The sequence below is a fragment of the Streptomyces sp. NPDC007875 genome (assembly GCF_042868035.1).
Classification (GTDB): Bacteria; Actinomycetota; Actinomycetes; order Streptomycetales; family Streptomycetaceae; genus Streptomyces; species Streptomyces antimycoticus.
In genome coordinates this window covers 54,935-112,605 of record NZ_JBIADZ010000004.1, presented here as the reverse complement: position 1 = coordinate 112,605, position 57,671 = coordinate 54,935, and the positions used below count along the sequence as shown (strand labels likewise).

48 protein-coding genes and 1 riboswitch (1 of these 49 cut by a window edge) are annotated in these 57,671 nt (G+C 71.9%); of the genes, 25 read left to right on the top strand and 23 right to left on the bottom strand.

What is annotated here, in order from left to right:
- Positions 1-301 precede the first annotated feature (301 nt).
- A complete protein-coding gene (locus ACFYOY_RS09815) occupies positions 302-1,111 on the bottom strand; it encodes an NAD(P)-dependent oxidoreductase (RefSeq protein WP_351891443.1) in 810 nt (269 codons plus the stop codon).
- A 292-nt stretch (positions 1,112-1,403) separates the two neighbouring features.
- Between ACFYOY_RS09815 and ACFYOY_RS09810 the strand changes: the two genes are divergently transcribed.
- The 3 genes from ACFYOY_RS09810 (at position 1,404) to ACFYOY_RS09800 (ending at position 4,945) form a co-directional block, all read left to right on the top strand.
- Positions 1,404-2,357 (top strand): 5-dehydro-4-deoxyglucarate dehydratase, encoded by a 954-nt coding sequence (locus ACFYOY_RS09810; RefSeq protein ID WP_351891437.1) that lies wholly within the window; start codon positions 1,404-1,406, stop codon positions 2,355-2,357.
- Positions 2,354-3,553 carry a hypothetical protein gene (locus tag ACFYOY_RS09805; RefSeq protein WP_351891432.1) on the top strand — a complete coding sequence of 400 codons (1,200 nt, stop codon included), beginning with the start codon at positions 2,354-2,356 and terminating at the stop codon, positions 3,551-3,553. Before ACFYOY_RS09810 ends, ACFYOY_RS09805 begins: the two co-directional genes overlap by 4 nt.
- Before the next feature lie 216 nt (positions 3,554-3,769).
- Positions 3,770-4,945 (top strand): MFS transporter, encoded by a 1,176-nt coding sequence (locus tag ACFYOY_RS09800; protein ID WP_388586273.1) that lies wholly within the window; start codon positions 3,770-3,772, stop codon positions 4,943-4,945.
- On the opposite strand, the gene ACFYOY_RS09795 is transcribed toward ACFYOY_RS09800, so the two are convergent.
- Positions 4,896-5,285 carry a hypothetical protein gene (locus ACFYOY_RS09795; protein WP_388585904.1) on the bottom strand — a complete coding sequence of 130 codons (390 nt, stop codon included), beginning with the start codon at positions 5,283-5,285 and terminating at the stop codon, positions 4,896-4,898. The two genes, ACFYOY_RS09800 and ACFYOY_RS09795, sit on opposite strands and share 50 nt — an antisense overlap.
- 173 nt (positions 5,286-5,458) lie before the next feature.
- On the opposite strand from ACFYOY_RS09795, the gene ACFYOY_RS09790 reads away from it, so the two are divergent.
- The 11 genes from ACFYOY_RS09790 (at position 5,459) to ACFYOY_RS09740 (ending at position 18,374) form a co-directional block, all read left to right on the top strand.
- Complete coding sequence (locus ACFYOY_RS09790; RefSeq protein ID WP_351891427.1) at positions 5,459-6,127, top strand: GntR family transcriptional regulator; 669 nt, start codon at positions 5,459-5,461, stop codon at positions 6,125-6,127.
- Between the two features lie 78 nt (positions 6,128-6,205).
- On the top strand, positions 6,206-7,108 hold the full coding sequence (locus tag ACFYOY_RS09785; protein ID WP_388585901.1) for a dihydrodipicolinate synthase family protein: 903 nt from the start codon (positions 6,206-6,208) through the stop codon (positions 7,106-7,108).
- Positions 7,105-8,868 carry an L-arabinonate dehydratase gene (araD, locus tag ACFYOY_RS09780; protein WP_388585898.1) on the top strand — a complete coding sequence of 588 codons (1,764 nt, stop codon included), beginning with the start codon at positions 7,105-7,107 and terminating at the stop codon, positions 8,866-8,868. Before ACFYOY_RS09785 ends, araD begins: the two co-directional genes overlap by 4 nt.
- A 118-nt stretch (positions 8,869-8,986) precedes the next feature.
- Positions 8,987-9,913 (top strand): sugar ABC transporter permease, encoded by a 927-nt coding sequence (locus ACFYOY_RS09775; protein ID WP_351891411.1) that lies wholly within the window; start codon positions 8,987-8,989, stop codon positions 9,911-9,913.
- The gene (locus ACFYOY_RS09770; protein ID WP_351891405.1) at positions 9,910-10,809 is read left to right on the top strand and encodes a carbohydrate ABC transporter permease; all 900 of its coding nucleotides are present in this window, start codon (positions 9,910-9,912) and stop codon (positions 10,807-10,809) included. Before ACFYOY_RS09775 ends, ACFYOY_RS09770 begins: the two co-directional genes overlap by 4 nt.
- A gap of 46 nt (positions 10,810-10,855) precedes the next feature.
- Entirely contained in the window at positions 10,856-12,070 is a 1,215-nt protein-coding gene (locus ACFYOY_RS09765) for a Gfo/Idh/MocA family oxidoreductase (RefSeq protein WP_351891400.1), read from the top strand.
- The gene (locus ACFYOY_RS09760) at positions 12,067-12,921 is read left to right on the top strand and encodes a PmoA family protein (protein WP_351891395.1); all 855 of its coding nucleotides are present in this window, start codon (positions 12,067-12,069) and stop codon (positions 12,919-12,921) included. Before ACFYOY_RS09765 ends, ACFYOY_RS09760 begins: the two co-directional genes overlap by 4 nt.
- 164 nt (positions 12,922-13,085) lie before the next feature.
- Entirely contained in the window at positions 13,086-14,420 is a 1,335-nt protein-coding gene (locus tag ACFYOY_RS09755; RefSeq protein WP_388585894.1) for an ABC transporter substrate-binding protein, read from the top strand.
- A 173-nt stretch (positions 14,421-14,593) separates the two neighbouring features.
- A complete protein-coding gene (locus ACFYOY_RS09750) occupies positions 14,594-15,403 on the top strand; it encodes a polysaccharide deacetylase family protein (protein ID WP_351891383.1) in 810 nt (269 codons plus the stop codon).
- A gap of 211 nt (positions 15,404-15,614) precedes the next feature.
- Positions 15,615-16,835, top strand: a complete 1,221-nt coding sequence (locus ACFYOY_RS09745; RefSeq protein WP_351891377.1) for a right-handed parallel beta-helix repeat-containing protein — start codon at positions 15,615-15,617, stop codon at positions 16,833-16,835.
- A 93-nt stretch (positions 16,836-16,928) separates the two neighbouring features.
- Complete coding sequence (locus tag ACFYOY_RS09740; protein WP_351891371.1) at positions 16,929-18,374, top strand: NCS2 family permease; 1,446 nt, start codon at positions 16,929-16,931, stop codon at positions 18,372-18,374.
- A gap of 37 nt (positions 18,375-18,411) precedes the next feature.
- Here the strand turns inward: ACFYOY_RS09740 and ACFYOY_RS09735 are convergent, their stop codons facing one another.
- From ACFYOY_RS09735 to ACFYOY_RS09720, 4 genes are all read right to left on the bottom strand, one after another.
- Complete coding sequence (locus tag ACFYOY_RS09735; RefSeq protein WP_351891364.1) at positions 18,412-19,392, bottom strand: aldo/keto reductase; 981 nt, start codon at positions 19,390-19,392, stop codon at positions 18,412-18,414.
- A gap of 114 nt (positions 19,393-19,506) precedes the next feature.
- The gene (locus tag ACFYOY_RS09730; RefSeq protein WP_351891359.1) at positions 19,507-20,208 is read right to left on the bottom strand and encodes a response regulator transcription factor; all 702 of its coding nucleotides are present in this window, start codon (positions 20,206-20,208) and stop codon (positions 19,507-19,509) included.
- Positions 20,205-21,467, bottom strand: coding sequence for a sensor histidine kinase (locus ACFYOY_RS09725; protein ID WP_388585890.1), 1,263 nt, complete (start codon positions 21,465-21,467; stop codon positions 20,205-20,207). Before ACFYOY_RS09725 ends, ACFYOY_RS09730 begins: the two co-directional genes overlap by 4 nt.
- A 276-nt stretch (positions 21,468-21,743) precedes the next feature.
- Positions 21,744-22,514, bottom strand: coding sequence for an IclR family transcriptional regulator (locus ACFYOY_RS09720; RefSeq protein WP_078640761.1), 771 nt, complete (start codon positions 22,512-22,514; stop codon positions 21,744-21,746).
- A 135-nt stretch (positions 22,515-22,649) separates the two neighbouring features.
- Between ACFYOY_RS09720 and ACFYOY_RS09715 the strand changes: the two genes are divergently transcribed.
- Positions 22,650-24,185, top strand: coding sequence for an aldehyde dehydrogenase (NADP(+)) (locus ACFYOY_RS09715; protein ID WP_351891343.1), 1,536 nt, complete (start codon positions 22,650-22,652; stop codon positions 24,183-24,185).
- Between the two features lie 287 nt (positions 24,186-24,472).
- Positions 24,473-25,519 carry an aminotransferase class V-fold PLP-dependent enzyme gene (locus tag ACFYOY_RS09710; RefSeq protein ID WP_388585886.1) on the top strand — a complete coding sequence of 349 codons (1,047 nt, stop codon included), beginning with the start codon at positions 24,473-24,475 and terminating at the stop codon, positions 25,517-25,519.
- Positions 25,520-25,615: 96 nt separating this feature from the next.
- Here ACFYOY_RS09710 and thpD read toward each other — a convergent pair whose 3' ends face one another.
- The 6 genes from thpD to ACFYOY_RS09680 form a co-directional block, all read right to left on the bottom strand.
- Positions 25,616-26,503 carry an ectoine hydroxylase gene (thpD, locus tag ACFYOY_RS09705; protein WP_093460855.1) on the bottom strand — a complete coding sequence of 296 codons (888 nt, stop codon included), beginning with the start codon at positions 26,501-26,503 and terminating at the stop codon, positions 25,616-25,618.
- A gap of 4 nt (positions 26,504-26,507) precedes the next feature.
- Positions 26,508-26,912, bottom strand: a complete 405-nt coding sequence (locus tag ACFYOY_RS09700; protein WP_020872270.1) for an ectoine synthase — start codon at positions 26,910-26,912, stop codon at positions 26,508-26,510.
- Between the two features lie 40 nt (positions 26,913-26,952).
- Positions 26,953-28,215: a diaminobutyrate--2-oxoglutarate transaminase gene (gene ectB, locus ACFYOY_RS09695; protein ID WP_351891325.1), complete on the bottom strand. Its 1,263-nt coding sequence runs from the start codon at positions 28,213-28,215 to the stop codon at positions 26,953-26,955.
- Positions 28,216-28,290: 75 nt separating this feature from the next.
- Positions 28,291-28,842 carry a diaminobutyrate acetyltransferase gene (gene ectA / locus ACFYOY_RS09690; RefSeq protein WP_351891318.1) on the bottom strand — a complete coding sequence of 184 codons (552 nt, stop codon included), beginning with the start codon at positions 28,840-28,842 and terminating at the stop codon, positions 28,291-28,293.
- Positions 28,843-29,161: 319 nt separating this feature from the next.
- Positions 29,162-29,977 (bottom strand): hypothetical protein, encoded by an 816-nt coding sequence (locus ACFYOY_RS09685; RefSeq protein ID WP_388585882.1) that lies wholly within the window; start codon positions 29,975-29,977, stop codon positions 29,162-29,164.
- Positions 29,977-30,774: a SigE family RNA polymerase sigma factor gene (locus ACFYOY_RS09680; RefSeq protein ID WP_351891307.1), complete on the bottom strand. Its 798-nt coding sequence runs from the start codon at positions 30,772-30,774 to the stop codon at positions 29,977-29,979. The genes ACFYOY_RS09685 and ACFYOY_RS09680 overlap by 1 nt, the downstream gene beginning before the upstream one ends.
- A 136-nt stretch (positions 30,775-30,910) precedes the next feature.
- On the opposite strand from ACFYOY_RS09680, the gene ACFYOY_RS09675 reads away from it, so the two are divergent.
- Both ACFYOY_RS09675 and ACFYOY_RS09670 read left to right on the top strand, forming a co-directional pair.
- A complete protein-coding gene (locus ACFYOY_RS09675) occupies positions 30,911-32,020 on the top strand; it encodes an amidohydrolase family protein (protein ID WP_351891302.1) in 1,110 nt (369 codons plus the stop codon).
- A gap of 336 nt (positions 32,021-32,356) precedes the next feature.
- Positions 32,357-33,253, top strand: coding sequence for an SCO1860 family LAETG-anchored protein (locus tag ACFYOY_RS09670; protein ID WP_388586270.1), 897 nt, complete (start codon positions 32,357-32,359; stop codon positions 33,251-33,253).
- Positions 33,254-33,588: 335 nt separating this feature from the next.
- Here the strand turns inward: ACFYOY_RS09670 and cobC are convergent, their stop codons facing one another.
- From cobC to ACFYOY_RS09620, 10 genes are all read right to left on the bottom strand, one after another.
- Positions 33,589-34,704 carry an Rv2231c family pyridoxal phosphate-dependent protein CobC gene (gene cobC, locus ACFYOY_RS09665; protein ID WP_351891290.1) on the bottom strand — a complete coding sequence of 372 codons (1,116 nt, stop codon included), beginning with the start codon at positions 34,702-34,704 and terminating at the stop codon, positions 33,589-33,591.
- Positions 34,694-35,530 carry a sirohydrochlorin chelatase gene (locus ACFYOY_RS09660; RefSeq protein WP_351891285.1) on the bottom strand — a complete coding sequence of 279 codons (837 nt, stop codon included), beginning with the start codon at positions 35,528-35,530 and terminating at the stop codon, positions 34,694-34,696. Before ACFYOY_RS09660 ends, cobC begins: the two co-directional genes overlap by 11 nt.
- 108 nt (positions 35,531-35,638) lie before the next feature.
- Complete coding sequence (locus ACFYOY_RS09655; RefSeq protein ID WP_388585877.1) at positions 35,639-36,103, bottom strand: cobalamin biosynthesis protein; 465 nt, start codon at positions 36,101-36,103, stop codon at positions 35,639-35,641.
- Positions 36,104-36,122: 19 nt separating this feature from the next.
- The gene (locus ACFYOY_RS09650; protein WP_388585875.1) at positions 36,123-37,562 is read right to left on the bottom strand and encodes a cobyrinate a,c-diamide synthase; all 1,440 of its coding nucleotides are present in this window, start codon (positions 37,560-37,562) and stop codon (positions 36,123-36,125) included.
- Positions 37,556-38,152 (bottom strand): cob(I)yrinic acid a,c-diamide adenosyltransferase, encoded by a 597-nt coding sequence (cobO, locus tag ACFYOY_RS09645; protein WP_014059794.1) that lies wholly within the window; start codon positions 38,150-38,152, stop codon positions 37,556-37,558. The genes ACFYOY_RS09650 and cobO overlap by 7 nt, the downstream gene beginning before the upstream one ends.
- Positions 38,152-40,302, bottom strand: coding sequence for a putative cobaltochelatase (locus ACFYOY_RS09640; protein WP_351891262.1), 2,151 nt, complete (start codon positions 40,300-40,302; stop codon positions 38,152-38,154). Before ACFYOY_RS09640 ends, cobO begins: the two co-directional genes overlap by 1 nt.
- A gap of 61 nt (positions 40,303-40,363) precedes the next feature.
- Complete coding sequence (locus tag ACFYOY_RS09635; RefSeq protein ID WP_388585872.1) at positions 40,364-41,995, bottom strand: cobyric acid synthase; 1,632 nt, start codon at positions 41,993-41,995, stop codon at positions 40,364-40,366.
- Positions 41,992-42,975, bottom strand: a complete 984-nt coding sequence (locus ACFYOY_RS09630) for a cobalamin biosynthesis protein (protein ID WP_388585868.1) — start codon at positions 42,973-42,975, stop codon at positions 41,992-41,994. The genes ACFYOY_RS09635 and ACFYOY_RS09630 overlap by 4 nt, the downstream gene beginning before the upstream one ends.
- Positions 42,976-43,148: 173 nt before the next feature.
- Positions 43,149-43,302, bottom strand: a riboswitch (cobalamin riboswitch).
- A 184-nt stretch (positions 43,303-43,486) separates the two neighbouring features.
- Complete coding sequence (locus ACFYOY_RS09625) at positions 43,487-43,735, bottom strand: hypothetical protein (RefSeq protein WP_351891243.1); 249 nt, start codon at positions 43,733-43,735, stop codon at positions 43,487-43,489.
- 13 nt (positions 43,736-43,748) lie between these two features.
- Positions 43,749-45,029, bottom strand: coding sequence for an inorganic phosphate transporter (locus ACFYOY_RS09620; RefSeq protein WP_351891238.1), 1,281 nt, complete (start codon positions 45,027-45,029; stop codon positions 43,749-43,751).
- A 350-nt stretch (positions 45,030-45,379) separates the two neighbouring features.
- Here ACFYOY_RS09620 and ACFYOY_RS09615 point away from each other — a divergent pair, with 350 nt between their 5' ends.
- From ACFYOY_RS09615 to ACFYOY_RS09590, 6 genes are all read left to right on the top strand, one after another.
- Positions 45,380-46,066 carry a class II aldolase/adducin family protein gene (locus ACFYOY_RS09615; protein WP_351891232.1) on the top strand — a complete coding sequence of 229 codons (687 nt, stop codon included), beginning with the start codon at positions 45,380-45,382 and terminating at the stop codon, positions 46,064-46,066.
- A 125-nt stretch (positions 46,067-46,191) separates the two neighbouring features.
- The gene (locus ACFYOY_RS09610) at positions 46,192-47,319 is read left to right on the top strand and encodes an alpha/beta hydrolase (protein ID WP_351891226.1); all 1,128 of its coding nucleotides are present in this window, start codon (positions 46,192-46,194) and stop codon (positions 47,317-47,319) included.
- A 156-nt stretch (positions 47,320-47,475) separates the two neighbouring features.
- A complete protein-coding gene (locus ACFYOY_RS09605) occupies positions 47,476-48,963 on the top strand; it encodes a hypothetical protein (protein WP_388585863.1) in 1,488 nt (495 codons plus the stop codon).
- 231 nt (positions 48,964-49,194) lie between these two features.
- Positions 49,195-50,793 (top strand): ABC-F family ATP-binding cassette domain-containing protein, encoded by a 1,599-nt coding sequence (locus ACFYOY_RS09600; RefSeq protein ID WP_093460831.1) that lies wholly within the window; start codon positions 49,195-49,197, stop codon positions 50,791-50,793.
- Between the two features lie 402 nt (positions 50,794-51,195).
- On the top strand, positions 51,196-51,417 hold the full coding sequence (locus ACFYOY_RS09595; RefSeq protein WP_014059784.1) for a helix-turn-helix domain-containing protein: 222 nt from the start codon (positions 51,196-51,198) through the stop codon (positions 51,415-51,417).
- Between the two features lie 125 nt (positions 51,418-51,542).
- Positions 51,543-52,322, top strand: a complete 780-nt coding sequence (locus ACFYOY_RS09590) for an enoyl-CoA hydratase/isomerase family protein (protein WP_351891212.1) — start codon at positions 51,543-51,545, stop codon at positions 52,320-52,322.
- A gap of 127 nt (positions 52,323-52,449) precedes the next feature.
- Here ACFYOY_RS09590 and ACFYOY_RS09585 read toward each other — a convergent pair whose 3' ends face one another.
- On the bottom strand, positions 52,450-54,321 hold the full coding sequence (locus tag ACFYOY_RS09585) for a SpoIIE family protein phosphatase (RefSeq protein ID WP_351891206.1): 1,872 nt from the start codon (positions 54,319-54,321) through the stop codon (positions 52,450-52,452).
- Between the two features lie 93 nt (positions 54,322-54,414).
- On the opposite strand from ACFYOY_RS09585, the gene ACFYOY_RS09580 reads away from it, so the two are divergent.
- Positions 54,415-57,671, top strand: the 5' portion of a protein-coding gene (locus ACFYOY_RS09580; RefSeq protein ID WP_388585858.1) for a HAMP domain-containing protein. 1,270 nt of this gene lie beyond the right edge of the window; 3,257 of the gene's 4,527 nt are visible here — the first part of the coding sequence; it begins with the start codon at positions 54,415-54,417; its stop codon lies beyond the right edge, outside the window.

Here is a 57,671-nt window from a genome sequence, read left to right as displayed (position 1 = left end):
CCGAGTGGCTCTCGTTCACCCTGTCGAAAACAGGCCGGCTCCGGGTGCATGGAACCCACCGGCCCGCGCTCCGGATCGGACCGCACTTCCCACATCGCTGAGCCGTCACGCCCCCGGCATCCCACCGGCCCGGCGGCCGGCGGCGGAGCCTCGCCCCCCACCCCCCGACCCATGCTCAAAGCCACCTGGCCTCGGTAAGCGGCGCCCCTACGCACACGGGCAGCCCGAAAACCTCGGCACGGCACCAGAACCCCTCAACCCTCAACGCGGCACCAGAAACCCAACGCGGCACCAGAAACCCTCAACGCGGCCAGATGGGCGGGTTGGTGCAGAACGCGCCGCCGAGGTTCTCGTGGTCGGGGTTGCCCGGCTCCAGCTCGCCCTGTTCGGCGATCAGCTTCGCGGCGTACGGCTCGGAGTCGTCCCTCGGCTCGTACCCCAGGGCGCGGGCCGAGGAGAGGTCCCACCACAGGCGGGTGTTGGCCGAGCTGCCGTAGACCGCGGTGTAGCCCACGTTCTCGGCCGTAAGGGCGGCGTGGAGCAGCCGGGCGCCGTCCGCCGGGCTCATCCAGATCGACAGCATGCGGACCGTCGTCGGCTCGGGGAAGCAGGAGCCGATGCGGATGGCGACCGTCTCGATGCCGTACTTGTCCCAGTAGAGCGAGGCCAGGTCCTCACCGAACGACTTCGACAGCCCGTAGAAGGTGTCGGGGCGGCGCGGGGTATCGAGCGGGATGAGCGGGTCGTCACCGACCGGACGCGGGGTGAAGCCCACGGCGTGGTTGCTGGAGGCGAAGACGACGCGGCGGACGCCCGCCTCGCGGGCCGCCTCGTACAGGTTGTAGGTGCCCTCGATATTGGCCCGCAGGATCTTCTCGAATGAGGCTTCCAGGGAGATGCCCGCGAGATGGATGATCGCGTCGACGCCCCGCGCGGCCTCGCGCAGGGCGTCCCGGTCGGACAGATCCGCGGTGATCGCGTCCGGCTCGCCCTCGATGGGGAGCTGGTCGAGGAGCCGCAGCTGGTATCCGTACGGCGGCAGCAGCTCGCGCATCAACGTGCCCATGCCGCCTGCGGCGCCGGTGAGGAGGACGGTGCGGGGAGCGGGCATGGTCGGATCTCCTCCGTGGGGGAATCATGGAGCGGGTTTTTATATGTGGTTTTTATTCATGTATGCGATTTGAATTCATGGCCACCGTAAGGATCGGCGCAGGAGCCGTCAAGGGTGGGGTGGCGCCGTGGAATTCACCGCCGGGTGAGGGGTGTCACCCCGTTGGCACCCTTGACCGGTGACCGATGGCTGCCTTACGGTGAGCGTGTTCACGAATGTAGATGACGATCAGAAACGTGCACACTGCGTCGGTGGGTGACGGCGGGTCGGTGTACACGACAGGGAGAAGCCCGTGACCTCAGCTTCACTCGCCGAGCGCCTTGACGGACTGCTGTTCTTCCCCGTGACCGCCTACGGTCCCGATGGCGCCCTGGACCTGGAGATCTACCGCGCGCATGTCCGCGCCGGGATCGAAGCGGGGGCGGGCGCCGTCTTCGCGTGCTGCGGCACGGGCGAGTTCCACGCCCTGACGCCCGAGGAGTTCCACGACTGCGTCGTGGCCGCCGTGGAGGAGGCCGCCGGGCGGGTCCCGGTGGTCGCGGGCGCCGGGTACGGGACCGCGTTGGCGATCCAGTACGCCAAGCTGGCCGAGCGGGCCGGTGCGGACGGGCTGCTCGCCATGCCGCCGTATCTGGTCGTGGCCGATCAGGAGGGGCTGATCCGCCACTACAGCGCCCTCGCCGGCGCGACCGATCTCGACATCATCGTCTATCAGCGGGACAACGCCGTCCTGGCCCCGGAGTCCGTGGCCCGGCTCGCCAAGGTGCCCGGCATCATCGGCCTCAAGGACGGCCTCGGGGACCTCGACCTGATGCAGCGCATCGTCAGCGCGGTGCGGGCGGGCGCCCCCGACGAGGACTTCCGCTACTTCAACGGCCTGCCGACGGCCGAGCTGACCGGCCTCGCCTACCGCGGGATCGGCGTGACGCTCTACTCCTCCGCCGTCTTCTGCTTCGTTCCCGAGCTCGCCCTCGCCTTCCACAAGGCGCTCATGACGGGCGACGACGAGACCGTCAACAAGCTGCTCGACGGCTTCTACCGGCCGCTGGTCGAGCTCCGCAACCAGGGCCGCGGCTATGCGGTGTCGCTGGTCAAGGCGGGCGTCCGGCTGCGCGGCCTGGACGTGGGCGAGGTGCGGCCGCCGCTGAGCGAGCCCAGCCCCGCTCACGTCAAGGAGCTGGCCGACCTGATCGAGCGCGGTATGGCGCTGGTCGGAGACGGAGACGGGGACGGGGAGGCGCGGTGAGAGCCTCCGCCTTCGTCTACCCCTGGGACGTCGTCGGAGACCCGGACGCCGCGCGCCGCATCGCCGATCTCGGCGTCCAGCAGGTGACGCTGGCCTCCGCCTACCACTCCACCCGGGCCCTGACCCTGCGTCACCCCGACCACCGCATCGTCACCGCCCGCCACGCGGCCGTGCTCTACCCGCCGGACGCCGAGCGGTGGCAGGGGCGGGAGCTGCGCCCGTACGAGCAGTCGTGGGTGCCGGGCGACGACCCGTACGGCGAGGCGGCAGCCGCCCTGGCCGACGCGGGTCTCGAGGTCCACGCCTGGGTGGTGCTCGCGCACAACACCCGGCTGGGCGAGGAGCATCCGCGGATCGCCGTGCGCAACGCCTATGGCGACCGCTACCCGTGGGCGCCGTGTATCGCCCGCCCCGAGGTGCGCGCCTATCTGGTGGACCTGGCCGCCGAGGCGGCCGTACGGCCGGGCACCCGCGGCACCGAGCTGGAGTCCTGCGGCTGGTACGGGCTGGCCCATCTGCACGCCCACGACAAGATCGGCGGGGTGCCGCTGGGCGGCGCCGGCCAGTATCTGATGTCGCTGTGCTTCTGCGAGAGCTGCGGCGCGGGCTATGCGGAACTCGGGGCCGACGCCGAGGAGCTGCGCCAGGCGGTCGTGCGCGCTCTGCGGCCGGTGTGGACGGGCGAGACGACCGCGGACGGCGGTGACCGCGCGGGGGAGTGGGCCGAGGTCGAGAAGCTGCTCGGCGCCGACCACGCCGCCGTCTTCGCGACCTGGCGCAACCGGATCGCCAGCAGTCTGCGGGGTGAGGCCGTGGCCGCCGTAAGGAGCGCGGCGGAAGCGGACTTCCGGGTTCTGCTGCACGCCGACCCGGCCCCGCACCGGCTCGGCGCCAACGTCGGCGTGGACCCGGCCGATGTGCTGGCCCAGGCCGACGGGGTCGTGCTGCCCTGCACAGGGGGCGAGGCAGCGCGCTCCGCGGTCCTGCCTCCCTTCGTCCCGCACCGGACCGAACGGACCGTGCTCGCCGCCAACTTCACGGTGGTGACGGGGATGGGCGGCAGCCCGGCGACGCTGGCCGAGGACGCGGCCCACGCGGTGGAGCTGGGCGCCGACGAACTCCGCCTGTACCACGCGGGTCTGGCCTCGGACCAGGACCTCGCAGCTGTCCGTACGGCCCTCGCCGAGCTGGGCTGAGCCTGGGCCTGGGCCGAGCGGAGCCTGAGGCCGAGCGGAGCCTGAACCGAGCCGAGCTAGCCGATCCGAACCCTGAGACCCGGCCCGGGGCCCGCCCTTGTGGCGGGTTTCCGGGACGGGTCGGCGGATTGTCGGAAGCGCGACACCCCGTGGCATCGCCACGATCGAAGGGTGTCGACGAAACGGACCGCCCCACACCGCAGGGCCATCACGCTGATGTCCCTGGGCCACGCCTGCGTGGACATCTACCAGGGAGCGGTGGCCGCGCTGGTGCCGTTCTTCGTCTCCGAACGGGCCTACAGCTACGCCGCCGCCTCCGGTGTCGTGCTGGCGGCCTCGCTCCTGTCGTCCGTAATACAGCCGCTGTTCGGGGCGCTCACCGACCGGTGGGCCATGCCGTGGCTGCTGCCGGTGAGCACGCTGGTGGGCGGTGCCGGCGTGGCGCTGAGCGGGGTCACCGGCTCCTATGCGCTGACCCTGGTGGTGGTCGCCGTCTCCGGGGTCGGCGTCGCCGCGTACCACCCCGAGTCCGCCCGGGTGGCCCGGCTCGCCAGCCGGGGCAGCCACACGGCGATGAGCTGGTTCTCCCTCGGCGGCAACATCGGTTTCGCCGCCGCGCCGCTCGCGGTCGCCGCCGTCATCGCCACCGGCGGCCTGCGCGCCTCCCCGCTGCTGGCCGTCCCCGCCGTCGCCGGAGCCGCCCTGTGCGCGGCCACGCTACGGGCACTCAGGGCCCCCGGCGTGGCGACCGGGCCCGCGCGGGCGAGCCGTGGGGGAGAGGGAAGGGACGACTGGCCCTCCTTCCTCCGGTTGTCCGGGGCCATCATGTGCCGCTCGATCGTCTTCGTCGGGCTGAGCGCGTTCATCTCGCTGTATGTGCGCGAGCGCGTCGACGGAGGCGAACTGGCAGGTACGGCCGCCCTGTTCGTGCTCTACGTCGGCGGCGCGGCGGGCACGGTGGCCGGAGGCGGACTCGCCGCCCGGTACGGCCGTATCCCGGTCGTCCAGTGGTCCTACGCCCTGACCGTCCTCGCCGTCGCGGGCGTCGTCCTCGTCCCCGGCCCGGCGCTCTACCTCTGCGTGGCGCTCGCCTCGGCCGGGCTGTACGTGCCCTTCTCCCTGCACGTCACGCTCGGCCAGGACTATCTGCCCCGCCGCGTGGGCACCGCGAGCGGCGTCACCCTGGGACTCACCGTCAGCGTCGGCGGCCTCGCGAGCCCCCTCATCGGCGCCCTCGCCGACGCCACGACCCTGCGCACCTCCCTCGCCCCCCTGATCGCCCTCCCCGCCCTGGGCTGGCTCCTCCTGCGCACCCTGCACGAGCCCGCCCTCCCCGAAGCCCTCACCGGCCACCCCCACCCGGCGGAAGCCGAGGCGCCCGAGCGGGCCTAGGGGCGGCAGCCGGTCCTTGGGCCTCGGTGCAGTCGGTCCCGGGCGGCGTCGCCCATCCCGCGTTCCGCATCACCCGCTCCACCGTCTCCGCCAGCGCGCTCGCCACCGGAATCACCGTCTCGCCCCCGCCCGGCAGCAGGTCCAGCGGCCGGTACCAGTCGCGCATCTCCGGCTCGCCGTACTCGTGCGCCTGCGGCTTCGTGGCGTGCCGCCGCAGCGTTTCGGCGAACGGGACGTCGAGGTAGTAGGCGTGGGTGCGGCCCAGGTGGTCGCGGCACAGGGCGTCCAGCACCGGGCCGCGCAGCGCGATCAGCCGCGTCGTCGCGGAACCCGTCCTCATCCGGGCCACGCTAGCGGCGTCGGTGGCGAGTTGCGGGGCGTGTGCGGGCGATTGCCCGCCGTGCGCGCATTTTTGCCAGAACCGTTGACGAACCCCTGGGGCCGCCCTAACTTCATCGCGTCATACTTCATACGTCATATATGAGACGCGATATGTGAGATCTGAGAGCAGCCATGGACATCGCCCCCAGCCCGATCCCCTCCCGCACCCAGTACGTGCTGGAGGCGGTCAAGCACGCGATCCTCACCGGGCGGCTGCGCCCCGGGCAGGCGCTGGTGGAGGCCGAGTTGGCCGCGCAGTTCGGGGTGTCCAAGACGCCTGTACGGGAGGCGCTCAAGACTCTCGCGGGACGGGGGCTCGTGGTGATGAGCGAGTACAAGGGGGCCACCGTCAGGACCGTCGACACCGCGATGGCGCATGCCGTCTACGATGTGCGGCTGCTCCTGGAGCCCGAGGCGCTGCGCCGGACCGTCGCCGCGCGGGCCGGGCTGGAGGCCGCCGGGGCCGCGCTGGAGCGGTCGGACGCGGCCGACGATCCGGCCGGGCGGTCGCTGGCCAACCGAGACTTCCACCGGGCGCTCTATCTGCCCTGCGGCAACCCCCTGCTGACCCGGATGCTCGACGAACTGCGGGACCAGGCCGCGCTGGTGTCGGCCGTCGCCTGGCAGGCGGTGCCCTCCTGGGAGCAGGAGGCCCACGAGCACCGGGAGATCCTGGCCCGCGCGCTCGACGGCGACGCCGACGGGGCGGGCCGCGCCCTGCACGACCACATCTCCTCCTTCGTCCGGCGCGCCTTCCCGGACCCGGAGTCTCCGGACCGGGAGTCCCCGGACCCGGAGTAGCGCCCGGCGGCCCCGGTCGCCGACCCCAGCACCATCCGAACAGCTCGCCCGATGCCGACATCGAGAGAAAGGGTTCGTATGGACTACTCACCGCTGAGGACGGCGCTCGCGGATGTCGTGGCGATCCCGGTGACTCCGTACGACGCCGACGGCGCCGTGGACCGCACCGCCTACCGCGCCCTGCTGCGCCGGCTCCTCGACGGCGGGGTCAAGGCCGTCACCCCGAACGGCAACACCGGGGAGTTCTACGCCCTCACCCTCGAAGAGCGGCGACTGGTCACCGAGCTGACCGTCGAGGAGGCCGCCGGCCGGGCCGCCGTCCTCGTCGGCGTCGGCCATGACGCGGCCACCGCGGTCGAGGCCGCCCGCCACGCCCAAGCCGCCGGGGCCGACATGGTGATGGTCCATCAGCCGGTGCATCCCTACGTAGCCCAGGACGGCTGGATCGACTACCACCGCACCATCGCCGAGGCCGTCCCCGAGCTGGGCGTGGTGCCGTATCTGCGCAATCCGCTCATCGAGGGCGCGGCCATCGCCCGGCTCGGCGAGGAGTGCCCCCAGGTCATCGGGGTCAAGTACGCGGTCCACGACGCCACCCGCTTCGCCGCCGTGGCGCGCGACGCCGGGCTGGACCGGTTCGTCTGGGTGGCCGGGCTCGCCGAGCTGTACGCGCCCTCGTACTGGGCGGTCGGCGCCACCGGCTTCACCTCGGGCCTGGTCAATGTGGCCCCCAACGTCTCGCTCAACATGCTGGGCGCGCTGCGCGCGGGGGACTATCCGGGCGCGATGAAGGTGTGGGAACAGATCCGGCGGTTCGAGGACCTCAGAGCCGAGCGGCAGTCCGCCAACAACGTCACGGTTGTCAAGGAAGCGCTGGCCGCGATGGGTCTGTGCCGCCGCGATGTCCGCGCCCCGAGCAAGCCGCTGCCCGAGCCGAGGCGCGCGGAAGTCGCCGCGATCGTCGAGGGGTGGTCGGTATGAGCGCCCTGCCAAGAGCCGGTACGAGCGCTTCGCCGAGACCGCGCAAGCGCCCCGAGGAACTGCGCAGCCACCAGTGGTACGGCACCGAGGGCCTGCGTTCCTTCAGCCACCGGGCCCGCACCCGCCAGCTCGGCTATCTCCCCGAGGAGCACCTGGGCAAGCCGGTCATCGCGATCCTCAACACCTGGAGCGATATCAACCCCTGCCATATGCACTTGCGCGACCGGGCCCAGGCGGTCAAGCGCGGGGTCTGGCAGGCGGGCGGTTTCCCCCTGGAGTTCCCGGTCTCCACGCTCTCCGAGACCTTCCAGAAGCCCACCCCCATGCTCTACCGCAACCTCCTCGCCATGGAGACCGAGGAGCTCTGCCGCTCCTATCCGGTCGACGGCGCCGTACTGCTGGGCGGCTGCGACAAGTCCACCCCGGCGCTGCTGATGGGCGCGGCCAGCGCCGACCTTCCGGCGGTCTTCGTCCCGGCCGGGCCGATGCTGCCGGGGCACTGGCGCAATGAGGTGCTGGGTTCGGGCACCGACATGTGGAAGTACTGGGACGACAAGCGGGCCGGGCTGATCGGCGACTGCGAGATGTCCGAGCTGGAGCGGGGGCTGGCCCGTTCGCCCGGCCACTGCATGACGATGGGCACCGCCTCCACGCTGACGGCCGCCGCCGAGGCGCTGGGCGTGACCGTGCCCGGCGCCTCGTCCATCCCGGCCGTGGACTCCGGGCACGACCGGATGGCCGCCGCCTCCGGGTTACGCGTGGTCGAGCTGGTCTGGCAGGACCTCAGGCTCTCGGAGATCCTCACCCGGGAGGCATACGAGGACGCGGTCGCGACCGTGCTCGCCCTCGGCGGCTCCACCAACGCGGTGATCCATCTGATCGCCATGGCGGGCCGGTCCGGGGTGCGGCTTACCCTCGACGACTTCGACCGCATCGCCCGCACCGTCCCCGTGCTGGCCGATCTGCGGCCCGGCGGCCGGTATCTGATGGAGGACTTCCACTTCGCCGGCGGGCTCCCGGGCTTCCTCTCCCGGCTGACGGACGTTCTGCACCTGGACCGCCCCACCGTCGCCCACCCCACGCTGCGCGAACAGCTCGACGGCGCCCTGGTGCACAACCCCCGGGTGATCCGGGAGCGGGCCGACCCGCTGGCAGAGGAGGGCGGAGTGGCGGTGCTGCGCGGCAATCTGTGCCCCGACGGCGCGGTCATCAAGCACATCGCGGCCGAGCCCCGGCTGCTGAAACACACCGGCCCCGCCGTGGTCTTCGACGACTACAAGACGATGCAGGCCACCATCAACGACCCCGCCCTCGGCATCACCGAGGACAGTGTGCTGGTGCTGCGCAACGCCGGTCCGCTCGGCGGCCCCGGAATGCCCGAGTACGGGATGCTGCCGATCCCCGACCATCTGCTCAAGCAGGGGGTGCGGGACATGGTGCGGATCTCCGACGCCCGGATGAGCGGCACCAGTTACGGGGCCTGTGTGCTGCACATCGCGCCCGAGTCGTATGTGGGCGGCCCGCTCGCCCTCGTCCGCGACGGCGATCAGATCACCCTCGACGTGGCGGCGCGGGTGCTGCGGCTGGAGGTGGGCGAGGCCGAACTGGCGCGGCGCCGGGCGCGGTGGACCGCCCCGCCGCCCCGCTACGAGCGCGGCTACGGCGCGCTCTACCAGGAGCAGATGACCCAGGCCGACACCGGCTGCGACTTCCGCTTCCTGGCCCGCCCCGGGGCGGTGCCCGAACCCTACGCGGGCTGACGCCTCCTCGGCAGCGTCAAATTTTTTTGTACGAGATATCGAACGATATTCGGTAAGCGCTTCACGGAAGCGCTTCACCGACCCGTACCCCGTCGACTCCGAGAACGGAGAAGCAGTCATGGCCGACGCCGTGGCGAAACCACCCCGGGTCACCCGGCGCCGTACCGGAGGACCGGCCCGCCGCCTCCCGTATCTGCTGATCGCCCCTGCCGGGCTGCTGATGCTGGGCTTCATCGCCTATCCGATGCTCAGCGTCCTCTACTACAGCCTGCGGAACTACAACGTCACCAAGCCCTGGCGGAACGGCTACGCGGGCTTCGACAACTTCACCCGGATCCTCACCGACGACCCGCAGTTCTGGGACACGCTCGTCTTCAGCGGCAAATGGGTCGTCACCGAGGTGCTGCTGCAGCTCCTGCTCGGCCTCGCGCTCGCCCTGCTGGTCCACCAGACCTTCCTCGGCCGCGGCCTCGCCCGTGCGCTGGTCTTCTCGCCCTGGGCCGTGTCCGGGGTGCTGACCACCACCATCTGGATGCTGCTCTACAACCCCTCGACCGGCATCAGCCGCTATCTCGCGGACGCCGGGATCGGCACCTACGGCACCTCGGTGCTCTCCGACACCGGCACCGTCTTCTGGGCCGCCGTCGTCGCCGAACTCTGGCGCGGCGTGCCGTTCTTCGCGATCCTCATCCTCGCCGACCTGCAGTCCATCCCCCAGGACCTCTACGAGGCGGCCTCGGTCGACGGCGCGGGCCGGGCGCGGCGGTTCTTCCACATCACCCTGCCGCATCTGAAGGACGCGATCATCCTCTCCACGCTGCTGCGCGGCGTATGGGAGTTCAACAACGTCGATCTGCTCTACACCCTCACCGGCGGCGGACCGGCCGGGCAGACCACCACCCTTCCGCTGTACGTCGCCAACACCGGGATCAACGGCCATGACTTCGGCTATGCCTCCGCGCTGACCACCGTCGCCTTCGTGATCCTCCTCTTCTGCTCGATCCTCTATCTGCGCCTGAGCAAGTTCGGAGGCGAGACCAAGTGACCGCCGCATTCGCCGAGCAGGGCACCCGGCCCGCCCCCGCGGCCGCCCCGCCGCCCGCCGCCCGCGGGAGGCGCCGGCGCGGGCTCGACCAGGGCGTACCGCGCTGGCAGATCTATCTGCCGCTGTGCCTGTATCTGCTGTTCACCCTCGTCCCCTTCTACTGGATGCTGCTGTTCGCACTGCGCCCCGCGGGCTCGAACGCGCTGGTGCCCTGGCCGATCACCGGTGAGCACTTCCAGAAGGTGTGGAACGAGCGCAGCTTCGGGATCTTCTTCCAGAACAGCATGATCGTCGGCGTCGCCTCGCTGGTGATGACGACGGCGGTCGCGCTGGCCGGCGGCTATGCCCTCGCGCGCTTCGACTTCCGGATCAAAAAGGGCTTCATGCTGGCGCTGCTGGCCTCGCAGTTCATCCCGGGCGCGCTGATGCTGGTGCCGCTCTTCGAGATCTTCAAGAACCTGCAGATGATCAACTCGCTGGGGAGCGTGGTCATCGCGGAGACGGTCTTCCAGCTCCCCCTGTCGATCATCCTCATCAGCGGCTTCATCAAGAACGTACCGGTGTCGCTCGAGGAACAGGCGTGGGTCGACGGCTGCGGCCGCTTCCGGGCCTTCTGCGCGGTGGTGCTGCCGCTGCTGCGCCCCGGGCTGATCGCGGTCGGCTCCTTCGCCTTCGTGCACAGCTGGAACCACTTTCTGTTCGCACTGATGTTCCTCAGTTCCCAGGACAAGCAGACCATCCCGGTCGGCCTCAACACCCTCATCGGCGCGGACAGCGTCGATCTGGGCGCGCTCGCGGCGGGTGGGGTGATCGCCGCGGTGCCCGTCGTCATCGTCTTCGCCTTCATCCAGAAATGGCTGATCACCGGCTTCAGCGCGGGGGCGGTCAAGGGCTGACCGACCCGGTCGGCGGCACAACGTATGCGGACAAGGAGGTCCGAGCATGGGCATGGCGCACCCCCGGGGACGAGGGGAAGCCCCGGCCGAGGAACCGATACCCGTCGTCCTCGCGGGCGCCCGAGGCCATGGGCGCTGGCATCTGGACAACATCCGCCGACTGGCCACCGAGGGAACGGTCCGGCTCGCCGGGGTGTGCGAACTTCAGCCGCTCACCCGTAAGGAGCTGGGCGACGGGCTCGGCGAGCCCGAGCAGTCCGCCGACCTGGCCGGGCTCGTGGCCCGGACCGGCGCCCGGATCGCCGTCATCTGTACTCCGATCCACACCCACGCCGACCTCGCCCTCGCCGCCGCCGAACGCGGTGCGCACCTTCTGCTGGAGAAGCCGCCCACACCCTCGTACGCCGAATTCGCCCGGATGAGCGAAGGACTGCGCGGCTACGGAACCGCCTGCCAGATCGGCTTCCAGTCGCTCGGCTCCCACGCCCTGCCCGCTATCCGGCACATCGTCGCCGACGGCCGTATAGGGGCGATCCGCGGCATCGGCGCGGCCGGGGCATGGGCCCGCGACGAGGAGTACTACGCCCGCGCCCCCTGGGCCGGACACCGCACCCTCGACGGCCGCGACGTCGTCGACGGCGTCCTCACCAACCCCCTGGCCCACGCCGTCGCCACCGCCCTGCACCTCGGCGGCGCCGACCGGGCCGAGGACGTGGCCGGTATCGAGCTGGAGCTGTACCGGGCCAACGCCATCGAGGCCGACGACACCTCCTGCGTACGCATCCGCACCAGCCGTGGCCCTACCGTCGCCGCCGCCGTCACCCTGTGCGCGGAGGAGCCGGGTGAGCCGTATGTCGTCGTCCACGGCGACCGGGGCCGGATCACCTTCTGGTACAAGCTGGACCGGGTCCGCGTCGAACGCGACGGAGCGCCGCCAGAGACCACCGACCACGCGCGCACCGATCTGCTGGACAACCTCGTCGCCCATCTGCGCGACGGCACCGAGCTGCTCGCCCCACCGGACCGCACGGGCGCGTTCATGCACGTGGTCGAAGCGGTGCGCACCGCCCCCGCACCGGTCCCGCTGCCCGCCGACGCCTGGCGCACCGAGCCCGGTGCGGGCGTCACCTCGCGAGCCGCCAAGCGGCGCGTGGTGACCGGCATCGACCGACTGGTCACCGCCGGCGCCGAGCGCCTCGCCCTGTACTCGGAACTGCGCGCCCCCTGGGCCGCACGCCCCGCGGAGGTCCCGCACCCATGACACCCCTGACCCCCTCGAACCCGCTGACCCCCTCCCTCACCCGCCGTCCCCCCTGCACCGTGCTGCGCCATGAGAACCGGGTCGTGGGGTCGTATGTGCACCGCCCCCAGCTGCCCGGCACGGTCGCGCCGCGGCCGTATCTGCACCCCGTGCGCACCCTCGGCGGCGTCACCGTCACCGGGCTGCGGCCCGCCGAGGACGCGGCCCACCTGGGTGTGTCCATGGCCATCCCGGAGGTGGCGGGATACGACTTCCGGGGCGGCCAGGGCCGCCTGGACCCCATGGGGAGCCAGCGCCATCTCAGCTGGTTGCTGCGCGATCCCGATGGCTTCGTGGAGGAGCTGTCATGGGCGGCCGACGGGCGGCAACTGCTGCTGGAGCGGCGCACGGTGGCCGTACGGTCCCTCGGAACGGCCTGCTGGGCGCTGGACTTCACGTCCGCCCTCACCAATGTGACGGGCCGGGAGCTCGCACTCGGCGGGGCGGGCCACGGAGGCGGTTTCTTCTGGCGCGTCCCGCGGTGCCCCGAGCCCGCGAAGGTCTTCAGCGCCGACGGCGAGGGCACGGCGGCGGTGCACGGACGGCCCGCGGACTGGCTCGCGCTGGCCACCGACGAGTGGACGCTGGTCTTCGTCGGCGCGACCGGCGACACCCGGGCCGACCCGTGGTGCGTGCGCACCGGGGAACACGCGGCCGTCGGCTCGGCCCTCGCCGCGGAGCGGCCGCTGCCCATCGCCCCCGCCGACACGGTCACCCGACGCATCGTCACCGCGATAACCGACGGCCGCCTCCCCCGCCCGGAGGCCGCCCGCATAGCGAGCCATCTCTCGGACAAGGGCGCGGCCGTATGAGCAGGGTTGTGGGCAATCGTCCTTCCCCCAGCTACCGCTGGGAGGTGCCCCTGGCGGAACGGGTGGGCACAACCGACCCGCACAGGGCCACCGTCCCCAGCCGCAACGGCGCGACCTCAAGACCAGCAACCGCAAGGGAACCCACAAGGAGACGGACGCACACCATGAACTCACGCACCCGCAGAACGACCCGCACCGCAACCGCCCTGGCGGCATTGCTCGTCCTGACCGCCACGGCTTGCGGCGACGACGGCTCGACCACCGGCGAGGAGGGCTCCGGCAAGGGCACCATCACCTTCTGGGACAACAACGGCGGCCCCCGCACCAAGGTCTGGAAGCGGATCATCGCCAAGTTCGAGGACAAGTACCCCGACATCACGGTCAAGTACGTCCCGATCCCGATCACCAATGTGCAGTCGAAGTACGACACCGCCATCCAGAGCGGCGGCGACAGCCTGCCCGACGTCGGCGGCGTGGGCACCGCGTATCTGGCCAATCTGGTCGCCCAGGGCGCCCTCGACCCCGTGACCGACCGCATCGACGACAGCGCCCTCAAGGGCAAGCTGATCAAGAACATGGTCGACAGCGTCCGCGCGGCCGGCGGGGAGGACCAGGAGCTGTACTCCGTCCCGACCTCCGCCAACCAGGGCACCCTCTGGTACCGCACCGACCTCTTCAAGGCGGCGAAGCTGCCGGCGCCGGACAGCTGGGAGAGGTTCTACAAGGCCGCCGACGAGCTGACCGACAAGGGCGGGAACAGGTTCGGCTTCACCCTGCGCGGCGGCGCCGGCTCGATCGCCCAGGCGCTGGACATGATGTACGCCCAGTCCGGCATCGCGTCCTTCTGGGACGGCGACAAGACCACCCTCAACGACCCCAGGAACGTCGCGGCGCTCGAGAAGTACATCGCCCTCTTCAAGAAGGTCACGCCCGCCGCGGACCTCAACAACGACTTCGCCAAGATGGTCGCCCAGTTCGACCAGGGCGACATCGGGATGCTGCAGCACAACCTCGGCAGCTATGTCGACCATGTACGGCTGCTCGGCAAGGAGAAGATCGCGGGCATACCGCTGCCACCCTCCCGGGCCGGGGCGGCGCGCACCATCGTCTCCAACCCGGTCGACGGCCTCGGGCTGTTCAAGGCGAGCAAGAACAAGGCGGCGGCCTGGAAGTTCATCGAGTTCGCGGCCTCCCCGGAGATGAACAGCCTCTGGAACGAGGACGTCGGCGCGATCCCCGCCAACGTCGGAGCCGCGGACGACGACTGGATCGCCGAGGCCCCGCCGACCAAGGCCGCGCTGGAGTCGCTCAACGATCCGCGGACCAAGGTCGTCCAGCTGCCGTACTACCTCCCGGACTGGAACAACATCAGCAAGGCCGACAACGAGCCCGGCTTCCAGAAGGTGCTGCTCGGCCGGATGACCGCCAAGGCGTTCTGCGACAAGGTCGCCGACGAGCTCAACGCGGCACAGGCGGACTGGAAGAAGCACCAGGGCTAGCCGGGCTCGATCACCACGCCGCTCCACGGCTCCCCGGGCCGCGGGCCTCTATAAACCCCGTGTATACGTGCCGTGTATAGTGCTCGCAGTTTGTGCCGCCAACTTTATGTACTTGTGCATCTGTTGGCGGCATTGCGACCACTACTGACAACAAGAGGACTTCGGGGATATCAATGGGGCGAAAAGGTCGAATATCCGGACTGCTCGTGAGTGCCGTCTGTCTGACGCTGGGCCTCACCGGCTGCGGCGCGTCCTACGACACCACCTCGCCGCGCAGCGCGCGGGAGCACGCGCTGAAGGACGCCGGGAACGCGACACCGGCCGCCTCGAAGCCGGACGTGCCGAAGAAGGGCGACAAGGCCAAGGGCTCGGTCGACTGCTCCCGCGCCAAATGCGTCGCCCTCACCTTCGATGCGGGCCCCAGCGAGAACACCCCCCGGCTGCTGAAGATCCTCAAGCGCGAGAAGGTCCACGCGACCTTCTTCATGCTCGGCAAGAAGCACATCGACAAACACCCCGACCTGGTGCGCCGCATCGCGGACGAGGGGCATGAGCTGGCCAACCACACCTGGTCGCACGAGATCCTGACCAAGAGCGACGACGACGTGGTCCGCTCGGAGATCACCCGCGTCCAGGACGCCGTCAAGAAGCTCACCGGCCGTACGCCGCTGCTGATGCGGCCGCCCCAGGGGCGTACCGACGAGCGGGTCTCCAAGATCTGCCGTGAGCTGGGCGTGGCGCAGGTGCTGTGGAGCGTGACGGCGAAGGACTATCTGACGAACGACTCCGCGCTGATCGAGAAGCGGGTGCTGGACCAGACGAAGCGCGACGGGATCATCCTGCTGCACGACATCTACAAGGGCACGGTGCCGGCGGTGCCGGGGATCCTGGCGAAGCTGAAGAAGGACGGCTATACGGTGGTGACGGTCTCCCAGCTGATGGCCCCGGCCACCCCGGAACCGGGCAAGGTCTATCGCCCATGAGGCAACAGACCAACACGACCGACCGTTTCCGAACATCTTCGGCCACAAAACGATCAAGACTTGTCGCAAGCTATCGCGAGGCGATCGGAATTTCGTAATCTAAGAATCCTCGGGTGCCCGGCAACCTAATCTGGACGGGCGGCAACTACGACATGGGACGGGCCGGTCCGGATCCTCCGGTCCGTTCTCTCGACGCGGAACAGGAGTTGCCATGGGGCTGAGGCGCAAGCGGGGCCGCCACCGTCGCCGTAAGGACCGCACGCTGCCGCTGGGCAGCGCCGTGATCGTGGCGTCGGCCGTGGCCGGGGTGTATCTGACGGCTTCGCCGGAGGGCGCGAGCGCCGTGCCCACCACCGTGTACGTGGCCACCAATGGCAGCGACGGCAACAGCGGCACCCTCAAGTCCCCCTACCGAAGCCTCGGAAAGGCGATATCCGCCGCCAAGGCGGGCACCACCATCGAGGTGCGCGGCGGCACGTACTACCCCGCCAGGACGCTGCGCAGCTCCGTCAGCGGCACCGCCCGCGAGCGCGTCCAACTCCGGCCCTACAGGGCGGAGAAGGTCCGGCTCGACGGCTCCCGGCTGGGCGAGGGCTCCTCCCTGGTCTCCCTCAGCGCCGACTACTGGACGGTCTCCGGGATCGAGCTGCGCAACGCCCCGGGCGGCGGCCTGGTCTGCACCTCCTGTGCGAGAAACGTCTTCCAGAACCTCAGCACCCACGGCAACGGCGACACCGGACTCACCCTCCGCGGCGATGACACCAACGGCAACGTCATCCGGAACCTGGACTCCTACGGGAACCACGACGACGCCACCGGCGGCCAGAGAGCCGACGGCATGGCCCTCACCCACGGCTCCGGCACCGGCAACGTGGTCACCGGATCCCGGCTGTTCCGCAACAGCGACGACGGCCTCGACCTGTGGATGTGGGCGAGCCCCGTCACCATCGAGCACTCCTGGGCCTTCGGAAACGGCCGGAACCGCTGGCACATCCCCTACTTCAAGGGCGACGGCAGCGGCTTCCAGCTCGGTGCCGACCGCCGCGGTGCCCCCTCGCCCGCCCATGTCGTACGGACCTCCGCCGCCTGGGCCAACACCAAGAGCGGCTTCGAGGCCGGCGGCAACACCGGAGCCCTCCAACTCCAGCGCACCACCGCCTTCGACAACTGGGGCAAGGGCTACTCCTTCGCCGGCTCCCGCGCCCGCCTGACCCGCAACCTCGCGGTCTCCAACGGCCGCGGCAGCGCGGACACCGGACGCCTCGCCGTCTCCCGGGACAACAGCTGGACGCCGGGCGGCCCGCCCACCCCGCCGCTGGTCACCACCGACCCCACCACGGCCCTCGGCTCCCGGCGGCAGGACGGCTCACTTCCGGTCACCAGCTTCCTCGTGGTCATGGACCGCACCGAGATCGGCTCGACGATGAACTGAAACCCCGGGAAAACCTGAATCGCGCTCATGGCGGGCACAATCCCTTGATCCGGCACGCCGCCGGCCCGCACGCCGTCCCCGAGGAGCGCGACCATGGCGAGACAGATCACCGACAAGGCCCCGGCCCCACCGCCGCCCGGACTCCCCATGTTCGACCGGTACTTCCGGATATCCGAACGCGGCTCCACCCTCGGCCGCGAGGTCCGGGGCGGACTCGCCACCTTCTTCACGATGGCGTACATCCTCGTCCTGAACCCGATCATCCTGGGCGGGGCGAAGGACAAGTTCGGCGAGCAGCTCTCCGGCACCCAACTCGCCACCGCCACCGCCCTGGTGGCCGCCGTGATGACCGTCCTCATGGGCATCGGCGGCAATCTTCCGCTCGCCCTCGCCGCCGGCCTCGGGCTCAACGCCGTCGTCGCCTTCCAGATCGCCCCGCAGATGAGCTGGGCCGACGCCATGGGTCTGGTGGTCCTGGAGGGCCTGATCATCTGCGCGCTGGTGCTGACCGGGCTGCGCGAGGCGGTGATGCACGCCATCCCGCAGTCCCTGAAGCAGGCGATCAGCGTGGGGATCGGGCTGTTCATCGCCTTCATCGGCTTCATCGACGCCGGGTTCGTCTCCCGTATCCCCGGCCCCACCGGCTCCACGCCCGTACAGCTCGGCGCGGACGGCCGGCTCACCGGCTGGCCCGTCCTGGTCTTCTGCGTGGGGGTGCTGCTGACCGTCGCGCTGATGGCGCGCAAGGTCAAGGGCGCCCTGCTGATCAGCATCGTCGGCTCGACCGTGCTCGCGATCGTCATCAACGAGATCGCCGACATCCGGCCGGAGGCATGGGGGCTGACCGTGCCCACCCTCCCCGACAGCGTGGTCGACACCCCGGACTTCGGGCTGATCGGCTCCTTCAGCCTCTTCGGGGCGTTCCAGCAGGTCGGCGTCATCACCATCGTCCTGCTGATCTTCACCCTCATCCTGTCCGACTTCTTCGACACCATGGGCACGGTCGTCGGCGTGAGCAATGAGGCCGGGCTGCTCGATGCCGAGGGCAGGGTGCCGGGCCTGGGGCGGGTGCTGCTCATCGACGGCGCGGCGGCCGCCCTCGGCGGCGCCGCCTCCGCCTCGTCCAACACCAGCTATATCGAGTCCGCGGCGGGGGTCGGCGAGGGCGCGCGCACCGGCTTCGCCAGCGTGGTCACCGGAGCGCTGTTCGGGCTCGCGCTCTTCCTGACCCCGCTGGCCACCGTGGTGCCCGCGCAGGCCGCCGCCCCGGCGCTGATCGCCGTCGGCTTCCTGCTGATGAGCCAGGTGCGGTCCATCGACTGGGAGCGCATCGACATCGCCGTCCCGGCGTTCCTCACCATCGCCCTGATGCCGTTCAGCTACTCCATCTCCAACGGGATCGGCGCCGGGTTCATCTCCTACGTGGTGATCAAGGCCGTGCTGGGCAAGGCGCGTGAGGTGCACTGGCTGCTGTGGGGGACGGCCGCGCTGTTCGTCGTCTACTTCGCGATCGATCCCCTCGAGCAGCTGCTCACCTGAGCCGTGACGCCCTCCCCCTGGGAGTCGCCCCGCCCCGTCAGCTGTGGCCCATGATGGGGCGCGGGCGGTAGGGGTCCTCCAGGCGGGCCACCTCCGCCTCGTCGAGCGTCAGCCCCACCGCCGCGACCGCGTCCTCCAGATGGCCGATCTTCGTGGCCCCGACGATCGGCGCGCTGACCGCGGGCCTGCCGAGCAGCCACGCCAGCGCGACCCGCGCCGGGGACACCCCGCGCTTATCGGCGATCTCGCGGGTGGCGTCCACGATGGAGAACTCCGCGTCCGCGTACCACTTCTCCACCAGCGGATCGTTGCCCGCCCGGACGGTGGTCCCGGTGCGGTCCCGGTCGCGGGTGCCCGCCAGCAGTCCGCGCGCCAGCGGGCTCCAGGGGATGACGCCGACGCCCTGGTCCAGGCAGAGCGGGTTCATCTCCCGCTCCTCCTCCCGGTAGAGCAGGTTGTAGTGGTTCTGCATGGAGACGAACCGGGTCCAGCCGTGCGCCTCGGCCGTGTGCTGGGCCTTGGCGAACTGCCAGGCGTACATGGAGGAGGCGCCGATGTACCGGGCCTTTCCGGCCCGCACCACGTCGTGGAGCGCCTCCATCGTCTCCTCGATGGGTGTCGCCGGGTCGAAGCGGTGGATCTGGTAGAGATCCACATGGTCGGTGCCCAGCCGCCGCAGCGAGGCGTCGATGCCCGCCAGGATGTGCTTACGGGACAGCCCGCGGTCGTTGGGGCCCTCTCCCATCGGGGAGTAGACCTTCGTGGCGAGGACATAGTCGTCGCGGCTGGGGAAGAGCTCCCGCAGCAGCTCGCCGGTGATCTCCTCGCTCCGGCCCATCGAGTACATGTCGGCGGTGTCGAAGAAGGTCACCCCCTCCTCTACCGCGCGCCGCACGATCGGCCGCGCGTCGTCGATGTCCAGCTGCCAGGGCCGGTGTTCGGGGCTGCCGTAGCTCATCATGCCCAGGCAGATCCGCGACACCTTGATGCCCGACGCGCCCAGCCGTGCGTACTCCATGCGCCTTCTCCTCCGCCCATCCGCCCGTTCGGTCGACCCGTCACAGCAGACCACCCCGGCCGCCGGTTGTCAGCCCGGTGTGCCGCCCGATATCAGCCGGGTGTGCGCCCGACGTCAGCCCGGTGTGACGAAACCGCTCTCGTACGCGGCGATCACCGCCTGGGTGCGGTCCCGCACCCCCAACTTGGTGAGCACCGCGCCCACATGGGTCTTGACCGTGGCCGGCCCCACCGCCATCCGGGCCGCGATCTCGGAGTTGGACAGCCCGTCGGTCATCAGCCGCAGCACCACGGCCTCCCGCTCGGAGAGCCGGTCGCGCAGCGCCCGCGCGCTCGCCTCGCGGTCCGGGCCCCGGGCGGCGGCGTGCTCGGCGGCCAGCGCCCGCACGGCGGCCGGGAACAGCAGCGAATCGCTGCGCGCCACCAGCCGCACCGCCTGCATCAGGTCCTCCGCACGGGCCCGCTTGAGCAGAAAGCCGCTGGCCCCGGCGCGCAGCGCGTCGTACACATAGCTGTCGTTCTCGAACGTCGTCACCACGATGACGCGCGGCGGGTCCTCCATGGTGCTCAGGATCCGCTCGGTGGCGCGGATGCCGTCGACATCGGGCATCCGGACGTCCATCAGCACGACGTCCGGACGCAGTTCACGGACCACCGGTACGGCCTCGGCGCCGCTTCCGGCCTCGCCGACGACCTCCAGGTCCGGTTCGCTGGAGAGGATCGCGCGCAGCGCGGTGCGCACCATCCGCTCGTCGTCGACGAGCACGATGCGCAGCGGGGACGGCGGGGCGTCCACCGGGGACGGCGGGGTGCTCATCGGGACGCCTCCAGCGGGAGCCGGACCGTCAGCCGCCAGACGCCGTCCACGGTGTCCCACGCACAGGTGCCGCGCAGCAGGGTGGCTCGTTCGGCGATGCCGCGCAGCCCGCGGCCGCCGCCGGTGGGCCGTGCCCGAGTGGCTCCGTTCACCGGGTTCTCCATCGTGATCTCCACCTTCTTCGGGTCCTCGGCGATCCGGAGCCGCACCGGCACCCGGCCCGCGTGGCGCAGCGCGTTGCTGAGCCCCTCCTGGACGATGCGGTACGCCTCGCGGGAGACGACGGGCGGCAGCCGGTCCAGCGCGCCCGGGGCCGTCAGCTCGACGGCGACGCCCGCGGCCCGGGTGCGGGCCAGCAGCCCGTCCAGATCCATCAGGGTGGGGGAGGGGGCGGGGGCCGGACGGTCCTCCCCTTCCCGTAACAGGCCCAGCACGCTGTCGAGTTCGCCGACCGCGTCCCGGGTGGTCTCCTCGATGGCCGCCAGCGCCTCCCGGGCGAAGTCCGGATCGGTGTCGAGGACCTTACGGGCCGCGCTCGCCTGGAGGGTCACCGCGCTCAGTGCATGGCCGACCGAGTCGTGCAGCTCGCGGGCGAGCCGGTTGCGGGAGGCCAGCCGGGTGGCCCGCTGCTCGGCGGCGGCGAGCCGTTCGGCGGGGGCCGGGCCGAGCAGCGCGGGTGCACAGCGGGCCAGCAGCGCCCCGGCGGCCGCGGCGATCCCCATGATCACACCCAGCAGCAGCACCCCGGCCAAGGGCGCCAGCGCGTGGGGGGCCGAGGCGAAGGCGTGCGGCCAGCCCTCGTCGGCGTACGAACCGTCGGTGAACGGCAGGGCGACCAGCAGTGCCGAGGCGGGCAGCAGGGACAGGGTGAGCCCGCTCACCAGCCCGCCGATGGCCAGATGCAGCCCGTACCAGAGCAAGGTGCGGGCGCGCGCGTCCCACGACCCGGCGGGCCCGGCCGCGAGCTCCGCGGACTCCGGAAGCCCGCACAGCGAACGCGCGGCGGTGGCCTCCAGGGGGCGTACGAGCGGGAGCAGCGCGGTGGGCATGGCCAGCGGCAGGGCCAGGGCGAAGGTGCCCAGCTGCCATAGCAGGGAGGTGAAGGGCACGGCGTCCCGCAGGAGCATCGCGAAGACGACGCCGGTCAGCAGGTAATACGGCATCAACAGGGCGCCGCCGAGCACCAGATGGACCCAGCGCAGCTGGGCCCGGCGGCCGGCCACCGCACGGACCGCCCGCCGCCACCACGCCCCGGTCACGGGGCCCGGTGCGCTGCCGCGCCCAAGGCGGAGCCGCACTCGCGGAAGAAGCGCCCGTCGGCCGTGAGGACGGGCAATCCGACGGTCATCCGCACAGCGTAGGTTAGATTCATCGGCGCGGTCGGCTCCTTGGCGGGCGGGCGGGTGCGGGACGCGTCGGCCCGCCGGGAAGGGTGTGGGTCACGGGGACCAGCCTCGCGGCGCGCCGGGCGCCGCGCCTCACCCTGGCCGACGATCCGCCTCCGCCGCGCGGCGGAGGGGCCGTCCTCCCGTGGGTCAAAGACGTCGCGTCGCGAGGGTGAGCCGGTCCCGGGCGTCGAACAGGGCGTCCTTGATCATCTGCTCATGGGTGGGGGTGAGCCGGGCCACCGGCACCGAGCAGCTGATGGCGTCGCGCGAGGGGGTGCGGTACGGGATGGCGATGCCGAAGCAGCGCAGGCCCAGGGTGTTCTCCTCGCGGTCCACCGCGTACCCCTGCTCCCGGATCAGGTGCAGCTCCTCGATCAGCTTCTCGCGGTCGGTGATGGTGTGTTCGGTGAGCTGGCCCAGCGTCTCCGGCAGCAGCTTGCGCACCTGCTCGTCGGAGTACGTGGCCAGCAGCGCCTTGCCCAGCGAGGTGGAGTGGGCGGGCAGTCGGCGGCCCACGCGGGTGAAGGGGCGCAGATAGTGCTGCGACTGCCGGGTGGCGAGATAGACGACGTTGGTGCCGTCGAGGCGGGCGAGGTGGATGGTCTCGGTGGTGTCGTCCGAGAGCCGGTCCAGGGTGGGGCGGGCGGCGGCCACGACCTCGTCGCCGTCGATGTAGGAGGTGCCGACGAGCAGGGCGCGCACCCCGATGCCGTAGCGGGTGCCGGTGGCGTCCGTCTCCACCCAGCCGAGCTCCACCAGGGTGCGCAGCAGCATGTAGAGGCTCGACTTGGGATAGCCCACGGCCTCCTGGACCGCGGCGAGGCTGTGCATTCCGGGCCGCCCGGCGAAGAACTCCAGCAGTTCGACCGTGCGGACAGCCGATTTGACCTGGGCCCCGCCCGTCTCGGCAGCTGACATCGCCTTGACCCCTCTGTTCGACCAGCCATAGAGTCCCGAGGGGAAATTCATCACCCGGGACAGCGTTCAGCATATCGAACACCGTCGATGTGTGGGACGCAAGCAGCGGTAACACCACAGCAGGAGGAATCCGCGGTGTCAGCACCAGTGTGGAGCGTCGACCCCCGAACCGGAAAGCAGCGGGAGCAGGTAGCGGTCGAAGCCACGGCGGAGGAGGTCGACCGCGTGGTGCGCGCGGCCCACGCCGCCCGCGGCTCCCTGGCCGACCGCACGGTGCGCGCCGCCCTGCTGCGCACCGCCGCCGAGCTCCTCGACGAGGCCCGTGACCAGCTGGTCGAGGCCGCCGACGCGGAGACCGCGCTCGGCCCCGCCCGGCTCACCGGCGAACTCGCCCGCACCACCTACCAGCTGCGGGCCTTCGCGACCATCGTGGACGAGGGCGCCTTCCTCGACGTCCGCATCGACCACGCCGACGCCACCCAGACCCCGCCCTGGCCCGATCTGCGCCGCTACAAGCTGCCGCTCGGTGTCGTCGCCGTCTACGCCGCCAGCAACTTCCCGCTCGCCTTCTCCGTGCCCGGCGGCGACACCGCGAGCGCCCTCGCCGCGGGCTGCCCGGTCGTCGTCAAGGCCCACCCCGACCACCCCGCCACCTCCGAGGTGGCCGCCTCCGCGCTGCGCCGTGCCGCCGAGCGGGTCGGGGTGCCCGCTGAGGTGATCGCGGTGGTGCACGGTTTCGACGCGGGTATCGAGCTGGTCAAGCATCCGCTGATCGCCGCCGCCGGCTTCACCGGCTCGGTCCGCGGCGGCCGCGCCCTGCACGACGCGGCGGCCTCCCGGCCGGTGCCGATCCCCTTCCACGGCGAGCTGGGCAGCCTCAACCCGGTCGTGGTCACCGAGGCCGCGGCCATCGAGCGCGGCGACCAGATCGGCGCGGGGCTCGCGGGCTCCATGACGCTGGGCGTGGGCCAGTTCTGCACCAAGCCCGGCTTTGTGCTGGCCCCGGCAGGACCGGCGGGCGACGGCCTGGTGAAGTCCCTCACCGAGGCGGTCAGCAACACCGACGCGGGCGTCCTGCTCGACCACCGGATGCGGGACAACTTCGTCGCCGGGGTCAAGGAGCGCGCCGAACTGGCGGATGTGGAGGCCCCGGTCACCCCCGGCTCCGGCGGTGAGCACACGGTCAGCGCGGGCTTCCTGACCGTCCCGGCGCGGCGGCTCGCCGAGGACGGTCCGCACGATGTGCTGCTGGAGGAGTGCTTCGGCCCGGTGACCGTCGTGGCGCGCTACGAGAGCGACGAGGAGATCAGCGCGGTGCTCGGCCGGCTCCCGGGCAACCTCACCGCCACTGTCCAGATCTCCGCCGCCGAGGGCGAGGGCACCGAGGGCCGGGCCGCTGCGCTGATCGCCGAGCTCACCCCGCTGGCCGGCCGGGTCCTGGTCAACGGCTGGCCGACCGGTGTCGCCGTCGCCCCGGCCCAGCACCACGGTGGCCCCTACCCGGCCACCACCTCCACCTCCACCTCGGTCGGCGGCACCGCCATCGAGCGCTGGCTGCGGCCGGTCGCCTACCAGGACACCCCGGCCGCCCTGCTGCCGCCGGAGCTGCGGGACGAGAACCCGCTGGAGCTGCCCCGGCGGATCAACGGCATCCGGGAGCAGCGCGGCTGAATCCCCGGAAACGACCTCCGGGAGCAGCACCGCTGAAGCCCGGACCGACGGCGCGGCCGCCGGACCCGCGGACCTGACCCGCGGTTCCGGCGGCCGTATCGGCGTGCCCGCGGCCGCCTACGGCTCCCGGGGGTCTCTTTCGGCCGATCCGCCGGTGAGCCCACCCGGGCGCCGCGCCAGACATGGGCATCGCCGCAGGTCAGCGGGTATCCATAAGGTTTACTTGAAGGCATCCGACAGGGAAACGCGATGGACGCCGGGGTGAGCCGGTTCCATAGTGGATGGTCATGGAGAGCCTGGCGGGCGCCGAATTCGCGCCACACACGACATATCTCACCACCGCGTCCAGCGGTCTGATCCCCGCACGCTCCGTGGCCGCCGTGAAGGCGGTCCTCGACGGCTCGGCCGCCGGACGGCCCATCGTCGATGTGGCCTTCGAGGCGGTCGAGGAGAGCCGGGTCGCCTACGCCCGGCTCGTCGGCGTACCGGCGCGCCGGGTCGCGGCGGGCAGCTCGGTCGCCGTCTACGCGGGGATGATCGCCACGTCGCTGCCGCCCGGAGCCGAAGTCATCGTCGCCGACGGCGACTTCAGCTCCCTGGTCAACCCCTTCGCCGTCCGCGGCGACCTCAAGCTGCGCATCGTGCCCCTGGAGGAGATCGCGGAGGCGGTACGGCCCGGTACGGCGCTGGTGGCCGTGAGCGCGGTCCAGTCCGCGGACGGGCGGATCGCCGATCTCGACGCCATCGCGGAGGCGGCCCGGACCCACGGGGCCCGCACCCTGGTGGACACCAGCCAGGCGGCCGGCTGGTTCCCGGTCAACGCCGACGAGGCCGACTACACCGTCTGCGTGGCCTACAAGTGGCTGATGTGCCCGCGCGGGGCCGCCTTCCTGACCGTCCCCGAGGACCTCGGCGAGCTCACCCCCGTCTTCGCGGGCTGGGTCGCGGGCGAGAAGCCCTGGGACAGCTGCTACGGACCGGTGGCGGAACTCGCCCACTCCGCCCGCCGTTTCGACGAGAGCCCGAGCGTGTACTCCTACGTCGCCGCGCGGCACTCCCTCGCGCTGATCGAGGAGCTGGGCACCGAGGCCATCGCCGCCCACGACCGCGCGCTCGCCGACCGCTTCCGGGCCGGGGTCACCGGGCTCGGCCACCAGCCCGTCGCCGCTCCCGGCTCGGCCATCGTCTCCGTACCGGGGCTGGGGGACGCCGCGTCCCGGCTGGCGGAGGCGGATGTGCATGTCTCGGCGCGGGCCGGCAACCTCCGCGCCTCCTTCCACCTGTACAACACGGCGGCCGATGTGGACCGGCTGCTGGAGGAGCTGTCCCGCTGAGACAGGGGCCGGAACGGGGCCGGAAAAAATCTGAGGGAAGCCGGGGCACCCCGGCTTCCCTCAGATCACGGACGTCAGCTCAGCGCACGGCGGTGATCACCGTACGGGCGTGAAGTCCCTGGCCCCGATGAAATCCGGCCGGGGGACCGGTGCCGCGAACGGCTCTACGGCAGTGTTCTCCACGCTGTTGAACACGATGAAGACGTTGCTGCGCGAGTAGGGCGTGATGTTGTCGCCCGAGCCGTGCATGCAGTTGCAGTCGAACCACGTCGCCGAACCGGCCTTGCCGGTGAACAGCTTGATGCCGTGCTTGTCGGCGAAACCGGTGAGCGCCTCGTCGGACGGGGTGCCCGCGTCCTGCATCTGCAGCGATTTCTTGTAGTTGTCCTTCGGTGTCTCGCCCGAGCAGCCGAGGAAGGTACGGTGCGACCCCGGCATGATCATGAGGCCGCCGTTGGTGTCGTAGTTCTCGGTCAGCGCGATCGAGACCGACACGGTCCGCATGTTCGGCAGCCCGTCCTCGGCGTGCCAGGTCTCGAAGTCCGAGTGCCAGTAGAAGCCCGAGGCGCCGAAACCCGGTTTGACGTTGATCCGGCTCTGGTGGACGTAGACGTCCGAGCCGAGGATCTGACGCGCGCGGCCCACCACTCGCGGGTCGCGCACCAGGTTCGCGAACACCTCGCTGATCCGGTGCACCTCGAACACCGACCGTACGTCCTGCGACTTCGGCTCGATGATCGAGCGTTCGTCGGCGCGCACGTCCGGGTCGGCGACCAGCCGGTCCAGCTCGGCGCGGTAGACCGCGACCTCGTCCGGAGTGATCAGCTCGTCGATTGCCAGGAAGCCGTCGCGATCGAAATCGCTCAGCTCGGACGGTTGCAGCGGCCCGGGGGCGCCCGGCTCGGACCACACCACGGGGTCCACGCGCGGTGTGGCGACCTCCATGGCCCCACGGGTCGGGTACAGGTCAGTGACCGCGGTCATCGGATCATGCCTCCTCGGTCTCGGTGATCAGCGGGTATACGCCGTTCTCATCATGGTCCTCCCGTCCCGTGATCGGCGGGTTGAATACACAGACGCACCGGAAGTCTGTTTTGGGGCGCATCGTGTGCTTTTCGTGCCCGTTCAGCAGGTACATGGTGCCGGGCGTGATCCAGTGCTTCTCACCGGTCTCGTCGTTGGTGAGCTCGGCCTCACCCTCGACGCACAGCACCGCCTCGATGTGGTTGGCGTACCACATCGACGTCTCGGTGCCCGCGTAGAGGATGGTCTCGTGCAGCGAGAAGCCGACGCCCTCCCGGGCGAGCACGATGCGCTTGCTCTCCCAGGTGCCGGACTTGGACTTGATGTGCCTCTCGGTGTCCTCGATGTCCTTGAAGGATCGGACGATCACGGTGGGTTCTTGCCTTTCTCTTCTCTGCGGTACGGGAGGGTTATGCGGTCTCGCGGACCGCGCGGGCGAGGGTCCGCAGCCCCTCGTCCAGGTCATCGGGGGAGATGGTCAGCGCGGGCAGCAGCTTGACGACCTCGCTCTCGGGGCCGGACGTCTCGACCAGCAGACCGAGTTCGAAGGCGCGCTTGCAGACCGCCGAGGCGCGCGGCTTGTCCTCGAACTCCAGGCCCCACACCAGGCCACGGCCGCGGAAGTGGGTGCCGGACTGCTCCTCGCAGATGGCGCGCAGGGCCTGCTCGACCTGCTCGCCGCGGGCCAGGGTCTGCTTCTCCATCTGGCTGTCGGCCCAGTAGGTGTCCAGGGTCGCGGCGGCGGTGACGAAGGCGGGGTTGTTGCCGCGGAAGGTGCCGTTGTGCTCGCCGGGCTCCCAGACGTCCAGCTCGGGCTTGAAGAGCGCGAGCGACATCGGCATGCCGTAGCCGCTGATGGACTTCGACACGGTCACGATGTCCGGGGTGATGCCCGCCTCCTCGAAGGAGAAGAAGGCGCCGGTGCGGCCGCAGCCCATCTGGATGTCGTCGACGATCAGCAGCATGTCCTGGCGCTCGCACAGCTCGGCCAGGGCGCGCAGCCACTCGGGCCGGGCCACGTTGATACCGCCCTCGCCCTGCACGGTCTCGACGATCACGGCGGCGGGCTGGTTGAGGCCGGAACCCTGGTCCTCCAGCAGCCGCTCGAACCACAGGAAGTCCGGGATCGTGCCGTCGAAGTAGTTGTCGAACGGCATCGGGGTGCCGTGGACCAGCGGGATGCCCGCGCCGGCGCGCTTGAAGGCGTTGCCGGTCACGGCCAGCGAGCCCAGCGACATGCCGTGGAAGGCGTTGGTGAAGGAGACGATGGCTTCGCGCCCCTTGACCTTACGGGCCAGCTTCAGCGCGGCCTCGACGGCGTTGGTGCCGGTCGGGCCCGGGAACATGACCTTGTAGGGCAGATCGCGGGGGCGCAGGATGTTGTTCTGGAACGACTCGAGGAACGCGCGCTTGGCCGTGGTGGACATGTCCAGGCCGTGGGTGACGCCGTCACGCTCGATGTAGTCGATCAGCGCCCGTTTCAGTACCGGGTTGTTGTGGCCGTAGTTGAGCGACCCGGCTCCGGCGAAGAAGTCGAGGTAGGTGTGGCCGTCCTCGTCGAACATGTGGCTGCCCTGCGCACGGTCGAAGACGGCGGGCCAGCCACGGCAGTAGCTGCGCACCTCCGACTCCAGGGCCTCGAAGACGCTCAGGGCGGGCGGGGTGATGGTCACAGCGTTCTCCTGGGAGAGGGGTGTGAGGGGGGTGAGGGGGGAGGATCGGGGTGATCGGGGTGTGATCAGGGGAGATCAGGTCCGGTCCGCGCGCGGCCCGAGCGGACCGATGCGGTAGAGCACCTCGGGCTCGTGTCCACCGTCGGGGAAGAGACCGCCGTGGAAGAGCACCTCACGCTCGAGCTGCGCTCCATGCCGTTCGGCGAACGAGGTGAACAGCCGGTTCGAGGCGGTGTTGTCAGGGGTGATCGTCGTCTCGATGCCGCGGACGCCCGCCCTGGCGACCCGGGCGACCAGCCCGTCCAGCAGGGTGGCGGCCAGTTTGCGGCCACGCCAGGCGTGGTCGACGGCGACCTGCCAGACGACGAGGGTCTCGGGGCGCTCGGGACGGATGTAGCCGGTGATGAAGCCGACCGGTCCGCCGTCGGCGTCGCGCGCCACTACGGATGTGGCGGCGAAGTCGCGGCACCACAGGAGGTAGCTGTAGGAGGAGTTGAGGTCCAGGGCTTTGGAGTCGCGGGCGATTCGCCAGATCGCGGCTCCATCCTCGACTCGCGGTGTGTCGAGGGTGAGGCCCTCCGGCAAATCCAATTCGCTACGGACTAGGTCTGCTTGTGCGGCGGTCATGCAAATTCAATTTACCCAGCAGAATCAGAAAATGCATCGCGGTGGGGGGTTACGTGGAGGGGGGTCGATGTGTTATCACGCGGGAGCGCGTGCGCGCGCGGCCGTTGGCCGAAAGGCGGTAATTTGTAGGGGAGTTACTCGGGCAAAGCGGATCGCGTGTGGGGTCTGTCACATATATGTAACCGGCCGATGACCGTCTTGAATTACGGGATCAGGAACCCGTGAAAAATTTTTTGTTTAGGAATCGCAATGGCGGGCAGACGAATGTGGAAGCAGTAGCGGAAAAACGCGGAGAATTTCCGGCCGCGCCGCCATGAATTCAATCCCCCACGGTGAACCGAGGGAAGTCGCCCCGTACCGCGAAGGCCCCGGAGGCGCCGTTGCCCGAGGCCGAGTACGCGTCCCGGCCGGTGTCCCGGTCCCCCTCGGCGTGGTTGTACTGCCCCGCGAAGACATGCCGGCCCGCGGGCACGGTGGCGCCCTTCCGGAGCGTCCAGCGGTAGACCAGCACACCGTCCTCGACGCGGGTGGCGGCGGTCACATCGCTGGTCGGCAGCGAGGTCCAGGACCCGGTGGACAGCACGTCCCCGGTGTCCGCGACCCGCAGCTCCACCGTCAGCGAGGTCAGCGGCCTACCGATGGTGAGCGCGATGTCACTCTGCGCCCAGTACGGATTGGAATGGGCGTTGATGGCGCCCTTGGACCGAACGGTCGGCTCGGCGAGATGGTTTGGACCGGCCGCGGTGGGATAGGCGCTCGGCGTGTGCCGCTCAGCATCGCTCTGCGACCCGGCGCCCGGCTCCTCCCCGGGCCGCCTGTCCGCGCCCGCGCCCGCCGGAGGCGCGGGAGGCTCGCTCGAGGTGCGCACCGTCTGCGGCCGCTCGGCACCGTCCGTGGCCACCACCGCGATCCCCGTCGCCGCGACCGCCGCGGCCAGCCCGGCGACCGGGCCCACCAGCCGGGGCGCCCAGGTCCGGCGCGGGCTCGTCCGCGCGCCCCGGCCCCGGCCGTCGGCCGCCATGCCCGCCGTGACCCGGGCCAGCATCCGGATCCGGTCCGGCTCATGGGAGGCGGCGGCCGTACGCAGCTCGGCGACGACATCGCGGCCCTCGGGGCGCTCGCGATACTCGATCATCAACTGCCCCCTCCGGCGTGCCCGGCGTGGCCCATGTGACCCGAGTGGCGAGCGGGTCCAGTGTGGCCCGTGTGGCCTGTGTTCCCAGAGCGGAGCGTTCGTACCGTCTGCTCGGCCTCCGTCGCCCCGGGCAGCTCGCCCTCGCCGTCCGGAGGGCCGAGCAGCCGCTCCAGCTCGGCGATTCCGCGGGAGGTCTGACTCTTGACCGTGCCCACCGAAATGCCCAGCGTCCGGGCCGTCTCCCGCTCGGAGAGGTCGAAGGCGTGCCGCAGCACCACGCATGCGCGCTTGCGGAACGGCAGCCGGACCAGCGCCGCCTGCACATCCACCACGGCGGGCACATCCGGGTCGTCCACATGGTCGGAGCGCTGCGAGGAGAAGAGCGCCACCCGCCGCCGCTCGCGCACCAGACTGCGGATCCTGGAGCGGGCCAGGTTGGCGACCACACCCCGGGCGTACGCGGCCGGATGGTCGGCGGCCCGCACCCGGTCCCACTGGTGCCAGACCGCCACCAGCGCGTCGGCCGCCAGGTCGTCCGCCCCGTCGGAGCTGCCGAGCAACAGATGGGCGAGGCGGGCGAGTTCGGCGTGGTGCCGCTCGAAGAAGTCCCGGAATTCGGCCTGCGGGTCGTTGGGGTGTGGGTTGGGCTGTGGGCCGGTGTGCGCCTCGGCGTCGGCCTGTGAGGCGGTGTGCGGGCGGGTCCGGGCGTCGTCGGCCGATAAGCCGTCGGGGTCCTCCGGTGCGCCGGGCGCTCGCGCGGTGCCCGCGGCGGCCGCGTCATCGGCGGGAGCGTTCACGAGGACCTCCTCACTGCCGCTCCTCCGGTGGGTTGCGTGAGCGTAGCAGCGCTGCGCATGTTGTTCGAGTGGCGCCGTTCCAGCTCCTGGGAATTGGCCGGTCAACGCCCTGCTCCGGTCTCGTACAGTGCGTTGCATGAGGGATAGCGCGGTGCTCCACATCAAGGGCCGGGTCCTGGTCGGACCGGACACCGGCGACGCTGCCGGGGACGTCCGGGACGAGCTGTGGGTGGTCGACGGCAGGATCACGTTCGAGCGGCCGGCCGGGGCCAGAGACGTTCGGCTGGTCGAGGGCTGGGTGCTGCCCGGCCTCGTCGACGCCCACTGCCATGTCGGACTCGACGCCCATGGGGCGGTGGACGATTCGACGAGCGAGAAACAGGCGCTGACCGACCGCGACGCCGGGGCGCTGCTGCTGCGGGACGCCGGATCGCCGGCCGACACCCGCTGGATCGACGACCGCGAGGATCTGCCCCGCATCATCCGGGCCGGCCGCCATATCGCCCGCACCAAGCGCTATATCCGCAACTACGCGCATGAGATCGAGCCGGAGGACCTGGTCGCCTATGTGGCCGCGGAGGCGCGGCGCGGCGACGGCTGGGTGAAGCTGGTCGGCGACTGGATCGACCGGGAGACCGGTGACCTTGGGGCCTGCTGGCCGCGCGGCGCGGTCGAGGCGGCCATCGCGGAGGCGCACCGGCTGGGCGCGCGGGTCACGGCGCACTGTTTCGCCGAGGAGAGCCTCGCGCCGCTGGTCGAGGCGGGGATCGACTGCATCGAGCACGCCACCGGGCTCACCGAGGAGACCATCCCGCTGTTCGCCGAGCGGGGCGTGGCGATCGTCCCGACCCTGGTCAACATCGCCACTTTCCCCCGGCTGGCGCTGGGCGGCGAGGTGAGGTTCCCGCGCTGGGCGGACCATATGCGGCGGCTGCACGCGCGCCGGTACGAGACGGTGCGGGCGGCCTACGACGCGGGCATCCCGATCTACACCGGCACCGACGCGGGCGGCGGCCTGGCCCATGGGCTGGTCGGGCAGGAGGTGGCCGAGTTGGTGAAGGCGGGCATCCCGGCGCGGGACGCGCTCTCGGCGGCGACCTGGGGGGCGCGGTCCTGGCTCGGACGGCCGGGGCTCACCGAGGGGGCCCCCGCCGATCTCGTCGTCTACGACGCGGATCCGCGCGCCGATGTGCGGGTGCTGACGACGCCGCGGCGGGTGGTGCTGCGAGGCCGCGTGGTCGGCTGACGGGGCGCGGGAACGGGCTGACGGGGCGCGGGAACGGGCTGACAGGGCACGGGGACGGGCTGACAGGGCACGGGGCGCGGGTCGACGGGGCGCGGGAACGGGTGGGGCAGGGGGTCCTGAAGGGGCTCCTGAAGGGAACGCGGCTCGAACGCGACGGCGAACCACACCCTTTGGGGTGAACGGACATCATGTGTCTGCCTGTTTACCCTCAGTGCGCAAATATGGCGTGGTCGAGGCCGTCGGCGCCCGTGGAGTCCCCCGCGGCAGGCGCCGGCGGCTCCATGTCTCCTGTGGGGGTCAACTCACGTGTCCTGTTCCAGTAACACCTACTTCGGCATGCCCACCCGCCGTCTGGCGGCCGCCACTGCCGCTGCCGCGGTCTCCGTCCTGGGCCTGCTGCCCGCGGCGACCGCGCAGGCCGACACCGGTGCGACCACCGGTAAGGCGGGTGCGGTCGTGCTCCGCACCGATCTCGATGTCTCCCTGCTCAACAAGACCGTCACGGCTCCGCTCTCGGTGGTGCTGAACGAGGTGCACGCACCCGCGACGGCCAGTAAGACGGCGCTCACCGCGACCCTGGACGGCGTGGACGGGGGCCGGCCGTTCAGTGTGCTGCGGGCCGATGTGGCCACCGCCCGGGCCGCCGCGGACAAACAGCGCGCCGAGGGGTACTCCAACCTCGTCAACGCCAAGGTCCATGTGCCGGGTCTGGCCGCGGTGCCGCTGATCTCGGTCGAGCAGGTGACCTCGAAGGCGGTGTGTGCCGCCGGGAAGCGGCCGACCGCCCAGTCCAACCTGCTCGGCAGCGTCAGCGTGCTCGGCAGGAAGGTCACCTTGAACACGAGCGGCACCACCACGGTCGATGTGCCGACGCTCGGCCAGGTCCGGCTCGATCTGTCGCGGACGGCCACCACCTCGCGCACGGCGGCGGCCACGGCCCTCAACCTGAAGGTCTCCGTGAACCCGCTCAAGCTGAACGTCTCCGAGGTCGAGGGTCAGGTCACCCTCGCCCGGGCGACCTGCCAGGCGCCCGTCGCCGCGGCGGTCCAGCCCAGCCCGAGCGTGGGCCCGCAGACCACGCCCGAGCCGAAGCCGGAGCACCTGGCCGAGACCGGTGGCAGCTCGGCCACGCCGTATCTGGTGGGCGGCGGAGCCCTGCTGCTCGCCGTGGGCGGCGGGGCCGTCGTCCTGGCCCGCCGCCGGCGCGCCGGCGCCGGCGGCGACGCCGCCTGACGCCTGACGTCTGACCCTGGCCTGGCCCGTTGGGCCCGGTGCCCGTGCCGTGCCCAACGGCTCGGGCGCCGGGGCTGGGGGCGGGTGCCGGGCCGGGATACGACATCGGGTCCCGGGCTCGGGTGTTGGGCCGGGGCTCGGCATTCGGTCCCGGGCTCGGGTGTTGGGCCGGGGCTCGGGCGCCGGGCCGAGGCTCGGTATCGGGCTCGCGCCCGGCCGCGGGTGTTGGGCCGGTCACGAGGGCCCGGGCAAGCCCTACGTGACCGCGCGCCGCTCCACAGGTGCGCGGTCCGGCCTTGTGGTCAGGCAGCGCGGTGCGCGTTCAGTCAGCGCGCTCAGGCGTCCGGTTCGGCGATGGCCTTCGCCAGGGCGATGACGAAGCGGTCCGTCGTGGCGCGGTCGCGGACGGCGATCCGGAGCCAGTCCGGGCCGAGGCCCGGGAACGTGTCACCGCGGCGGACGGCGAAGCCCAGCTCGCGCAGCCGGGTGCGGATCGCCGCCGCGCCCGGCAGATGGATCAGCAGAAAGGGCCCGGCCGCCGGGCCGCACACCCGCACCTCCGTCAACTCGGCCAGCCGGTCGGCCAGATGGGCCCGGTCGGCGGCCGTACGGTCGGCGGCCCGCGCGGCCTCGGCGAGGGCGGGCGGGGCGCAGCACGCCTCGGCCGCCGTCAGGGCCGGGCTGGACACCGGCCACAGCGGCTGGACCCGCTCCAGCGCCGTGACGGTGTCCGGCTCCGCCAGCACATAGCCGATCCGCAGCCCCGCCAGACCCCAGGTCTTGGTGAGGCTGCGCAGCACCACGAGCCCCGGCACATCGGTGCGGTCCGCCAACGACTCGCGCTCGCCCGGGACGGCGTCCATGAACGCCTCGTCCACCACCAGCGTCCGTCCCGGCCGGGCGAGACCGGCCAGGGCATCGGCCGGGTGGAGCACGGATGTGGGGTTGGTGGGGTTGCCGATCACCACCAGATCGGCGTCCTCCGGCACCGCGTCCGGGGCCAGCCGGAAGCCGTTCCGCTCATCGAGGATCACACGCTCCACGGTGTGCCCCGCGTCCCGCAGCGCCGCCTCCGGTTCGGTGAACTGCGGATGCACCACCACCGGCCGCCCAGCCGCGATGGCACGGGCGAGCAGGACGAACGCCTCCGCGGCGCCCGCCGTCAGCAGCACCCGGCCGGCCGGAAGCCCATGGCGCACGGCGACCGCCTGCCGCGCCGCCCGCCCGTCCGGATAGGCGGCCAGCCCGTCGAGGGAGTCGGCGATACGGGACTTGAGCCAGTCCGGAGGCGTACCGGCCCGGACATTGACCGCGAGGTCCGTCAGGCCGGCATCGGCACCCCGCACCTCCGCGTCCCCGTGATGCCGCAGATCGAACCCGGCGGACACGCCATCGGCGGCCGGGGCGGCGGACCCGCTCGTGGGCAGGCCCGCCGATGGATCAGTGGACATCGGCGTGGGTATCGGGATGCGCGAAGGCATGGGCCTCATCGCCGAACCCGGCGCGCCCGGCGGTGTCGGCCACCTCCTCATAGCGCTCCATGACCAGGTCGGCCAACTCCTTTGCCGGGCCGATGACATCGGCGGAGACCACCTCGACCTCGGGGTAGGCGAGTCCCCAGCCCTCCGCCTGCTGCCGCACCCGCTCCAGGGTGTCACCGGCGAACAGGACGTACGGCAGCACCACGACCCGACTGGCCCCCAGCTTGGCGCAGCGGTCCAGACCCGAGGCCACATCCGGTGCGGCGAGCGAGGAGAAGGCCACCTCGACGCCCGCGAAGCCACGGCCCTCCCACAGCAACCGGGCGGCGCGGTGCACCTCGGCGTTGGCCTCGGGGAGCGGCGAACCGTCGCCCACCAGCAGCACGGTGGTCTCCGCGCGGTCCGAGGGCAGCCGGGGCCGGTTGCCCAGCGCCTCGTCGAGCCGCCGCTCCAGCACGCTCAGCAGCGTGCGATGCGGGCCGAGCGGCCGGGCGGAGGCGAAGGAGGCGTCGGCATGCCGCTCCGCCTCCTGGGCCAGCGCGGCCGCGATGCCGTCTCTCGGGGGAGCCGCCGGGATCAGCGTCAGCGGGACGACCGCGAAGCGGCTGACCCCTTCGCCGACGAGCCGGGTGACCGCATCGGACAGCGGGTGGCTGCCCGGTCCGGTGAGGCCACCTGCCACGGGCAGATCCGGGTGGCGTGCGGCCAACTCCCTTACGAATGCGTGAAAGGCGGTGGCATGCCTTTCGTCTCGCGTGCCGATGCCTGCGAGGAGCAGGGCGGGCGGGGTCGTCACGAGGTCTCCTTGGTGCAGGTGGTGCGGGTGTCACGGTCAGCAGGGGGCGGCGGGCTGTTCCGCCCCGAGACGTTACTGACCTGCGTCGGGACGGTCGACGGCAGGTCTTCACTGTCCGTCCTGCCCGGATTTGACCGCCGCCGGGCGGCGAGCGACGGCGCAGGTGGCCATTCCGGGGCGGCCGTGCGGCGCGGACTTCCGCTTGGCGACCAGCAGTTCGCCGCCAGGTCCGGCGGCCAGCAGCGCGGCCGCCTCGGCGACCCCGGCCGTGCCCACGGCCGCGAGCGGCGCCGCGGACGGGTTCGGCACCTCCACCGCGGCCAGCGCCGCCGCCGGGTATCCGCACAGCGGCACCCCCAGCCGCTCGGCCGCCGTCAGCAGTCCGGTCTCCCCGGCCTTGGCCTCCACGGTCGCCAACTCGGCCACGCCCCTTGGTGAAAGGCCCGCTTCCGCCAGGGTCGTCTCGACCAGCCCGATCACCTCGGCGACGGACACACCCCGGCTGGCCCCGACCCCGACGACAAGCGGTGCCCCGGGCAGGGGACACGCCGTGCCCCGGCCGATGACCTCCACGTCAGCTCACCGCCTCTGCTCAACCGGCAGGGGACACACATCTGTCGGCGAACCGGGCCGCCGCGCCTGGGACCGAGGCCCAGTGCACGTGCAGATAGGAGGCATGCACATTTCCCTGTGCGAACCCTTCGGTACGACGCTCCGGGTGGACGAGCCCCCAGGCGGGCTCCGCCCCCGCTTTGGGCACGATGGTCGTGCGGTGGAACTCATGGCCGCGCACCCGTGTCCCCGCGGCGGCGAGTGCGGTGTCGGAGATGGCCACGGCCTCACGGTAGCCCAGCGTCAGACGTTCCGACATCCGTGCCTCGGCGGCCAGCACCCCGCACATCGGCTCCCCGTCCAGCGAGCGCGCCAGATACAGCAGTCCGGCACATTCGGCGGCGATGGGCGCGCCGGACGCGGCGAGCCCCGCAACGGCTGCCCGGAGCGGCTCGTTCGCGGACAGCTCGGGGGCGTAGACCTCCGGGAACCCGCCGCCGATCACCAGGCCGCCGGTGCCTTCCGGGAGGCGCTCGTCCCGCAGCGGGTCGAAGGGGACGACCCGTGCCCCGGCCGCCGTGAGCAGCTCGGTGTGCTCCGCGTACGAGAAGGTGAACGCGGCCCCGCCCGCCACGGCGACCACCGGCCGCGGCGCGCGGCCTCCCCGGCCCCCGGCACCGGGGGCGGCCTCCACCGCCCGGCGCATCTCCTCCTCCGGATCCCAGGCCGGCTCGGACAGGGGCGGTGCGCTGCGCGCCAGCGCCAGCAGGCCCTCGAGATCGCAGCCCTCCCGCACCCGCGCTGCCAGCGCGGCCGCCGAATCCACCGCCTCCGCCTGGCGCTCGGCCACCGGCACCAGACCCAGATGGCGGCTCGGTGCCCGCACCTCGCGCGTCCGGCGCAGCGCGCCGAACACCGGCACTCCGCACCCCTCCAGCGCCTCGCGCAGCATCGCCTCGTGACGGTCCGAACCGACCTTGTTGAGGATCACCCCCGCGACCCGCACCTCGGGGTCCCAGGAGGCGAAGCCATGCACCAGCGCCGCCACCGACCGCGACTGCGACGACGCGTCCACCACCAGCACCACCGGCGCCCGCAGCAGCTTGGCCACATGCGCCGTCGAGGCCAGCTCGCCCTGCCCGGCCGCCCCGTCGAACAGGCCCATCACCCCTTCGACCAGGGCCAGATCGCAGCCCGCCGCCCCATGCAGGAACAGCGGGGCGATCCGCTGCGGACCGCACAGATAGGCGTCCAGATTCCGGCCCGGGCGCGCGCCCCCGGCCCGGGACCGCCCGGCCGAGGAGGTGGCCGAGGAGATCGCGAGCGCGTGATAGCCAGGGTCGATGTAGTCCGGGCCGACCTTGTGCGGGGACACGTCCAGACCGCGCTCCGCGAAGGCGGCCATGAGCCCCGCGGTGACCGTCGTCTTCCCGCTGCCGGAGGCGGGCGCCGCGATCACCAGACGCGGGACACTCACCACTCGATGCCTCGCTGGCCCTTCTGACCGGTGTCCATCGGATGCTTGACCTTGGACATGTCGGTGACCAGGTCGGCGAAGTCCACCAGCTGCGCCGGTGCGTTACGCCCCGTGATGACGACGTGCTGCGTCCCGGGTCGGTCCCGCAACACCGACACCACCTCGTCGGGGTCCACCCAGCCCCAGTGCATCGGATACGCGAATTCGTCCAGCACATAGAGCCGGTATGTCTCCGCCGCGAGATCGCGCTTGACCTGCTCCCAGCCCTCGCGTGCGGCCTCCTCGCTGGAAGCCATGTCGCGCTGCACCCACGACCAGCCCTCGCCCATCTTGTGCCATGCGACGGTCCCCCCTTCGCCCGAGTCGCCGAGGACGCGCAGCGCACGCTCCTCACCGACCCGCCATTTCGCGGACTTTACAAATTGGAATACACCGACCGGCCAGTTTTGGTTCCATGCCCGCAGCGCCAGCCCGAACGCCGCGGTCGACTTGCCCTTGCCCTGACCTGTGTGGACGAAGACCAGCGGGCGATTGCGGCGCTGGCGGGTGGTCAGTCCGTCGTCCGGGACGACGGTCGGTTGTCCTTGCGGCATCAGGCGGCCCTCCGAGGGTTCGATACGGTTCGTACATCGCGCACCAGCGCGGTCACGCTGTCCGCGCGCAACTCGTCGAGTGTCACCGGCGTGGCCCGCAGTTCGCGGGCGAGCGCGCCCGCCAGCCCCAGCCGCACCGGCCCCGACTCGCAGTCCACCACCACCGAGGCGACCCCGTCGCCCGCGAGCATCCGCGCCGCGCGCCCCGCCCGTTCGACGGGCGTGGGCCCGCCGGACCGCTTCGCCTCCGTGGCCCGCCCGTCGGTCACCACGACCAGCAGCGGACGGCGTGAGGGATCCCGCAGCCGCTCCACCCGCAGCACCTCCCGGGCCTTCAACAGCCCGGCCGCCAGCGGCGTACGGCCGCCCGTCGGCAGCCGCTCCAGCCGCACGGCCGCCGCGTCCACCGACGAGGTGGGCGGCAGCGCCAGCTCCGCGTCCGCGCCCCGGAAGGTGATCAGCCCGACCTTGTCCCGCCGCTGATAGGCGTCCAGCAGCAGCGACAGCACCGCGCCCTTGATCGCGCTCATCCGCGTCCGCGCGGCCATCGAGCCCGACGCGTCCACCACGAACAGCACGAGATTGCCCTCCCGGCCCTCGCGCACCGCCTCACGCAGATCGTCCCGGCGCACCAGGAGGCCGGGACCGCGCCGCCCGCGCGCCCGCTGATGCGGGGCGGCGGCCCGGACGGTCGCCGTCAGATGCAGCGCGGAGAGCGTCCCCCGCGGGCGGCGCGCCCCGGTGGTGCGGCCGTGCGCGCTGCGGGCGCGCGACCGACGTCCGGCCGCGCCCTCGCCCAGACCGGGGACGTCGAGCCGCCGGGTGCGGAACGGTTCGGCGGCGCCCACGGCCGCCCGCTCACCGCCGGCTCCACCACTACCGCCGTCCGTTTCCCCCGCCCCGCCGCCGTCATCGGCCCGGGCGGAGTCGGTCTCGCGGTCGGCCGTCTCATGCTCACCCGTGCGCTGGTCGGGGACGGACGGCTCGGGCGCGGTGGGCGGCGCCTGCCCCCCTGCCCCGTCGCCCGCGCCCTCCTGGGGCCCGCCTCCGGGGTTGTCGGGGCCGCCCGGGCCGTCCGGCCCGTCATCCGGGCTGTCGGGGCCCTCCGGGCCCGGGTCCGGATCCGGCTCCGGCTCGTCCTCCTCGAACTGCCGCAGGATCTCGTCGAGTTTGTCCTCGTCGAGCCCCGGCGCGTCGAATGGGGCCCGCCGCCGCCGGTGGGGGAGCGACAGCAGCGCCGCCCCCCGTACGTCCTCGGTCCGCACGTCGGTGCGCCCGGCCCAGGCGGCCAGCGCGGTCGCCGTACGGGCCGTCACGATGTCCGCGCGCATCCCGTCCACCTCGAACCCGGCGCACACCGCCGCGATCTGCCGCAGCGCGCGGTCGCCCAGCCCCACCCGGGGCAGCAGAGCGCGCGCCGCCGCGATGCGCTCCCGCAGGGCGTCCTCGTCCGTCGCCCAGCGCGCCGCGAACCCCTCGGGGTCCTCGTCGTAGGCCAGCCGCCGCCGCACCACCTCGACTCGCTCGTCGGTGTCCCGGGACGCCGCGACCTCCACTGTGAGACCGAAGCGGTCCAGCAACTGCGGCCGCAGCTCGCCCTCTTCCGGGTTCATGGTGCCCACAAGGAGGAAGCGCGCCGCATGCCGCACGGAGACCCCCTCGCGCTCCACGTAGGAGGCGCCCATGGCGGCCGCGTCGAGCAGCAGGTCGATCAGATGGTCGTGGAGCAGGTTGACCTCGTCGACGTAGAGCACCCCGCGGTGGGCGTCCGCGAGCAGTCCGGGCTCGAACGCCTTCACCCCGTCCGACAGCGCCCGCTCGATGTCGAGGGCGCCGACCAGGCGGTCCTCGGAGGCGCCCACGGGCAGTTCGACCATCCGCGCGGGGCGCGCCTCTCCGGTGTCCGGTTCATGGGGCCCGTCCGGGCAGGACGGGTCGGGCGCGGCCGGATCGCAGGAGAACCGGCACCCGGCCACCACGTCGACCGGGGGCAGCAGCGCCGCGATCGCTCTTACGGCGGTGCTCTTGGCCGTGCCCTTCTCCCCGCGCACCAGGACGCCGCCCACGGCGGGTGAGACGGCGTTGAGGAGCAGGGCGAGCCGCAGACCGTCCATGCCGACGATCGCGCTGAAGGGGTAGGTGGTGGTCACGCGGCGGTACCTCCTGGTGTGCGTGGGCGTCGCGGTCCGGTGTCGGTGTGGGTGTCGGGGTTCATCGCGACGTCCCCCCTGGCGCCCCCGGAGGGACGAACGGCAGCCCCTCCGGGACGCCCTTCTCGATGAGCCGCAGCAGTGCGTCGGTGTCGGCGTGTTCCTCGATCAGGTCGCCGAGCCGGTCGAGTTGCTCCTCGCGCAGCTCGCCGAAGCGGGTGTCCGGCGCCGGTACGAATGCCCGGCCCGCCGCGGCGGCCACCCGGCGCAGAAACGCCCGCCGGAAGCCGTCGCTCTCCAGCGAGCCGTGCCAGTGGGTGCCCCACACCGAGCCCACCCGGCAGCCGTCCAGGAAGGGCTCCTCGGCCCCGTCGAGCAGCTCGGCGACCCCGTGGTGGATCTCGTAGCCCTCCACCCGCTCGCCGAGCGCCTCGCCCACCGGCCGGGCCAGGGTCTTCTCCGCCGCGAACCGCACCCGCACCGGCAGCAGTCCGAGCCCGGCGACCGTCCCGGCCTTCGACTCGACCTCGTCCTCGATGCGCTCCCCGAGCACCTGGAAGCCGCCGCAGACGCCCAGCACCGGACGGCCCTCGGCGGCCCGCCGGGCGATCGCGTCGGCGAGCCCGCGCTCACGCAGCCACTCCAGCGCCCTTACGGTGCCCCGGGTGCCCGGCAGCACCACCAGATCGGCGTCGGCCAGCTCCTCCGGCCGGTCCACGAACCGCACGATCACGCCCGGTTCGGCCGCCAGCGCGTCCACGTCCGTGAAGTTGGACATCAGCGGCACGGCGGCCACCGCGATCCGCAGGACGTCCGCGCCGTAAGGGGGCGCCACGACGCTCTCCCGCACCGTGCCGCGCAGCGACATCCGAAGTCCGTCCTCCTCGTCGATCCCCAGCCCGTGGGCGAACGGGAGCACACCGACGGTCGGGCGCCCGGTGAGGTCGCGCAGCATGTCCAGACCGGGCTCCAGAAGGCTCACATCGCCGCGGAACTTGTTCACCAGATAGGCGGCCACATGCCGTTGGTCCGCCGCCGACAGCAGCGCGGTGGTGCCGAAGAAGGACGCGAAGACGCCACCGCGGTCGATGTCGCCGACCACCACGACCGGAAGCCCGGCGGCGCGCGCCAGCCCCATGTTGACGATGTCGGTGCGGCGCAGGTTGATCTCGGCCGGGCTGCCCGCGCCCTCGCAGATCACCGCGTCATGGGTGCGCCGCAGCTCCTCCAGGCACTCCGTGACGGTCCCCAGCAGCGCCTCCCGCCCCGAGGCCCGCGTGCGCCCGGGGGAGGCCGCGTCCGACGGCGGGTTCGCCGTGGGCCCCGACCGCCCGAAGTACCCGCGCGCGCTCAGCTCGCCCACCGGCTTGCCCAGCAACACCACTTGGCTGCTGCGGTCGCTGCCCGGCTTCAGCAGGACCGGGTTCATCAGCGCGCTCGGCTCGACGCGCGCTGCGGCGGCCTGCATGGCCTGCGCCCGCCCGATCTCCGCCCCCTCCCGGGTGACGAAGGAGTTGAGCGACATGTTCTGCGCCTTGAAGGGGGCCACGCTGACGCCCTGACGGGCGAGCCACCGGCAGATCCCGGCCGTCACGACGCTCTTGCCCGCGTCGGAGGTCGTGCCCGCGACGAGCAGCCCCCCGCCCCGCGCCCCGGAACCGTTGGTGCCGCCCTTACCGCGTATCCCGCTCATCCACCGCCCCTTCCCAAGGCCTGAGGCCGCCCCGTCAACGCCCTCAGGACCGGCCGGGCCGCCACGGACACCCCGAGTGCCAGGACGCCGACGCGCCGCGACAGCCGTATCGCCCGCTCGATGTCGGCCGACTCCACCGGCCGCCCGCCGGAGTTGAGTACCGGCCGGTGCTCGGCCCGGCCGCCGTAGGTGAGGGTGCCGCCCAGCCGCACCCCGAGCGCGCCCGCGAACGACGCTTCCACGGGGCCCGCGTTGGGGCTCGGGTGGCGCCGGCCGTCGCGCCGCCAAGCGCGCCGTGCACCGCGCGGATCGGGGCCCGCGAGTGTCGCCAGGGCCGCCGTAAGGCGGGCACCGGGCCAGCCGGCCACATCGTCCAGACGGGCCGCCGCCCAGCCGAACCGCCGGTAGCGCGGCGACTTGTGGCCCACCATGGCGTCCAGGGTGTTGACGGCGCGGAAGCCGATGAGTCCCGGTACGCCGCCCACGGCGCCCCACACCAGCGCGCCCACGACGGCGTCGGAGGTGTTCTCGGCGACCGATTCGACGACCGCGCGGGCGATCTGCGGTCCGTCCAGCGCCTGAGGATCGCGGCCGCACAGATGCGGCAGCCGCTCCCGGGCGACCTCCAAGTCCCCCGTGGCCAGGGCTCCGCCGACGGCCCGTGCCTCACGGCCCAGCGTCGTACCGCCCAACACGGCCCAGGTGGCGGCGGCGGTCAGCGCGGCCTCCGCGCCACCGCGCCCGCCGAGGGCCCGTACGGCGCGGGTCAGCAGCGCGGCACCGGCGGCCGCGCCGCCCGCGCACAACGCGGTGTGCAGGGCCCCGTAACCGCGGTGGTCCCGCCACAGCCGGCGCTCGGCGGCCGCGGCGGCGCGCCCGAACGCGGCGACCGGATGGCCGCGGCGCGGATCGCCGGTGGCGAGATCACCGAGGAAGCCGAGGGCCGCGCCGCACGCGAACGAGGCGTGATCGGCACGCATTCGTCAGGCCGCCGTCACGCCTCGGCGCGGCGGCACATGACCAAAGGGGCCAGGGGGGCCGAAGGGGCCGGAAGAGCCAGGGCGGACAGAGGAGACTGGCGGCGTGGCGGTGCCGGGCATGGCGGTATGTCCTCACTCAGGGTCCGCGCCCTGGTTCGACTGACCGGCGGTGAAAGTCTCCTGGCTCCCGGATCCGCGCCCCTCCCGGTCTTCCAGCCCCGCGTACGGAAGGAACCGCACGGTCGAGCCGTGACCCCATACAGGCGATGGGAGAGTGCTCCCCGGTGACAGTGGCGGGACCGCGCCGGATTCTCACCGGCTTCCTCTCCTGCCGCCGTTTGGCTCGGGAAGTCCACCATGGGCCGCGAATGGCCGTCAACTCGCATATGACCCATGACGCCCGAGTGTGCCGAGCCCCACAGACGGCGGCCGCACACGAGGCGGCCGCCGGACGGTCGGCGCTGGTCAGCGCCACCATCCGGCGGCCGGTGGGTCGATGAGGACGCGAGCCTCAGGCGACGATCAGATAGATGCCGTACGCCACGGCCGCGGCGCACAGCGCGAAGCAGGTGTATGCGCCGGTGCGCGCGAGCGCGGAGGCGCCGACCGCGCCACCGGACACGGCTGCCGCGCCGCCCTGCTCCGGCGCCGCCTTACGGGACGTCCCGAGGATGCCCAGGGTGAAGACGCCCACCATGCCGACGGTCACCGCGAGGCTGACGCCGAAGACCTGGCCGAGTGCCGCCCAGTCGATGCTCATGTTCCGTGGCTCCTTAGCGGGTGGTGCTGCTCGCGGCGGCGGGGGTGGGGGTCTGGTCGAGGGTGTGCTCGGCGATGCCGCTCTCAGGGGCGGCCTCGGCCGCGCTCTCGGGGGCGGAGGGCTTCGTACCCGCGGGCGGTGGGGCCACGGACCGCAGGGCGGCCGTGACGGCGCCCACCGGCTCGTGTGCGCCGACCTCGTTGACGTTGGTGTGGTCCACGGGCTTGCGGCGCGACAGCGCCCAGATCGCCCCGCAGGCCAGGACGGCGAGCACGGCCACCGCCGTGATCCCCGCGTTGCCCTGGTCGGCCAGCAGCGCGGCGCCGCCCGCCACCAGGCCCGCGGCCGGGAGGGTCAGCACCCAGGCGGCCACCATGCGGCCGGCGGTCGACCAGCGCACCACCGCGCCCTTACGGCCGACACCCGCACCCATGACGGCGCCGGAGCAGACCTGGGTGGTGGACAGCGCGAAGCCGATGTGGGAGGAGGCGAGGATGACGGTCGCGGCGCCGGTCTGGGCGGCGAAGCCCTGCGGCGGCTGGATGTCGGTGATGCCCTTGCCCATGGTGCGGATGATGCGCCAGCCGCCCAGGTAGGTGCCGAGCGCGATGGCCAGGCCCGCCGAGACGATGACCCACAGCGGCGGGTCGGAGTCGGGCGCCACCACGCCCCCGGTGACCAGCGCCAGGGTGATCACGCCCATCGTCTTCTGGGCGTCGTTGGTGCCGTGGGCCAGGGAGACCAGGGCGGCCGAGGCGATCTGCCCCGCGCGGTAGCCCTTCGCGGTGTCCTCCGAGGAGCGGCCGCGGCCGAGCCGGTAGGTGAGCCGGGTGGCGGCCAGCGTGGCGATGCCGGCCACGACCGGCGCGGCGACGGCGGGTATCAGGACCTTCATGACGATCGCGTCGCCGTTGACCCCGTCCAGGCCGACGGAGACCACCGTGGCGCCGATCAGGCCGCCGAACAGGGCGTGCGAGGAGCTGGAGGGGAGTCCGGCGAGCCAGGTCACCAGATTCCACAGGATCGCCCCGACCAGTCCCGCGAAGATCACTTCTGGTCGGATACCGGAGCCCTCGTCGATGATCCCGCCGGAGATGGTCTTGGCCACCTCCACGGACAGGAACGCGCCGACGAGATTGAGGACGGCCGACATCGCCACCGCCACCCTGGGACCGAGTGCTCCCGTGGAGATGGTGGTGGCCATGGCGTTAGCCGTGTCGTGGAAGCCGTTTGTGAAGTCGAACACCAAGGCCGTGACGATCACGATCCCGATGAGAAGCGTGATGTGTTCCATACACCCGGTCAATCAGTTCGAAGGTCGTTAGTGGCACGGTGAACGTAAGGAGGCAGGGTGAACGGAAGATGAACTGAGCAGGGCATCAGGGTGACGTGGTTGCGGGAGTGCTAAAGCCTGATGAATTCAAGCCTACTTTCCTATGTCGTACGGGGGTTGGGCCTCGGCCGAGGACTACTGGAGGAGGCCCCGGGACCGGCCCCGCGGCCGCCCGCCGTTCACCCTCGTCCACCCGCACGGGGGCGGGTGCCCACGAGGCGCGGTCGTAGACATGCGCCGCGCCCGTTCCGGTCCCGCCATCGCCCGGCCGCCGGACGCCTGGGAGGATCGGGCCTCGGAGGTGAGGGCAGGTGACCCAGTCGCGATCCACGCGGCAGCCGCAGCCGCGGCTGACCCACCCCCTGCGCCAGGCATGGACGCAGGTGGTGAGAACGGCCCGCAGAACCACCGCCGACGGCCTGGTCGTCGGCACTTCGGGCAATGTCTCGGCCCGGGTCGGCGACACCGTGCTGGTGACCCCGAGCGGCGTCCCCTACGACCGGCTCGGCCCGCGGGACGCCGTCGCCGTCGACCTCGACGGACAACAGGTCCTCGGCACGCTCGAGCCCACCAGCGAGCTGCCCATGCACCTGGCCGTCTACCGGGAGACCGACGCCGAGGCCGTGGTCCATACCCACGCCGTCCACGCCACGGCCGTATCCACGCTCGTCGACGAGCTCCCCGCGATCCACTACATGACCGCCGCGCTCGGCGGACCGGTCCGCGTCGCGGCCTACGCGCTCTACGGAACGGACGAACTGGCCGACGCCATGATCGATGCGCTGCGCGACCGCAGCGCCTGTCTGCTGCGCAACCACGGCACCGTCGTCCACGGCGCCACCCTGGACCAGGCGTACGACCGCACCGCCCAGCTCGAATGGATGTGCCGGGTCTGGCTCACCGCGGTCTCCGTCCCCGGCCGCACCCCCACCCTGATCCCGCCGGACGAGCTGCGGCGCGCCGCGGACAAGCTCAGCGGCTACGGCCAGCCGAGCTGAGCCCGGCCGGGCCGCCGGGCACGCGCCCGGGCCCCGCACCGCACGCGCTCCGGCCCCGGCCGGACGGTCACCCGGCCGAGCACGCCCGCTGGCCGGGGGCCGCCTCCCCGCCCACACTGGGAGGGATGCGCCTGTGGACAACGGCGGTCGCAGCCGCCACCACCTTGCTGGGTGCCGGCGTGGCCGCGGTGGCGGCCGGACGGTACGCCACCGACGCTGCGCTGAAACCGGCCCCCGACCGTCCGCTGCCGAACGAGCCCCCGCTCACCGTGCACGCGACCGCGGCCGGCCAGATCACCCTGACCCGCTCGCTCGCCTCGCTGCGCCCCGGCGTCTACGGCCTCACCGGCCCCTCCTGCCACGCCGTCGTCGGCCCCGTCATCGAGGACGCCCCGCACCCCGCCGACTGCGTGGTGCGCCGCCTGGAACGGGTCACCCACGGCGACCTCACCCCCGGCACCCGGGTGCGGCTGACCCCCCAGGTGTACATCGGCGATCCGCGGGACGCGCTCGGCATCGACCGCGCCGACGTCGACGTGCCCGGCGAACTCGGCCCGCTGCCCGCCTGGTTCATCCCCGGCGAACGCTCCACATGGGTGATCACCACCCATGGCCTCGGCACCACCCGTGAGCACCCTATGGTCGTCATGCCCTTCCTGCGGCAGCTGCGGGTGCCGGTGCTCGACCTCGCCTACCGCGGGGACCCCGGCGCCCCCGGGCCCAAGGACGGCATATCCCACCTCGGCGACACCGAATGGCGCGACCTGGACGCGGCCCTCCGCTACGCGGTGGCGTACGGAGCGACCGGGATCGTGCTCCACGGCTGGTCCATCGGCGCCTCGATGGCCCTTTACGCCGCCGCGAACTCCGCGCTGCGCCACCGCGTCCTCGGCCTCGTCCTGGACTCCCCGGTGCTCGACTGGCAGGCCACCCTGCGCGCCCTCGCCGCGGCCCGCGGCATCCCCGCGCCGCTGCTCCCGCTCGCCCTGCGAGCCGCCGAGGGGCGCACCGGGCTCCACGACAGCGTGCTTCCGGAGGTGGCCGATCCCGAGCGGTTGTCCGTGCCCACGCTCGTCGCCCACGGCCCCGACGACACCCTCGCGCCCTGGCATGTCTCGCGCGAATTCGCCGACCGCAGACGCGACCTGGTCACCCTTCACACGGTGCGGCGGGCCCCGCACGCGGCCATGTGGAACGCGGACCCCAAGGGGTACGAGGAGGCTCTGCGGCGCTTTCTGGTACCGCTCCTGTAGCGCCCGTAAGACGATCGCGGAAGCGCGTGCGAGACGGCGCGGGAAGCGTTCGCGGGGCGGTGGCGCAAGCGTCCGTAAGATGGCGCGAACCGTTCGCGGCGACCGCCGGACGGGTGCCGATTGGGCTTTCGGGCCGTCAACGGCGAGACTGCTTCCGTGACGTCCCGTACTCCGCGCGACTCCCGGCTCCGACTCGTCCGCAACCGGCCGATGGCCACCGCCCGCCGGCCCGCGGTGAACCGCGGCTCAAGACCGGCGCCCCGCCCGCCGGAGGGCACTCCGCCCCCGGCGGAGCTGGCCCGGCGGGCCAGGGCGGGGCTCACCGGGGCCGTGGCGGTCGCCCACTGGGCCGCGGCCGAGCACGGCGCCCCCGGCGCGCTGTCCGACGAGGCCGCCGCCCGCGCCGCCGCCGCGCTCGGGCTGAGCGAACCGGAGGTGCGGAGCGACTGGGACCGCGCCCGCCTCATCGGCCTCATCGAGCACCACGCGGGCACCACCCGCCCCGGCTGGCGGCTGCAGGCGTGGGACCGGGACGACAGCGCCGTGCTGCGGGGCTGGGTCGCGCTCCTCGACGCATGGTCCCTGGCCTGCCCCGCCCCGGCGGCGGCCGAGCCGACGGCGGTCGCGGAGGTCGTCGAGGCCGTACCGCAGCTGCTCTCGCTGCTGCAGCTCTCGGCCGGCCCCATGCAGATCTCCGCCCTGCTGGACATGCTCCGGCAGCGGGTCGCCGAGCTGCGCACCGAGCGGTGCGAGGTTCCCCAGGAGGCCACGGAGCTCCAGGACGCCACGGAGCCGCAGGAGCCCGCGCAGGGCGCCGGGAGTGCGGGGAGCCTCGACGACGCCGAGGACACCGCCACCCTGGAGGGGCTGCTCGACTGGGTCCTGGATGCCCTCTCGTCCGTCGGGGCGCTCACGGTGCGGGAGGAGCCCCAAGAGGGGCCGGACGGGCCGGAGAGCGCCGGGAGCGCGGCCGACGAGGCCAAGGGCGACAGCCGGGAGGCGGAGCTGACCGCGCTCGGCAACTGGGCGGTGTGGGTCAAGCTGGAGCAGATCTGCGTCGCCGCCCAGAGCCCGGCCGGGAACATCGAGCAGCCCGCCCCCGACATGCTGCGCGGTTGTGCGGGCCTGACCCCGGGCCCCGCCCGCGCCGAGTACCGGGCCTGGCTGGCCGCCCGCCCCGTCGGCAGCGCCGTCACCGAGCTGATCGAGGCGGCGCGCGGCGACGACGCGCTGCTGCGCGGGCTCGCCTTCGAGGCGCTGCGCGTCGTCGGGGCGCCCGCCGAGCCCGCCGTACGGGCCGTCGTCGACGAATCGTGCCTGCGGCCGTACGCGCTTCTGTGGCTCGCCGAGCACGAGGGCGCCGACCCGGACGAGGCACTGGACGCGCTCACCCGCGAGGAGGCCACCTGGCTGTGGGTGGACACCGCCGCGGCCATCTCCGACCACGGCGAGAGCCCGCTGCTCGTCCGCCACCTGGAGTCCGCCGTGCAGGGCACCGTGCCCGCGCTGCTGGAGGAGGTACGGGCCGTGGGGCACCCCCGCACCGTGCAGGTCCTGGTGGCACTTGCCGCCGCCCACCCCGATCCGGCCCTGGCCAAGGCGGTGCGCCGGGCGGCCTTCCAGGTGCACACGGGCGGGGCTTGACAGGTTCACACAGGCCGGGCCCGGGGGGAGCGGCCGCGGGGGGGAGGAGAGCGGCCGCCACGGGAGACCATGGGGGAAGGCCGTAAGGTCGCGGCGAGGGCCGTAAGGCCGGGGGAAAACGACTTGCCCGCACCGCTAAACTAGCCGCATGGCAATTCTCCTCGTGCATTAGACGGCGTCGGCCGCTCTCGTCCGTCCCGTCCGCCGCTACCCTGCCCAGGAGTAATTCCCGTGATCACCGCCTCCGGCGTCGAGCTGCGTGCCGGCGCTCGCGTCCTCATCGAGTCCGCTTCCTTCCGCATCGCCAAGGGCGACCGCATCGGCCTGGTCGGCCGTAACGGCGCGGGCAAGACCACGCTCACCAAGTGCCTGGCCGGTGAGGGCATCCCGACCGCCGGCACCATCACCCGCTCCGGTCAGGTCGGCTACCTCCCGCAGGACCCGCGCACCGGCGATCTCGACGTCCTCGCCCGCGACCGCATCCTCTCGGCCCGCGACCTCGACTCCGTGCTCCGCAAGATGCGCGAGAACGAGGACCGGATGGCCAACGGCAAGGGCGCCACCCGCGAGCGCGCGATGAAGAAGTACGAGCGCCTGGAGACCGAGTTCCTCACCAAGGGCGGATACGCCGCCGAGGCGGAGGCCGCGACCTTCGCCGCCAGCCTTGGCCTGCCCGACCGGGTGCTCGGCCAGCCGCTCCATACGCTCTCCGGCGGTCAGCGGCGCCGGGTCGAGCTGGCCCGGATCCTCTTCTCGGACTCCGACATCATGCTGCTGGACGAGCCCACCAACCACCTCGACGCCGACTCGATCACCTGGCTGCGGGACTACCTCAAGACCTACAGCGGCGGCTTCATCGTGATCTCCCACGATGTCGACCTCGTCGAGACGGTCGTCAACAAGGTCTTCTACCTGGACGCCAACCGCTCGGTGATCGACATCTACAACATGGGCTGGAAGCTCTACCAGGCCCAGCGCGAGGCGGATGAGAAGCGCCGCAAGCGCGAGCGCGCCAACGCCGAGAAGAAGGCCGCGGCGCTCAACTCGCAGGCCGACAAGATGCGCGCCAAGGCGACCAAGACCGTGGCCGCGCAGAACATGGCCCGCCGCGCCGAGCGGCTGCTGGCCGGACTGGACGAAGTCCGTCAGAGCGACAAGGTCGCCAAGCTCCGCTTCCCCGACCCGGCCCCGTGCGGCAAGACCCCGCTGACCGCGGAGGGGCTGTCGAAGTCGTACGGCTCGCTGGAGATCTTCACCGATGTGGACCTGGCCGTCGACAAGGGGTCCCGAGTCGTCATCCTGGGGCTGAACGGCGCCGGTAAGACGACCTTGCTGCGACTGCTGGCCGGGGTCGAGAAGCCCGACACCGGTGAGGTGACCCCCGGCCACGGGCTGAAGCTGGGCTACTACGCGCAGGAGCACGAGACGCTCGACCCGGACCGCACCGTCCTGGAGAACATGCGCTCCGCCGCCCCGGACCTGGACCTGGTCGACATCCGTAAGACGCTCGGCTCGTTCCTGTTCTCCGGCGACGACGTGGACAAGCCGGCCGGAGTGCTCTCCGGCGGTGAGAAGACCCGGCTCGCGCTGGCCACCCTGGTGGTCTCCTCGGCCAATGTGCTGCTCCTGGACGAGCCCACCAACAACCTCGACCCGGCCAGCCGCGAGGAGATCCTCGGTGCGCTGCGCACCTTCGCCGGTGCGGTGGTGCTGGTGACCCACGACGAGGGCGCCGTCGACGCGCTGCAGCCGGAGCGGATCATTCTGCTTCCGGACGGCGTCGAGGACCTGTGGGGCGAGGCCTACGCGGATCTCGTCGCGCTCGCCTGACGAGGGCCGATGGCGGCGTCGGGGCGGCGTTCCGGCCGCCGCCCCAAGAGTCCGGTTCCTCCGCTCCGGCGCCCTTCTCATAGATCATTCGGCCTAGGCGTGATCCATCATCTGAGTGAGAGCGGCTGGTATCGCGGCGCGTCGTGGGCCACCGGCGCACGCGACGTGCCGTGCGCCGGTCCGGACCTCTGCGACGTTGCTCACGTATGCCCTGACCTGCCTATTCGCCGATGAACACGAAAGAGTGTCAGGTTGAACAGCGCCGGAATCCTTGATTCCGAAGGCCGTCGCGCCGCGATCTCCCGCAATCCTTCATCCACAGACCTTGCCGAATGGGTGGCCAGGAAGCTCTGTAGGGGTGATCATGAGAGTCCAGAGCGCACTTCCCATGAGGAGGCACGGGTGGCCGAGACTCTGAAGAAGGGCAGCCGGGTGACCGGCGCCGCGCGCGAAAAGCTCGCGGCAGACCTGAAGAAGAAGTACGACTCCGGGGCGAGCATCCGGGCGCTGGCCGAGGAGACCGGCCGTTCCTATGGATTCGTTCACCGGATGCTCAGTGAATCCGGAGTTTCCCTACGGGGACGCGGCGGCGCGACGCGAGGCAAGAAGGCCGCCACGGCCTGATCGCACGCGCTGTGCTCCGTCATCAGCAGCAGGTATGGACAGGGGTGCCACCCGGCTGATCGTCGGTTCGGCCGGGTGGTTACTGTGCAGTCACTTGTACTGACCGCACTCGACCGGAGGCCCCTGTGACCCTGCTCGACAAGGACGGCGTTCAGCTCACCGTCGATGACACGGTCGCCACGGTGACCCTGACCAACCCGGCGAAGCGCAACGCCCAGTCGCCCGCCTTGTGGCGGGCGCTGGCCGAGGCGGGGAAGCTGGTGCCGGGCACCGTGCGCATCGTGGTGCTGCGCGCCGAGGGCAAGTCCTTCTCGGCGGGCCTGGACCGTCAGGCGTTCACGCCCGAGGGATTCGACGGCGAGCCGTCGTTCCTCGAGCTGGGGCGCGGCTCCGACAGCGAACTGGACGCCGCCATCGCCGAGTACCAGGAGGCGTTCACCTGGTGGCGGCGGAACGACATCGTGTCGATCGCCGCCGTCCAGGGTCATGCCATCGGGGCCGGTTTCCAGCTCGCGCTCGCCTGTGATCTGCGGGTCTGCGCGGACGACGCACAGTTCGCCATGCGCGAGACCAGCCTCGGGCTGGTGCCGGACCTCACCGGTACCCATCCGCTGGTCGGGCTCGTGGGATACGCCCGGGCGCTGGAGATCTGCGCGACCGGGCGGTTCGTCCATGCCGACGAGGCCGTGCGGACCGGGCTCGCCAATCTCGTGGTGCCCGCGGCCGAGCTCGACGGCGCGGTCCAGGACCTGGCGGCGGCCCTTCTCGCCGCGCCCCGCGACGCCGTGATCGAGACCAAGGCGCTGCTGCGGGGGGCCGTGGACCGCACCTACGAGGACCAGCGCGTCGCCGAGCGCGCCGCCCAGGCCCGCCGACTGCGCGACCTGGCGGGGCTGACGGACTAGCCGGCGCCGTTACGGGCCGACAGCGCCGCTGTGACCAAGCCAGCGCCGCTACGACCTACGTTGCGCTGGTGGACCGCAGGCGCCGCTTCCGGTGGGGGTCGCCCGCGCCGCCACGGCGTACGCGCCGTCACGGCACCCGCGGCGGCTCCACCGTCGGCACCGCCTCCAGCACCAGCACCGCGAGGTCGTCGTCGATCGGCTCGGGGCTGAAGTCATACGTGGCGCGCCGCACCCGCTCCGCTACCGCCTTGGCACCGAGCCCGACGCAGTCCCGCAGGATGTCCGAGAGACCGTCGTCGTCATCCAGCTGACGGACGCCGTTGCGCCGCTCGGTGACCCCGTCGGTGACGCACAGCAGCGTCTCGCCGGGCGCCAGGTCAAGCGTGTCGGCGTGGAAGTCCGGGTTCTCGTCGATGCCGAGCAGCATCTGAGGGCTGGCGGCGGGCGCCACCGCACCGTCGGTGGTCAGCCGCAGCGGCAGCGGATGGCCGGCGCTCGCCAGGGTGCAGCGGGCGCTGCCCCCTTCCGGGTCGGGCTCCAGCTCCCCGTAGAGCAGGCTCAGGAAGCGCGGCCGGGACTGTTCGCCGTCGATCTCCGCCGCCTCCGCGTCCTCCTCCACCAGCGCCTGGTTCAGCCGGTTGAGCACCGACTCGACACCATGGCCCTCGCGGGCCAGCAGCCGGACCAGATGGCGGGCCAGCCCCGTGACCGACATCGCCTCCGGATCGCTGCCCTGAACGTCGCCCAACAGGAAGCACCAGCGGCGGTCGCCCATGGGGAACAGGTCGTAGAAGTCGCCGCCGACGGTCTGTCCCTCGCCATGCGGCTCGTAGACGATCGCCGTGTCCACCCCCGGAATGTGGGCGAGCGACATGGGCAGCTGCCGGCGCTGCAGTGCCCGGCTGATCGTCGCCTGCCGGGTGTACTGCCGGGCCGTGGCCACCGCCTGGGCCACTCGCCGCGCCACGTCCTCCGAGAGCCGCACCACGCCCTCCGCCATCCGTGGCACGCCCGCCCGGCCGATGAGCAGGGCGCCATGGCTGCGGCTGTGTGCGATCAGCGGGAAGCACACCGCCGATCCGCCCTGGCTGTCCGCGATCCCGGGCCAGGGCCAGGAGGTGCCCGCCGAACCGAGCCCGGTGGGCGGCGGATGCCGCTCCAGCGACAGGCGGAGCGCGCCGATACGGTGCTCATCGCTGTGCCAGACGCGGGCGAGCTGCAGCCCGCCGCTCGGGGTGGTCAGCCAGACCGCGCACCAGTCGGCCAGCCGGGGGACCAGAAGCTGCCCGGCGAGGGCGGCGACCATGTTCTCGTCGAGCTGGCCGGTGAGCAGTTCACTGGCCTCGGCGAGGAAGGACGGCCCGCCGCGGTCGACCCAATCGGCGGTCGGATCACGCTGCTCGCGCGGCGTCACGGGGGCGAGGGTCTCCGCGAACCGCAGCTCACGCCCGAGCGCGCTGGTGGGGATGGCGTCGGACTCGGGCACCGCACGCCCGACGTCCAGCCGGAACCAGACCGCCTTACGGGTGCGGTGATAGGTCACGCCCCAGGATTCGGCGAGCGCCCCGATCAGCTGGAGCCCGCGGCCACGGCCCCGGCGCTGGGTCTCGGGCCCTCCGTAGACGGTGCTGGCGGGGTGGAGGTCCGCCACCTCCACGACGATCCCCGGCCGTCTCGGCGCGTCGGCCGCGCCGGGCGTCTCGTCGGGCTGCCCCAGGGTGTCGCTCTCGTCGGCGGTGCCGTCACCGGGCTGGAGCCGGCAGACCACCTCGACCCGGGTGCCCGCGTGCAGGACCGCATTGGTGACCAGCTCGCTCACCAGCAGCACCGCGTCGTCGATCGACCGCTCGTCGAGGGCGACCGGCGCGAACGCCTCCGCGGCGCTCCGTCCCGTTAGTGCCGTACGGACGAAGGTGCGCGCTGCGCCGGGCGCGCGCACGCTTCCGGGCAGCGTTGTCCGTGAGACGGACTCACGCGCGAGAGGAAACAAGACTCCCACGTGCGGCTCCAGGGCGATATGGGCGGTTTAGGCCATCTAGGTGCCATATTATGACAGACAGGGGGAATTGAATGATCTTTAAGGGACGACGCCATGGCACTCGACCCGATCACCACCGGCACTTCCCCGGCGCGGCCCGCGGAACGTGCGGATTCCGCTGGGCCGTCCGGCCCGGCGCGCGGTGTGGAGACCACGTCCGAGCTGCGCTCCCTGCTCGCGGCGATGAACGCACTGTGCGACGGTGACTTCACCGTCCATGCCGACCCCTCGGCCGAGGGTGTGGTCGGCGAGATGGCCGGGGTCTTCAACCAGCTCGTGCTGCGCAACGCGCATCTGGCCGGGGAACTGCAGCGGGTGCGCCGAGAGGTGGTGCGCCAGGGCAGGCTGGACGAGCGGATCACCGCGAGCCCCGGTCTGGGAGCCTGGACGACCAGCGTGGACGCGGCCAATCACCTGTTGGACGCCCTGGTCGGCCCGGTGTCCAATGCCACGCGGGTGCTTGACGCGATCGCGTCGGGCGACCTGACCCAGCGGGTGGATCTGCACGACGGCAACCGCCAGCTCCGCGGCGATCTGCGGCGGCTTGGGCGCGGGGTGAACCGCACGGTGGACCAGCTGTCGCTGTTCACCGGCGAGCTGACCCGGATCGCCCGCGAGGTCGGCACCGAGGGCCGGCTGGGCGGCCGCGCCAAAGTGCAGGGACTCTCCGGCGACTGGCGCATGGTGACGGAGGCCGTCAACACCATGGCCTCCCGGTTGACCGCGCAGGTCCGCGACATCGCCGAGGTGACCACCGCGGTCGCCCGCGGTGACCTCACCCGCCAGGTGACCGTCGAGGCCACCGGTGAGTTGCTGGAACTCAAGCTCACCGTGAACACCATGGTCGACCAGCTCGGAGCTTTTGCCGACGAGGTGACGCGGGTGGCGCGCGAGGTGGGCACCGAGGGTGAGCTGGGTGGCCGGGCGCAGGTCCGTGGCGTGTCCGGGGTCTGGAAAGACCTCACGGACAGCGTCAACTTCATGGCGTCCAACCTGACCTCGCAGGTCCGCAATATCGCCCAGGTGACCACGGCCGTCGCCAACGGCGATCTCTCGCAGAAGATCACCGTGGATGCGAGGGGCGAGATCCTGCAGCTCAAGTCGACGATCAACACCATGGTCGACCAGCTCTCCGCCTTCGCCGACGAGGTGACGCGGGTGGCGCGCGAGGTGGGCACCGAGGGTGAGCTGGGCGGCCGGGCCCAGGTCAGGGGCGTCTCCGGGGTCTGGAAGGACCTTACGGAGAACGTCAACTTCATGGCCGACAACCTGACCTCGCAGGTCCGCAATATCGCCCAGGTCGCCACCGCCGTGGCGGAGGGCGATCTGAGCAAGACGATCACGGTGGAGGCGAAGGGCGAGATCCTGGAGCTGAAGTCGACGATCAACACCATGGTGGACCGGCTGTCGTCCTTCGCCGACGAGGTGACACGGGTGGCCCGCGAGGTGGGCACCGAGGGCAACCTCGGCGGCCAGGCCCAGGTCCGCGACGTGTCCGGGGTCTGGAAGGACCTTACGGAGAACGTCAACTCCATGGCCCTGAACCTGACCTCGCAGGTCCGCAATATCGCCCAGGTCACCACGGCGGTCGCCAACGGCGATCTGTCGAAGAAGATCACGGTCGATGCCCGGGGCGAGATCCTGGAGCTCAAGGAGACCGTGAACACCATGGTCCAGCAGCTGCGCTCGTTCGCCGACGAGGTCACCCGGGTGGCCCGCGACGTCGGCACCGAGGGCCAGCTGGGCGGCCGGGCCGGAGTTCCGGGCGTCTCCGGGGTCTGGAAGGACCTTACGGACAACGTCAACTTCATGGCGTCCAACCTGACCTCGCAGGTCCGCAACATCGCGCAGGTCGCCACCGCCGTGGCCGAGGGCGATCTGAGCAAGAAGATCGACGTGGACGCGCGCGGCGAGATCCTCGAGCTGAAGACCACCATCAACACCATGGTCGACACGCTCTCCTCGTTCTCCGACGAGGTGACCCGGGTGGCCCGTGAGGTCGGCAGCGAGGGACGCCTGGGCGGTCAGGCCCGGGTCGAGGGCGTCTACGGCACCTGGAAGCGGCTGACCACCGGCGTCAATGAGCTCGCCCTCAACCTGACCACCCAGGTGCGCGCGATCGCCGAGGTCGCCTCCGCCGTCGCCCAGGGCGATATGTCCGGGTCCATCTCGGTCGAGGCACAGGGCGAGGTCGCCGAGCTGAAGAACAACGTCAACCTGATGGTCGCCAACCTCCGCGAGACCACTCGCGCCAAGGACTGGCTGGAGTCCAACCTGGCCCGTATCGCCTCCCTGATGCAGGGCCACCGCGATCTGGTCGAGGTCGCCGACCTGATCCTGAGCGAGCTGACCCCGCTGGTCAACGCGCAGTTCGGGGCGTTCTTCCTCAGCGCGGCCGGTGCCAAGCCCGGTGAGGGGCTCGAGTTCATCGCCGGATACGGCACCGATCAGGACGCGGTCGGGGGCGACGGCCAGACCCTGCGGACCGGCCCACCGGGCCGCGGGCTGGTCGCCCAGGCGGCGGTCGGGAAGAAGCGGATCCTCATCAACGACGTCCCGCCCGACTACCTCGCCATCAACTCCGGGCTGGGCTCCGCGCTCCCGGCCAGCGTGGTCATCCTGCCGATCCTCTACGAGGACCAGGTGCTCGGAGTGATCGAACTGGCCTCGTTCAGCCGGTTCAGCGAGGTCCACCTGGCCTTCGTCGACCAGTTCGTGAACACCATCGGCGTCTCGATCAACACCATCATCGCCAACGCCCGCACCGAGTCGCTGCTCTCCGAGTCCCAGCGGCTCACCACCGAGCTGCGCCAGCGCTCGAACGAGCTGCAGCGCTCCAACGCGGAGATGGAGGAGAAGGCCGCGCTGCTGGCGACCGCCTCCCAGTACAAGTCCGAGTTCCTCGCCAATATGTCGCATGAGCTGCGCACCCCGCTGAACTCGCTGCTCATCCTGGCCCGGCTGCTCGCCGACAACCCCGAAGGGCGGCTGTCCCCCCAGGAGGTGCAGTTCGCCGCCACCATCCACCGCTCCGGCTCCGATCTGCTCCAACTGATCAACGATGTCCTGGATCTGTCGAAGATCGAGGCGGGCCGGATGGACGTCCGCCCGAAGAAGCTGCCGCTCGTCAAGATCCTGGACTATGTGAACGCCACGTTCCGGCCGCTGGCCGTCGACCGCGGACTGTCGTTCGAGATCGCCGTCGGCGAGGACGTACCGCGCGAGATGTTCTCCGATGAGCAGCGGCTCCAGCAGATTCTGCGCAATCTGCTCTCCAACGCCCTGAAGTTCACCTCCTCGGGCGGGGTGAC

Excerpts from the sequence above, each read along its gene's own strand:
- ACFYOY_RS09815 (WP_351891443.1), bottom strand. The coding sequence starts at position 1,111 with ATGCCCGCTCCCCGCACCGTCCTCCTCACCGGCGCCGCAGGCGGCATG.
- ACFYOY_RS09800 (WP_388586273.1), top strand. The coding sequence starts at position 3,770 with ATGTCCCTGGGCCACGCCTGCGTGGACATCTACCAGGGAGCGGTGGCC.
- ACFYOY_RS09795 (WP_388585904.1), bottom strand. The coding sequence starts at position 5,285 with ATGAGGACGGGTTCCGCGACGACGCGGCTGATCGCGCTGCGCGGCCCG.
- ACFYOY_RS09790 (WP_351891427.1), top strand. The coding sequence starts at position 5,459 with ATGGACATCGCCCCCAGCCCGATCCCCTCCCGCACCCAGTACGTGCTG.
- ACFYOY_RS09785 (WP_388585901.1), top strand. The coding sequence starts at position 6,206 with ATGGACTACTCACCGCTGAGGACGGCGCTCGCGGATGTCGTGGCGATC.
- araD (WP_388585898.1), top strand. The coding sequence starts at position 7,105 with ATGAGCGCCCTGCCAAGAGCCGGTACGAGCGCTTCGCCGAGACCGCGC.
- ACFYOY_RS09775 (WP_351891411.1), top strand. The coding sequence starts at position 8,987 with ATGGCCGACGCCGTGGCGAAACCACCCCGGGTCACCCGGCGCCGTACC.
- ACFYOY_RS09765 (WP_351891400.1), top strand. The coding sequence starts at position 10,856 with ATGGGCATGGCGCACCCCCGGGGACGAGGGGAAGCCCCGGCCGAGGAA.
- ACFYOY_RS09760 (WP_351891395.1), top strand. The coding sequence starts at position 12,067 with ATGACACCCCTGACCCCCTCGAACCCGCTGACCCCCTCCCTCACCCGC.
- ACFYOY_RS09755 (WP_388585894.1), top strand. The coding sequence starts at position 13,086 with ATGAACTCACGCACCCGCAGAACGACCCGCACCGCAACCGCCCTGGCG.
- ACFYOY_RS09750 (WP_351891383.1), top strand. The coding sequence starts at position 14,594 with ATGGGGCGAAAAGGTCGAATATCCGGACTGCTCGTGAGTGCCGTCTGT.
- ACFYOY_RS09745 (WP_351891377.1), top strand. The coding sequence starts at position 15,615 with ATGGGGCTGAGGCGCAAGCGGGGCCGCCACCGTCGCCGTAAGGACCGC.
- ACFYOY_RS09740 (WP_351891371.1), top strand. The coding sequence starts at position 16,929 with ATGGCGAGACAGATCACCGACAAGGCCCCGGCCCCACCGCCGCCCGGA.
- ACFYOY_RS09735 (WP_351891364.1), bottom strand. The coding sequence starts at position 19,392 with ATGGAGTACGCACGGCTGGGCGCGTCGGGCATCAAGGTGTCGCGGATC.
- ACFYOY_RS09730 (WP_351891359.1), bottom strand. The coding sequence starts at position 20,208 with ATGAGCACCCCGCCGTCCCCGGTGGACGCCCCGCCGTCCCCGCTGCGC.
- ACFYOY_RS09720 (WP_078640761.1), bottom strand. The coding sequence starts at position 22,514 with ATGTCAGCTGCCGAGACGGGCGGGGCCCAGGTCAAATCGGCTGTCCGC.
- ACFYOY_RS09710 (WP_388585886.1), top strand. The coding sequence starts at position 24,473 with ATGGAGAGCCTGGCGGGCGCCGAATTCGCGCCACACACGACATATCTC.
- thpD (WP_093460855.1), bottom strand. The coding sequence starts at position 26,503 with ATGACCGCGGTCACTGACCTGTACCCGACCCGTGGGGCCATGGAGGTC.
- ectA (WP_351891318.1), bottom strand. The coding sequence starts at position 28,842 with ATGACCGCCGCACAAGCAGACCTAGTCCGTAGCGAATTGGATTTGCCG.
- ACFYOY_RS09685 (WP_388585882.1), bottom strand. The coding sequence starts at position 29,977 with ATGATCGAGTATCGCGAGCGCCCCGAGGGCCGCGATGTCGTCGCCGAG.
- ACFYOY_RS09675 (WP_351891302.1), top strand. The coding sequence starts at position 30,911 with ATGAGGGATAGCGCGGTGCTCCACATCAAGGGCCGGGTCCTGGTCGGA.
- ACFYOY_RS09670 (WP_388586270.1), top strand. The coding sequence starts at position 32,357 with ATGCCCACCCGCCGTCTGGCGGCCGCCACTGCCGCTGCCGCGGTCTCC.
- cobC (WP_351891290.1), bottom strand. The coding sequence starts at position 34,704 with ATGTCCACTGATCCATCGGCGGGCCTGCCCACGAGCGGGTCCGCCGCC.
- cobO (WP_014059794.1), bottom strand. The coding sequence starts at position 38,152 with ATGCCGCAAGGACAACCGACCGTCGTCCCGGACGACGGACTGACCACC.
- ACFYOY_RS09635 (WP_388585872.1), bottom strand. The coding sequence starts at position 41,995 with ATGAGCGGGATACGCGGTAAGGGCGGCACCAACGGTTCCGGGGCGCGG.
- ACFYOY_RS09630 (WP_388585868.1), bottom strand. The coding sequence starts at position 42,975 with ATGCGTGCCGATCACGCCTCGTTCGCGTGCGGCGCGGCCCTCGGCTTC.
- ACFYOY_RS09625 (WP_351891243.1), bottom strand. The coding sequence starts at position 43,735 with ATGAGCATCGACTGGGCGGCACTCGGCCAGGTCTTCGGCGTCAGCCTC.
- ACFYOY_RS09620 (WP_351891238.1), bottom strand. The coding sequence starts at position 45,029 with ATGGAACACATCACGCTTCTCATCGGGATCGTGATCGTCACGGCCTTG.
- ACFYOY_RS09610 (WP_351891226.1), top strand. The coding sequence starts at position 46,192 with ATGCGCCTGTGGACAACGGCGGTCGCAGCCGCCACCACCTTGCTGGGT.